Here is a 56,070-nt window from a genome sequence, read left to right as displayed (position 1 = left end):
ATCGGCGGGCACTCCTGCGCGGCCGAGCGGGAACTGCCTGACGATCAGCGGGAGCTTTTCGGCGGGTATGCGCTCCTGCTGGCTCTCCGTCATGATGAGGGACGGAGCGAGGCAGTTGACCCGCACGCCGTGCCGGCCCACCTCCTGTGCGACCTGGCGGGTGAACATCAGCACGCCTGCCTTGGCCGCCGCGTAGGAGGCGGCGGCACCGCCGGGAAGCCGCCCGGCGGTGGACGCCATGGTGATGATCGAACCGCCGCCGCGCTCGATCATGCCGGGCAGGAAGGTCTGCACGGCCAGGAAGGTGGTGGTCAGGTTCAGGTCGACCACCGAGTGCCAGTGCTCCAGGCTCATCTGCTCGATCGGCACCGGGTCGCCGCCTCCGCCGACGAACGCGCAGAGCACTTCGATCGGACCGACGGACTGCTCTGCCTGTGCACGCAGCCGTACGAGGTCGGCGGGATCGGTGCAGTCGGCCGTCATCGCGACCGCCGTTCCGCCTGCCGCGCGGATCTCGCCGACCGTCCGGTCGACGGCGCTCCGGTCGCGGCCGACGATGGCTGCCTTGACACCGTTTGCGGACAGGGCTTTTGCCGTCTCGGCTCCGATGCCCCGGGAACCTCCGGTGACGAGGGCGGCCTTACCCGCGAGATCGGGATAGGTGGGCAGTGGCGTGGTCATCAGTGTGGCTCCGTGGATTCTCGATTGACGGTCAGTCAGTCGGCTGGCGGGCGGCGTGGCGCCGCCCGTGCCGACCCCAGAAATCCTCGTTGCCGCGCCCGCACGCCGTCGTCGCCCGAGCGGCGACCGTCGGGATACTCCCGCTGTCGTAGCGTTGCGTTTTGGTGGTACGACGCTGGGCGGAGGCTGAAGTGCCGGGCTCAGACCAGTTGCTGACACAGAACAAGGACAGTGCTCTCCCGGCGGCCGAGCCCTTGGCGCGACCCGCGGCTGAAGCACCAGGCCCGTGTGAGGGCGGCCGGTGATCCGGTACCTGCGCGGGCGTACGGCGGAAGCCTTCCTCCGGAGGACGCCCCGGCGCGGCCGGTGCGGTGAACTGAACCGCGCCGGACGTGGGCCTTCCAACCGGCGCCCGTCCCTTGCCTGGAGGCTGTCGACCTTGTCGTCCTTCACCTCGCCCCGTCGGTCGTCCGCGGGAGCGCTCAGCGGCATCCTGTACGTGCTCCTCTTCGTGGCCGGCCTCGTCATCAGCGGCATCACCGCGCCCTCCGGGCCGTTCGCCACCCCGTACTCCAGCGACGACGTGGTGCGCAAGTACCTGCTCGCCGATCCGGCGGCGCTGCACCGCTCGCTTCAGGTGGGAGCCCTGTTCCAACTGCTCTCGGCGCTGGCGCTGCTGGCGTTCGTCCCCTGGCTCACAGAGTTCGTGGGCCGCCACGGCACCCCGGTGCGGGCGGGTGTGGTCCGGGCGGCGGGCGGTGCGTCCGGGGTCCTGCTGGTGCTGTCCGCGAGCGTGGGTTGGGTCCTGTCGCTGCTGGGCAACGCCGCGGACCTGCCGGTGTCCCGCGCCCTCATGGACCTCGCCTTCATCACCGGCGCTGCGCCCGCGATCGGCACGCTCGGCGTGGTCCTGTGGCAGGTGTCGCGCACCGCGCTGGTGAGCCGGGCGCTGCCCGCCTGGGTGGCCTGGTCCGGACTGGCCCTGTCCGCCGCGAGCATGTTGTCCCTGCTCTCGCTGGTCGCCGAGCCGGCCACGCTGCTGATCCCGGTCGGACGTTACGTCGGCTTCCTCTGGTTCGTCGCGGTGAGCCTGACGCTGTGGCGTCGGGACGGCGGCACCCCCTCCACGGGCCGGTCGGGTACTACGGTGGGAGTAGCTGCACCCGCACCCGCGAGCTGATGCCCGGGTGTGGCGCGCCGAACTAGCCTTCCGGCATGAACGAGTTACGCCCGTCGTGGAAGCCGCCGTGGAACCGATCCGGCCGGGCGGGCCTGCCCGTGCTCTCGTCGCTGGCCGTCGCCTGCTTCCAAGTGGCGGGCACGGTCGGTGCAGGACAGCGGCAGCCCGACCGCGTCCAGCTCGACGCCCTCGGCTACGTGCTGCTCCTGCTCGGCCCCGCCGCGCTGCTGCTGCGCCGCCGCCACCCGGCGGCGGTCATGGTCGGCACCACAGCGGTCACCATCGGCTACCTGTTCGCCGGGTACCCGTACGGCCCGGTCTTCGTCAGCCTTGGTGTGGCGTTCTTCGTCGCGGTCCAGTGCGGGCAGCGGCGGGCGGCCTGGGCCTGCGGCGGCGCCTTCTACGTCGGTCAGCTGCTGATGAGCTACGCGATTCCGTACGACTGGCTGCGGGCCAGGAGCTGGCAGGCCAACGCCTGGCAGGAGTTGGGCGTCGCGGCGGTGCTGCTGCTCATCGCGACCGGTGCGGAACTGGCCCGGGTCCGCCGCGAGCAGTTCGCCGCCGCCGGAGCCGCCGCGGAGGAGGCACAGCGGCGCCGCGTCGACGAGGAGCGGCTGCGGATGGCCCGCGAGCTGCACGACATCCTGGCGCACAGCATCTCGTTGATCCACGTCCAGGCCGGGGTGGCGCTCGAACTCATCGACACCCGCCCGGAACAGGCCAGAAGCGCCCTGGCGACGATCAAGGCCGCCAGCAAGGAGGCCCTGGGCGAGGTCCGGCAGGTCCTCGGCACGCTGCGCGGACCGGGGGCCACCGCGCCGCGCACTCCAGCCCCCGGCCTGGACCGGCTGGACGAACTGGTCGACCAGGCCGGCCGGGCAGGCCTGACCGTCAGCGTCCGTTCCGAGGGCATCCCCGGGGAGGCGCCGACCGCCGTCCAGCGGGCCGCCTTCCGGATCGTCCAGGAAGCCCTGACCAATGTGATCCGCCACTCCGCGGCCCGGACGGCCACCGTGCTGCTCTCCCGGACGGCCGACGGCCTCACCGTGCAGATCGACGACCCGGGCCCGGTGGGCGGCGGCGACGCGGGCGGCTCGGGAGCCGGACTGATCGGGATGCGGGAGCGGGTCGCCACCTTCGGGGGCACCCTGGAGGCGGGCCCGTGCGACGCGGGCTTCCGAGTCCGGGCCCGCCTGACGAGAGGTGACTGGTGATCAGGGTGCTGCTGGTGGATGACCAGATGCTGGTCCGGGCCGGGTTCCGGGCGTTGCTCGACGCCCAGCCCGACGTCGAGGTGGTCGGCGAGGCCGGCGACGGCGAGCAAGCCCTGTGCCTCGCCGTCGAGCTGCGTCCCGACGTGGTGCTGATGGACATCCGGATGCCCCGCCTCGACGGTCTGGAGGCCACCCGGCGGATCGGGGCCGACCCGGAGCTCGACGGGGTGCGGGTGGTCGTACTGACCACCTTCGAGCTCGACGAGTACGTCTTCGAGGCGTTGCGGTCCGGCGCGGCAGGGTTCCTCGTCAAGGACGCCGAGCCGGCCGAACTGCTCCGGGCGGTCCGGGTCGCTGCCGCAGGCGACGCGTTGCTCTCGCCGGGTGTCACCCGGCGCCTGATCGGAGAGTTCGCCGCCCGCTCGAAGGAGCCGCGGGCGGTCGGCCTTGAGATGCTCACCGAACGCGAACGCGAGGTGCTTGCCCTGGTCGGGCTCGGGCTCTCCAACGAGGACATCGCCCGCCGCCTGGTGGTCAGCCCGCTGACCGCCAAGACGCATGTCAGCCGCGCCATGGTCAAGCTCGGCGTCCGCGACCGCGCCCAACTGGTCGTCCTCGCTTACGAATCCGGCCTGGTCCGCCCCGGCTGGCTCGGGTGACGGGTGACGGGTGACAGATGACAGCGAACAGATAACAGATAACAGATTTCGAAATCTGTTATCTGTTCGCTGTTACTTGTTTGCTGTCATCTGTTTGTTGTCATCGGTTACCGGCCCGCCGCCCGCCGTCGGGCGCTACCCACCGGAAGCCTGGTGCCGCCGGATCGCCCGCAGCCCGCCGTAGGCGGCAGCAGCCGTCCAGAGGGCCATGATCAGCAGTCCGGTCCAGTGGCCGTAGTGGATGCCGGCCTCGGTCCGGGTGTGCGTCGCGTACAGGCCGGCCCGGTCGGGCAGGAACTGGCCGGCCTCGCGGACGCCGGGGATGGCCGCCAGCCAGGTGGTGCCGAGGAACACCATCGGGCCGAGCAGGCCGAGCGCGGCGCTGAAGTTGCCCAGCATCGTGGTCAGTCCGAGGCAGAGCAGTACCAGCAGCGGGTGGTAGAGCACGCCGGCCACGAAGCTGCGGGCCAGGCCGGGGGTCGACCAGTCCAGTCCGACGGTGGCGTCGACGGCCAGGAACGAGCCCGCCGTCGACGCCAGCCCGAGCAGCAGGCCCAGCCCGGCGCCGAGCGTGAGCTTGGCGCCGTACAGCCGCGCGCGCTGGGGGACGGCGATGAACGAGGTGCTGATCATGCGGGTGTTGAACTCCTGCCCGATCAGCAGGATCCCGAGGCAGGCCACGGCCACGTGCCCGAAGAGCAGCCCGTAGTAGATCCCGTTGGCCGGGTCCGTGCCGGGGGCCACGGTCTTGGGGTCGGAGGCGGCGCTGACGGCCGCGGTGACCCCGACGGTCAGGACCAGGGCGACCAGCGGGGCGGCCCACTGGGAGGGCAGGGTGGTGAACTTGATCCGTTCGGCGCGCAGGGCGTGGGCCGCGCTCATTGTCATCTTCCCTTCGTTCGTGGTCACTTGGCGCGCCGCAGGGCGAGCAGGCCGCCGTAGGCCGCTGCGCCGGCCCACAGGGCCATGATCAGCAGTCCGGTCCAGTGCCCGTACGAGACCTGCGGGTCGTCGGCGTAGTGCAGTGCGTACTGGCCGGCCCGGTCGGGCAGGAACTGGGATACCTGCCGCACCCCGGCCACGCCGCCGAGCAGCGGCGAGAGCAGGAAGACGACCGGTACCAGCAGTCCCATGGCGGCGGTGAGGTTGCCGAGCAGCGCGGTCGCCCCGAGGCAGAACACCACCAGCAGCGTCGGGTAGAGCACGCCGGCGGTGGCGCTGCGGACGAAGGCGGGGCCGCCCCAGCCGCCGGGGACGGTGGCCGCGTACCCGGCGAAGGCGCCCGCCGTGCCCGCCGCGCCGACGCCGAGGCCGACCAGTGCGCCGAGCGTGAGCTTGGCGCCGTACAGCCGTCCGCGCCGGGGGACGGCGGTCAGCGAGACGTCGATCATGCGGGTGTTGAACTCCTGGCCGATCAGCAGGACCGCGAAGCAGACCAGCGCGGCCTGGCCGAAGTTGAGCCCGTAGAAGACGCCCACGCCGGGGTCGTCGGTGAGATTGTGCTCCGAGCCGCCGAGGGCCGCACCGATGGCCGTGGTGGTGCCCACGGTGAGCGCGAAGGCGAGCAGCGGGGTGATCCAGAGCGAGTGGAGCGTGGTGAGCTTGATCCGCTCGGCGTTGAAGGCGCACAGGTGGTGCCGGAGGGTCGAGCCGGGGTTCATGCGGTGGCCTCGGCGCGGTACTCGACGCTGTCGGCGGTCATCCGCATGAACGCCTCCTCCAGCGAGTCCTGTTGGACCGCGATCTCGTACAGCACCACGCCGTGTGCGGCGGCGAGCGCGGCGATCTGCTCGGGTTCGGCGCCGGTCACCTCCCAGGCGCCGTCGTCGGCCTCGGTCGCGGTGAGGTTGCCGGCGGCGTCCGACTGCTGGAGCAGGTCGCCGCCGAACAGGGCGGCGAGTTTGGCCGAGTTGACGGCCCGGACGCGGATCCTGGTCCGGCCGTGCTGGTCGATGAACTCGGCGGTGGCGGCGTCCGCGAGCAGCCGGCCACGGCCGATGACCACCAAGTGGTCGGCGGTGAGCGCCATTTCGGTCATCAGGTGGGACGACACCAGCACCGACCTGCCCTCGGCGGCCAGTTCGCGCAACAGGGTGCGGATCCAGCGGATGCCCTCCGGGTCGAGACCGTTGACCGGTTCGTCCAGCAGAAGCACCGGCGGGTCGCCGAGCAGCGCGGCGGCCACCCCGAGGCGCTGGCGCATGCCGAGGGAGAAGCCGCGGATCCGCCGTCCGGCGGCGTCGGTCAGGCCGACCTGGGCGAGCACCTCGTCCACCCGGCGCGGCGCCAGGCCGTTGCTCGCCGCGAGCCAGCGCAGGTGGCCGGCGGCGGTGCGGCCGCCGTGCAGGGCGTGGGCGTCCAGCAGGGCGCCCACCTGCCGCAGCGGCTGGGCGAGTTCGGCGTACCGGTGGCCGCCGACCAGGGCGCTTCCGGCGGTGGGGTGGTCCAGGCCGAGGATCAGGCGCATGGTGGTGCTCTTACCGGCGCCGTTCGGGCCGAGGAAGCCGGTCACCAGGCCGGGCCGGACCTCGAAGGACAGGTCGTCGACGACGCGCCGACCGTCGTACTCCTTGGTGAGGCCCTGGATCTCGATCACGGCCGCGCTCCCCTCTCGGTGCTCCGGTGCCGGGTCGTCCGGCTGGTGGTCACATTCGACCGGAGCGGGCCGTACCGGCGGATCCCGCCGGGGTCGGGAGCCGTCTCCCTCCCGGGAGGGAGACGGCGGCAGGCTCGCGGGGGAGCCAGGGCCGGCCGCTGAGCTGGCAGGATGGTGGAATGCCCAGGATCCTCGCGCCGTTGCTGGCCGGCGCCACGTACGCGCGCCTGCTGCACCTGCTGGTCGGGTGGATCTTCGCGGGCGTCATCCTGATGATCTACCCGGGGACGTACCACAAGGGCCTTGGCGAGATCGTGGTCGCGAGCGCCGCGGTGGACGTCACCCTGCTCGCCCTGGTCGCCCTCGTCCCCGCGACGCGGCGCGCCGAGGGGGTGCAGGCGCGGTTGCTGCTGCTGCCCGACCGTGAGGAGGACATCGCCGCCGAGTCCTCCGGCACCTGGGCGGACCGGCGGCGCACCGCCGGCTGGCTGATCGGGCGGGTCGTGCTCGGCTCGGTGGTGGGGTTCGCGACGGCCTTCGGCCTCACCAGCGGCTACGACCTGCTGACCGGACCGGACTCGTTCTGGTACCTCCCGCTCGCCCCGGTGCTGGTGGTCGGCTACGGCTGGCTGGTGGTGTCCGCCGGTCGCCTCCAACTCGCCATGGCCGTAAGGCTGCTGGGTCCTTCCCCGGCGGAGCGGCTGGCGGAGGCGGAGCTGCGGGCCGAACGGCTTCTGGAACGCAACGGGTTGGCCCGCGAGCTGCACGATTCCATCGGCCACGCACTGACGGTGACGGTCATTCAGGCGGGTGCCGCACGGGAGGTCGGGGACCAGGTGTTCACTGCCAAGGCGCTCGAAGTCATCGAGGAGACCGGCCGCCGGGCCATGGAGGACCTCGAACGCACCCTCGTCCTGCTCCGCGAGACGCCGGAGGGCGCGGCCGGCAGCGGAACGGCCACCGAACAGCCCGGCGTCGATCAGCTGCCCGCACTGTTCGACACCGCCCGGTCGGCCGGGAGCCCGGTCGAGGCGCGGATCGAGGTGTCGGCGGGGGCGCTGCCCGGGGTGCTTTCCCGCGAGTCCTACCGGATCGTCCAGGAGGGCGTCACCAACGCGCTCAAGTACGCGCCCGGCGAGCCGGTCAGCGTCCGGATCGCCGTTCAGGGCGGGCAGTTGGAGCTGCGCTGCGCCAATCGCTCGACTGTCGGCGGCGCCCCGGCGCGCCTGGCGGGCGGCGCGGCGGGCAAGGGCGGCAAGGGCGGCAAGGGGCTGCGCGGCATCCGGGAACGCGCCACGCTGCTCGGCGGGGAGGCCACCGCCGGGGTGTCGGGCGACGGGGGCGGGGAGTGGGTGCTCGCCGTCCGGCTGCCCCTACGCTTGGGCTCGTGACGAACGATCCTGTGGGCGACGGACCTGTGAGGGGCGCCGCCGGGATGATCGACATCCTGCTCGCCGACGACGAGGAACTGGTCCGGGCCGGGATGCGGGCCGTCCTGGAGGCGCAGGGGGACCTGCGGGTGGTCGGTGAGGCCGCCGACGGCGCCGACGCGGTGGCGCTGGCCCGCACGCTGCGCCCGCACGTCGTCCTGATGGACGTCCGGATGCCGGTGCTGGACGGCCTGGCGGCGACCCGCGAGCTCCTGCGCCCCGGCGCGCCGGGGGAGCAGCCGCCGAAGATCCTGGTCGTCACCACCTTCGAGAACGACGACTACGTCTACCAGGCGCTGCGCGCGGGCGCCGACGGCTTCCTGCTGAAGCGCTCCCGGGCGGCCGAGATCGCGCACGCGGTACGGCTGGTGGCGGCGGGCGAGTCACTGCTGTTCCCGGCCACGATCCGCCGCCTCGCGGCCGGCCACGGCAATCCCGCCGCCCGCGCGACCATGGACCGGGCGGCGCTGACCGAGCGCGAGGCACAGGTGCTGCGGCTGGTCGCGCGCGGCCTCAGCAACGGGGAGATCGCCGAGCTGCTGTTCCTCGGCGTGCAGACGGTGAAGACCCACGTCAGCAGTGTGCTGGCGAAGCTCGGGGCGCGGGACCGCACCCAGGCGGTGATCGCCGCGTACGAGTCGGGCTTCGTCGAGCCGTCGGAGTAGCGCGGCGAGTCGGAGCGGCGCACCGAACAGGAGCAGCGGCCGGGCCGGAGCGGCGCGCCGGCCTGATCAGCGTAGCGGGCAGGAGATAGGCGGGGACGCGGGCGGCCCGGCGCTGTCGGGGTCAGGCCGGGTAGGCGTGGGTCTGGGTGGCCTTGACGGAGGCCCAGACCTCGGATCCGGGCGCCAGCCCCAGCTCGGCGACGGCGGCCGGGGTGAGGTCGGCGGCTATCGGCAGTTCGCCCGCGAGGTCGGCGCGCACCTGGTCGCCGTGCAGGTCCAGGCCGGTGACCTCGGCCTTCCACACGTTGCGCGCGCTGGACTGGGGCCGTTCGCGGTGCAGGGTCACGGCGGACGGCGGGAAGGCGACGAAGGCCGGGCCGGACAGCTCCTCGGTGGTGGCCAGGACCGTGCCGGCCGTGAGCGTGACCTGGTGGCCCTCGGCCACGCCCTGGTACAGGTTCAGTCCGACCAGGCGCGCGATGTAGTCGGTGCGCGGCCGCCGGGCGACCTCCGCCGGGCTGCCGGACTGCACCTCGTGCCCGCCCTCGATCACCACCAGCCGGTCGGCGAGCACCATCGCGTCCAGCGGGTCGTGCGTCACCAGCACCGCCACGGCCTCGAACTCGGCCAGGTGGCGCCGCAGTTGGGCGCGTACGTCGAGCCGGGTGCGGGCGTCCAGGGCGGCCAGTGGCTCGTCCAGCAGCAGCAGCCGGGGGCGGACGGCCAGCGCCCGGGCCAGCGCCACCCGCTGGGCCTGGCCGCCGGAGAGGCTGCCGGGGCGTACGGAGGCGTGGTCGGCCAGGCCCATCCGCTCCAGCCAGGCGGCCGCCTCGGCCCGGGCGGCACGCTTGGGGCGGCCCTGGCAGCGCGGGCCGAAGGCGACGTTGTCGAGCGCGCTGAGGTGCGGGAAGAGCAGGTAGTCCTGGAACACCACGCCGACGGGACGTTCCTCGGCGGGGGCGTGCACGCGCTGCCCGGGCTCCTCCAACAGGCGTCCGTCCAGGCGCAGGTGGCCGCCGGTGAGCGGGAGCAGCCCGGCGAGGGCGCGCAGGGCGGTGGACTTGCCGGCGCCGTTCGGGCCGAGCAGCGCGACCACCTCGCCGGGGGCGGCGGTGAGGGCGAGGTCGAGGGTGAACGCGGCGCGCTCCACCCGCAGCCGGGCGTCGAGGGCGGGTGCAGGCGCAACCGCGGCGGTGGGGTCGGTGGGGGCAGCGGGGGCAGCGGGGTCAGTCGGGGAGGTGCTCATCGGGGCGGCGTCCAGGGGGTCGGGGCAGCGGTGGCCGGGTTCCGGCCCGGGGCTCGCAGGGCCGTCACGGGGTCGACATCCAGCGGTCGCGCAGGCCGACCAGGACCGCGACGGAGACCACCAGCAGGACCAGCGACAGCGCGATCGCCGCCTCGGGGTCCGATTCCATGGCGAGGTAGACGGCCAGTGGCATGGTCTGGGTGCGGCCCGGGAAGTTGCCCGCGAAGGTGATCGTGGCGCCGAACTCGCCGAGCGCCCGGGCCCAGGCGAGGACCGCCCCGGCGGCGATCCCCGGGGCGATCAGCGGCAGGGTCACCCGGCGGAACGCCGTCAGCCGGGAGGCGCCCAGGGTCGCGGCCGCCTCCTCGTAGCGGGGGTCGGCGGCGCGCAGCGCGCCCTCCACGCTGATCACCAGGAACGGCATCGCCACGAACGCCTCGGCGATGACCACCCCGGTCGTGGTGAACGGCAGCGTGATGCCGAAGGCCGAGTCCAGCCAGGAACCGACGATGCCGCGCCGCCCGAGGACCAGCAGCAGTGCCACGCCGCCGACCACCGGCGGCAGCACCAGCGGCAGGGTGACCAGGGCCCGGATCACCCGCCGGCCCGGCAGTTCGGTGCGGGCGAGCAGCCAGGCCAGCGGGACGCCGAGGACCAGCGAGACCGCCGTGGCCGCCGTCGCGCAGATCAGCGACAGGCGCAGGGCGTCCCAGACGGCGGCGCTGGTGAGCTGCTCGGACAGGCCGCTCCAGGGCGCCCGGACGAGTAGGCCGACCAGCGGCAGGATCAGGAACGCCAGTCCGAGCAGCGCCGGGAGCAGCAGCGTGACCGGGACGCGGTGGGTGCGCCGGCGCCGGCGTGGCAGGGCTTTCGCCGTTGCTGCCATGCCGGGCCCGGTGTCGGCGGTGCGTTCGGTGGTGCGCCCGGTGTTGCTGGTGCGCTTGGTGGTGCGGTCGCTCACGGCGCCTGGAAGCCCGCCGCGGTGAGCACCTGCTTGGCCTCGGGCGACTGGATGTACGCGACGAAGGCGGCGGCGCCGTCCTTGTTCGGGGCCTTGGCCAGGGCGGCGATCGGGTAGTCGTTCACGGCCTTGTCGGCCTCGGGGAAGTCCACGCTGTCGATCTTCCCGGCATCCGCCTTCACGTCGGTCTTGTACACGAGCGAGGCGTCGACCTCGCCGAGCTCGACCTTGGTCAGCGCGCCCTTGACGTCCTGCTCCAGGGTGACCGGGGTGAGGTTGACGTTGGCGGCCTTGAGCGCGGTGAGGGCGGCGGCGCCGCACGGCACCTCCTTTGCGCACAGCGCGACCTTCACGCCGGAGGCGGTGAGGTCGTTCAGGCCCGCGACGTGCTTGGGGTTGCCCTTGGGCACGGCGATGGTGAGCGTGTTCTTGACGAAGGTCTTCGGGTCGCCGCTCGCGCCGCCCGCGTCGGTCACGGTCTTCATGGTGGCCGGACTGGCGGCGGCGAACACGTCCGCCGGGGCGCCGGAGTTGATGCTGGTGGCGAGGCTGGAGCTGCCGCCGAAGTTGAACTTGACCTTGGCGCCCGGGTTCGCGTCCTCGAACTTCTTGCCGAGGTCGGTGAACGTCTCCTTGAGCGAGGCGGCGGCGAAGACGGTGATGTCGCCGGTGGCCTTCGGGACGGTGCCGCCACCGGCCGCCGACGAGGCCGAGGAACCCGGCGTCGAAGCGGGCGAGGAGCCGCCGGACTTGCCACCGCCGTCGCTGCCGCAGGCGGTGGCCCCGAGGCTGAGGACGAGGGCCGCCGCGGCGGCGACGGCGAGTCTGCGGGTGGTCGTACGGGTGCTCATCGGGGCTTCCCCTCCAGGGCTCGCGCCGGAAGGGGCGCGGGGTGAGGCCGCAGGTGCGGCCATTACGGTGATCATAGTGCCGCAAATGCGAGTGATAAGTCCTCTGTCGCTTCGCACAGGCGGGGTGTGGCGGGGGTCTCCGCCCGGCTGTGTGAAGGCTCAAACGTGTAGGGACGGCGCCGGGGCGGGAGTGCTGCGGGGGTCGGCGTGACGGCCGGTGTGAGGGGCCGCGCGAGGGGCCGAGTGAGGGTCGACGTGAGCATGGTGCCGGGGAAATTGCGTCGCGCAGGGGGCGGTCGGGCGGACAGAGTGGGGGCGATTCGTACAACAGTCCGCACAGCAGCCCGTACAGCAGTCCGTACACACCGCCCGGGTCGAACGGTCCAGGAGGGGAGGAGGGGTCCGTCCATGTCCACGTTGCGCGTCACCGTCGAGAAGCTGGTCGTCCTGGAGCATCCGAACGCCGACGCGCTGGAGCTCGCGCAGGTCGGCCTCTACCGGGCGGTGGTCGCCAAGGGCAGGTACCGGACCGGCGACTACGCCGTCTACATCCCCGAACAGTCGGTCCTCCCGGCGGAGTTGATCGAGGAGCTGGGCCTGACGGGCAAGCTGGCCGGCAGCAGGTCCGACCGGGTGAGGGCCGTCCGGCTGCGCGGTGAGCTGTCCCAGGGCATCGTCTGCCTGCCGACCGCGCTCGCCGGTACCGACCTGGCGGACGCCGCCGGGCGCGGCGAGGACTTCGCCGAGCTGCTCGGAGTCGTCAAGTGGCAGCCCCCGGTACCGACCTCCATGAACGGCGACGTGCTGAGCGCGCCCGACCTGCTGCCCTGGGTGGACATCGAGAACCTCAAGCGCTACCCCGACGTCTTCGAGCCCGGCGAGCCCGTGGTGCTGACCGAGAAGCTGCACGGCAGTTGCTGCCTGATGACGTACACCGCCGCCACCGGCGAGGTCCAGGTGTCGTCCAAGGGCATCGGGGCGCAGGGGCTCTCACTCGTCGAGGACGAGCGCAACCTGTACTGGCGGGCCGTGCGCGCGTACGACCTCCCCGCCGTGGCGGCCCGACTGGCCGAGCGGCTCGGCGCCGAGCGGGTCGGTGTCTTCGGCGAGGTCTTCGGGGCCGGTGTGCAGGACCTGACGTACGGCGCCTCCGGCCGTGCCGAACTGCCCGGCTACGCCGTGTTCGACGTGTCGGCCTTGGTGGACGGGCAGCTGAGGTGGTACTCCGCCGCCGAACTGCTCGACGGCGAACTGCCGTTGGTGCCCGAACTGTGGCGCGGGCCGTTCGACCCGGAGACGGTGCTGGCCTTCGCCCAGGGCGAGGAGACCGTCTCGGGGCGTGAACTCCACCTGCGCGAAGGCGTGGTGGTCCGGCCGGTGACGGAGCGCTGGAGCCTGGTGGTCGGCGGGCGGGCGATCGCCAAGGTGGTCGGTGACGCCTACCTGACGCGCAAGGGCGGCACCGAGTACGAGTGATCCCCGCCCCGCCCCGTCGCGCCCTCCCGTGCGCTCCCGCGCGCTTTCGCTTCTTCGCGCGCGCCTTCGCGCCTTCCGTTACTGATGATTCGTCAGTTACGTTGATGGGTCGCCTGTGGAGAATGGAGTGCCGATGACCACCGCCACCGCCCTCATCCCCGGGCCGGCCGGAAACCCCCTGGTCGGGTCGCTGTTCGATCTCACCCGCCGCCCGCTGCGCACCTACCTCGCCGCCCACCGCGACCACGGGGACGTGGTCCGGTTCCGGGTCGGGCCGCCCGGGCTGCGGGTCGAGTTCTACGGGGTGTTCTCCCCGGAGGGTGTCCAGCAGGTGTTGGGCAGCGAGGCCGCCAACTTCCGCAAGGAGAACGCCTTCTACGACGAGCTGCGAAGCAGCGTCGGCAACGGACTGCTGACCAGCCAGGACGGCGACTACCAGCGCCAGCGCCGGCTGGTCCAGCCGCTGTTCACCCGCCGCCGGGTGGACGGCTACGCGGGCGCCGTCGCCCAGGAGGCGCGGGCGCTCACCGAGCGGTGGAACGCGATCCCGGTCGGGGGCGGGGGCGGGGTCGTGGACGCGGCGGAGGAGATGTCCCGGTTCGCGCTGCGCGCCGTCGCCCGGATCCTGTTCGGCGCGGACGTCGAGGAGGCGGTGGCGGTGGTGGACCGCAGCTTCCCGGTGCTCGGTGAGTACGTCTGGGACCGGGGCTTCGCGGCGATTCGCATCCCGCGCACCTGGCCGACCCCCTCGAACCGGCGCGGCGCCGAGGCCCAGCGCGCCCTGTACGCGGTCTGCGACCGGATCATCGCCGAGCGGGCCGCGCGCGGCGACCTGGACGAGGACGCGGACGACCTGCTCACACTGCTCGGACGGGCCCGCGGCGAGGACGGGGAGCAACTCGACCCGGCCGAACTCCGGGACCAGGTACTGGTGTTCCTGCTCGCCGGGCACGAGACCACGGCCACCTCGCTGGCCTTCGCGCTGCACCTGCTGGCCACGCACCCCGAGCAGCGCAAGCTCGCCCAACAGGAGGCGGAGACCGTGCTGGCCGGCCGGGAGCCGACTGCGGCGGACCTGGAGTCGCTGCCGTACATCACCCGGGTGCTGAAGGAGTCGATGCGGCTCTATCCGGCGGCGGCCCTGGTCGGGCGGCGGGCGGTCGCCGAGACGGTCATCGACGGGTACGTGATCCCGGCGGGTGCCCAGGTCGTCGTCTCGCCGCTGGTCACCCACCGGCACCCGGCGCACTGGCCGGACCCGGAACGCTTCGACCCCGACCGCTTCCTGCCCGAACAGGAGAAGGAGCGGCACCGCTACGCCTGGTACCCGTTCGGCGGCGGTCCGCGGGCGTGCATCGGGCAGCACTTCGCGATGCTGGAATCGGTGCTGAGCCTGGGCGTGCTGCTGCGGGACTTCGAGATGGAGGCGGTGGACGAGCGGGTGGCGCTCGCCCAGGGCATCACGCTCCGCGCGGCGAGCCCGATGCGGATCCGGGTGACGGCGCGGGGAGCCGCGGGGCTCGCCGGGTAGCGGCTGACAGCCTGCAGCGTTCAGATTTCAGCGGACAGATAACAGAAGATGAAATCTGTTATCTGTCATCTGTTTGTTGTCATCTGTTCGCGGCCCTCGGGGCATGCGACCGGCCGGCGCCCGCCGGGGTACGGACATGCAGCGGGGGCGCCGCCCCGGCGGGACGGCGCCCCTCATCGGTTCTGCCGGTGCCTCAGCCCCGGCTCTGGAACACGATCTTGGTCCAGCTGGAGCCCGGGCAGTTGCCCCAGACGTCCCAGGCCTGGGATCGGGCGCCGATCCACAGGCCGGTGGTGCTCGTGCCGTTGGCGCAGTAGGTGATGGTGCGCAGCTCGCCCGAGTAGACGTTGCAGTAGCCCACCCAGCGCCACCCGTAGTCTGCGGTGATGACGCAGTGGTAGGAGGCGGCGGCCACCTCGGGCGAGGCCCCGATGGCGCCGGCGGTGATGGTCTGGTCGGCGGCGGCGGCGGCGGTGGGCGCGGCGGCGGCGGGCAGGGCGGTGGTGCCGAGCACGCCGAGGGCGGCTGCGGCGGCCATCCCGAACGTGGCGATCTTCCTGGCGATGCGACCTCGCATGGCGGTTTCTCCTCGCTCAACGGTACAGATCGGGCAGTGCGTCCCCGGCCGTCCGGATCCACGGGGTGGGTGAATTCCGGCTTCCTGTCCGGCTGATGACGTATTGCGCACGAATGACTGCGGACAGTGAGACGACGACCTATGATGTGACCTGTGTCACAGGCCTTTTCGATGGGTCGTGACCTGCCCAACTGGGCTTTCGGAGTGCCGATTTCCGGGGAGAGCGGCATGGCGGAATGCGACGGTCGGTGTGGCGGCGGACGCGGGAGCGGGGGCGGGAAGGACTTCGGTCCGAGGCCCGCCGATCGTCAATCGGCCGATTTCAACCGGGTGTTCACGGAAATGCTGCCGAGGCTCCACCGGGCGGCCGCTTCGCTCACCGGCGGGCTCGCCGCCGGGGACGTGGTGCATGACGCGTATCTGCGGATCGCCCGCAGGCCGGAGCGGTTCCTGAGTCATCCGCAGCCCTACGCCTACGTGTTCACCACGATGGCGAACATCCTGCGCGACCAGTGGCGCCGGGAGCGGCGGAGGGTCGTGCTGCCCGATCCGTCCGAGACGGCCGAGCGGGAGCGGGACCGGCCGCCGGTCGAGTCGCCGTCGGGCGGGATGGTCGAGCTGCAGGCGCGCTGGGAGGTGCTCCGGCTGCTGGGCTGCCTGACCTCGAAGCAGGCCCGGGTGGTGGTGCTGGTGGATCTCGACGGCTACACCGTCGACGAGGCCGCCGAGCTGCTGGGCCTGCATCGCAGCACGCTGGCCGTCACCCGTCGCCGCGCCCACGGGAAGCTGCGCGCCGTCCTCGCGCGGGAGCGGGAACATGAGCGGGAGGGCGAGCGGGGCGATCGGCCGGGGCCCGCCCCCGCAGAGGCGCCCGGTGCGGGGTCCGATGAGGGGCCCGGCGCAGGCCCTGGAGCGGCGCCCGAAGCGGCTCCCGACGCACCGAGCTGACGCTAAGTCAGCTGATGCGCCATCCCGGCCCGTACGCTGAAAATCGTGATCACGTACGAGGACCACCGCCTCCGCGCCCTGGCTGACGACGGCCGCTGGCCCGAACTGCTGACCGCCTACCGGCAGGGCCGGGCGGCAGCCGTGGAGCGCGCCGGGGAGGAGCCCGCGGCGGCGCTGACCGCGCCGCTCGGCCACCTGATCGCCTACTCGGCGCCGCCGGAGCTGTCCGTCCGGCTGTTCGACCGGGACGGCGGCCCGGGCACGGTCGCGGGGGTCGCCGACCATGACGCCGGTCCGCTCTGGGAGGTGCTGGCGACTCGGCATTCCTGGCTGCGGCTGGCTCCGCTGCTCGTCCCGGCCCCGGTGCGCCGACTGGTCGCGCAGACCAGGGTGCTGCTCGGCGAGGACCTCTCGTACGGGGCCGAACCCGACCCGGAGGGCATGCCGCTGCTGCTGGCGCCCTGGGAGACGGCCGGATGGGACGAGGGGGCTCGGGTGCGCCAGTACCTGCCCTGCGGGGGCGCGCGCAGTGCGCTGCTGACCCTGCCGGCCAGCCGGGAGGGTCTGGGCGAGGTGGTGCTGCCCGCGCCGGGTGCACGGCTGGGCGGGCAGCGGGCGACCCGGGCGCTGGCCGCGCTGGCGGACTGGGCGGAGGTGGTCTGCGTCCGGGGCCCGGCGCCGCAGGCGGCCGCCCAACTGGCCCGCCGTTCCCGGGTCACCGGCGGGTACCTGCCGTTCGCGCTGGTCTACCCGGCGCTCGTGCAGGCCGCAGTCGTGGACCGCGGGCGGGGCTCGGCGCACGGACGGCTGGCGCTCTGGCGGGCGCTGGTCGCGATGGCCGGCGCGGAGGGTACGGACGGGCCGGACCGGGCGGAGGTCGACGCGCTGGTGGCCCGGATGCGCTGCTTCATCTGGCACGAGCCGGCCGCCGGGCTGCGCCATCTGCACGTCGCGCTGGAGGACCCGGCCTGTGGCCTGGCCTGGGCGGTGAGCGGCTCCGAGGACCTGTGAGGACCTGAGAGGGCCTGAGAGGGCCTGCGAGACTCCGTCAGGACCTGCGAGGTGAGGACCTGCGAGGACCTGCGAGGACCCGCGAGAACCGGTGAGGGCCTGTGGCGAAGGCGGAACCCCCGGTCCGGCGCCGTTTCCGGGGGAGGTGGTGGCGCCGGACCGGGGGCGTATGAGGGGGCCGCTCAGGCGGCCGCGGCCGTGCCGCTCCGGACGGGGTCGGCTTCCGGAGCCGCCGGGACGGCCTCGGGGGCCGCGATCGGCCCGCCGTGCGTGTCGATCAGGGTCCGCTCGTCGAACGGCTCCTCGCCGGCCAGCACCCGCTGGGCGCGGTCCGCGTCGAGTTCGCCGGTCCAGTGCCCGATCAGGACGGTGGCGACGGCGTTGCCCGCGAAGTTGGTGAGCGCGCGGGCCTCGGACATGAAGCGGTCGATGCCGACGATCAGGCCGACCCCGTCCACCAGGGCGGGCTTGTGCGACTGCAGTCCGCCGGCCAGGGTGGCCAGCCCGGCGCCGGTGACCCCGGCCGCGCCCTTGCTCGCGATCACCATGAACACCAGCAGCGAGAGCTGCTCGCCGATCGACATCGGCTTGTCCATCGCCTCGGAGATGAAGATCGACGACATGGTGAGGTAGATCGCGGTGCCGTCGAGGTTGAAGCTGTAGCCGGTCGGCACGGTGATGCCGACGACCGGGCGGCTCACGCCGAGGTGCTCCATCTTGGCGATCAGGCGGGGCAGCGCGCTCTCGGAGGAGGAGGTGGAGAGGATCAGCAGGAACTCGCGGCCCAGGTAGCGCAGCAGCGCGAACACGTTGACCCCGGCGACCAGTCGCAGCAGCGCGCCCAGGACGACGACGACGAACAGCACGCAGGTCGCGTAGAAGCCGATCATGATGACCGCGAGGCTCTTCAGCGCGGCCGTGCCGGTCGCTCCGACGACGGCGGCCATCGCCCCGAAGGCGCCGATCGGCGCGACCCACATGATCATCGACATGACCCGGAAGACCAGCCGCTGCACGTGTTCGATCCCGCGCAGCACCGGGGCACCGGCCGGGCCCATCGCCTGGAGGGCGAAGCCGGCGAGCAGTGCGACCAGCAGGGTCTGCAGCACCTTGCCCTCGGTGAGGGCCGAGAACGTGGTGGTGGGGATCATCCCGAGCAGGAAGTCGGTCGTCGACTGGGCGCCGCCGGCGACGGCTTGGGCGTGGCCGGACTTCGCGAGCGCGGCGGTCAGGTGCAGGCCGCCGCCGGGCTCCAGCAGGTTGCCGACGGCCAGACCGATGGCCAGCGCGACGGTCGACATGACGAGGAAGTAGCCGAGGGCGAGGCCGCCGACCTTGCCGACCTTGGCGGCCTTGGTCACCGAGCCGATGCCCAGCACGATGGTGCAGAAGATCACCGGGCTGATCATCATCTTGATCAGGTTGACGAAGCCGGTGCCGACCGGCTTCAACTCCACGGCGAAGCCGGGGGCGGCCAGCCCGACCACGATGCCCGCGACCACGGCGGCGATGACGGAGAGGTAGAGGTAGTGGGTCCGGTCCCTGCGTCTGGATCCCCCCGCCGGTGCTGCTCCAACGATCGACATCTGCGGCTCCTTCGCCGTGCGGTCCTGGCGGCCCCGGGTGGTGGGCCGCTCTGACTATCGGGCCTGGGCGTGACGGAGGTCACGTTTGCGTTCATAGAGTTCACGGCCGGGCGCGACCGGGCGCAGCCGGGCCGTGGGGGTGCGACTGGGCTGCGGGACGTTCGTCGACGGGCAGTCGACAGGCCGCCGACCGATCGCGGGCCCCTGGGGGACCCCGGGGGCGTGGTGCACACTGGCAGGCATGTCCGTGCGCACCGCCCCCACGCCCCCGCGCCGACGGCTCCCGGCACCCCGCGGGCTGGTCCGCAGCTTGGCCGGGCAGCTCTTCGTCGTTCAGGTGGTCATCGTCGCCGCCGTGGTGGCGGGCGGCGCGGTGCTCGCGTACCTCTTCACCGCCGACCGGGCCGAGGACGCGGCCCGCCGCCAGGTCACCGCCGTCGCCCACGCCGTCGCCGACTCGCCGTCCGTGCGGGCCGCCGTCACCGCGCCGGACCCGACCGCGGTGCTCCAGCCGTACGTCGAGCAGGTGCGGGTGGACACCGGCGTCTCCTTCATCACCGTCATGGACACCGAGGGCGTGCGCTGGACCCACCCGCTGCCCGAGCAGATCGGCAAGCGCTTTCTCGGGCACATCGACTGGGCACTCGCGGGGGAGACCCGCAGCGAGACCTACACCGGCACGCTCGGACCGTCCGTGCGGGTGGTCACGCCGGTGCTGGACGACCGGCACCAGGTGATCGCGCTGGTCAGCGCGGGCCTCACGGTGGAGTCCATCTCCGCGCAGTTGAGCGGCCCGCTGCTCGCCCTGGTCGGGGTGGCGGTGGCCGCGCTCGGGGTCGGCGGCGTGGGCACCTACCTCGCCAACTCCCGGCTGCGGCGGCACACCCACGGCATGGGGCCGGCCGAACTCAGCCACCTCTACGAATACCACCAGGCGACCCTGCGCTCGGTGCGCGAGGGGCTGGTCCTGCTGGACCGCGCGCACCGGGTGGTGCTCTGCAACGATGCAGCCCGCGAACTGCTCGGACTGGAAGGAAACTTGGAGGGTCGTCTGATCGTGGAGCTGGGGCTGCCGCGGGCACTGGTCGCGGCCGTGCTCGGCGACGAGCCGGTCCGGGACGAGGTGCACCTGACCGCCGAGCGGGTGGTGGTGCTCAACACCTCCACCATCGGCACCGGCCTCGGCCTGGTCGTCACCCTGCGCGACCACACCGAACTCCAGTCGCTCAGCGGAGAGTTGGACTCCGTACGGGGCTTCACCGAGGCCCTGGGGGCGCAGGCGCACGAGGCGGCCAACCGGCTGCACGCCGTCGTCTCCCTGATCGAACTCGGCCGCCACGAACAGGCGGTGGAGTTCGCCACCGCCGAGCTCGCGCTCGCCCAGCAGCTCACCGACCGGGTGGTCGCGGCGGTCGGCGAACCGGTGCTGGCCGCGTTGCTGCTCGGCAAGGCGGCCCAAGCGGCCGAGCGGGGAGTGGAGTTGACCCTCACCGACGACAGTCGGATCGACGACGGGCTGCTGCCGCCCGGGCTCTCCTCGCGGGACCTGATCACCGTCCTCGGCAACCTGATCGACAACGCCGTGGACGCCGCCATCGCCGGAGCCGCGCAGAGCATGGTGGCGCCAGAGGTCACCGTCACCGTGCGAATCGACGCGGGTGGTGGCGGTGCGGACGACGACGGTGCGGACGATGGTGGTTCGGGCGACGGCGGTTCGGCGGGCGGTGACGTGGCTCCGGGTGGGGGCGGTTGCCTGCTGCTGCGCGTCGCCGACACCGGGGCGGGGATCGACCCGGCCGCCGTCGAGGACGTGTTCCGGCGCGGCTGGAGCACCAAGCAGGACGGGCGCGGGCATGGTCTCGGGCTGGCGCTGGTAGCCCAGGCCGCCCGGCGCAACGGCGGCAGCGTCGCGGTCGGGCGTGACCGGGGTGCGGTGCTCACCGTCCGGCTGCCGCTCGCCGGGCTGCCGGCACGACCCGGTGAGCGGCAACCGGGGCAACCGGGGCGGCCGGAGCAACTTGGGCGGCCGGAGCAATTCGGCCAGGCAGGGCAACCGGGGCAACCGGGCCAGCGGGAAGGGGCGTCGCGATGACCGAGGCGACCGCCGCTCCGTGGATCTCCGTGCTGGTCGTCGAGGACGACCCCGTGGCCGCCGCCGCGCACACCCTCTACGTCGAGCGCGAACCCGGCTTCCACGCCGCCGGGACGGTGCACAGCTGCGCCGACGCGCTGCGCTTCCTGGACCGCGCCCGCGCTGCCGGGAGGCCCGTCGACCTGACCCTGCTCGACCTCTACCTGCCGGACGGCCACGGCCTCCAGTTCTGCCGCTCGCTGCGCGCCGCCGGCCACACCACCGATGTCATCGCGGTGACCTCGGCCCGCGACCTGGCGATGGTGCGGCAGGCCGTGTCGGCGGGCGTGGTCCAGTACCTGCTGAAACCGTTCAGCGCCGCCGCCCTGCACGATCGCCTGGAGCGCTACGCCCGCTACCGCGACAGCCTCGGGCGCACCGGCGAGGCGACCGGGCAGGACGAGGTCGACCAGGCGTTCGCCCTGCTCCGCACGCCCGAGCGCAGCAGCCTCCCCAAGGGCCTGAGTGCGCCCACCCTGGACGCCGTCGCCTCCGTGCTGCGCGAGACGGCGACGGGCCTGTCCGCCGCCGCCGCGGGCGCCGCCGCCGGGGTCTCGCGGATCACCGCGCGCCGCTACCTCGAACACCTCGTCGACACCGGGCGGGCGGTGCGGGAGCCGCAGTACGGGAGCGTGGGGCGGCCGGAGCTCTGCTACCGGTGGAAGGGCGGTGGGGCGGCTCCGGGTCGGCGGGGGTGAGGGCCGTGACCTTTTCGCCGGTCGCTCGTTGGAAGGACCGGGGGCGGTTCACTCACTTGGGTGGTTCTGGGGGCCCCTGGGGTATCCCGCCAGGTCAGGGGCGGTAAAGTTAGGCTTACCTAACTTCTTCTGGGGGTTTGCCTTGTCGCTCGCCGCCGTTCCCGCCCAGGCCCCGGCCTCCTCCTCCGGAGATGTCGGAGCCGCCGGAGCTCTCGGAGCCGCCGGAGCTGTCGGAGGTGTCGAAGCCGCTGGTGTCGCTGGAGCCGCCGGTGCCCCGGCCTCCGGCGAGGCCATCCTGCGCCGCCAGCGCGTACGCGAGTCCGCCGCCCGTACGTACGCCCGGTCCTTCCCGATCGTCCCGGTGCGGGCCCACGGCATGACCGTCGAGGGCGCCGACGGGCGGCGCTACCTGGACTGCCTCTCCGGCGCCGGGACGCTCGCCCTCGGGCACAACCACCCGGTGGTACTGGAGGCGATCCGCCGCACCCTCGACAGCGGCGCCCCGCTGCACCTGCTCGACCTCGCCACCGCCGAGAAGGACGACTTCACCAGCGCCCTCTTCGAGAGCCTGCCCGCCGACTTCGCCGCCGGCGCCCGGATCCACTTCTGCGGGCCCGCCGGCACCGACGCCGTCGAGGCCGCGCTCAAACTGATGCAGACCGCCACCGGCCGGTCCGGCGCGCTCGCCTTCACCGGTGCCTACCACGGCATGACCGCCGGAGCCCTCGCGCTCACCGGCAACGTCGCCGTCAAGGAACCGCTGCCGAGCGGCGGCGAGGTCGTCCGGCTGCCCTACCCGTACGGCTACCGCTGCCCGTTCGGCGTCGGCGGCGAGGCCGGCGCCGACCTCGCCGCGACCTACGTCGAACGGCTGCTCGACGACCCCTCGGGCGGGGTCGTCCCGCCCGCCGCGATGATCCTGGAAGCCGTCCAGGGCGAGGGCGGCGTCGTCCCCGCGCCCGACGGCTGGCTGCGCGAGATGCGCCGGATCACCGCCGAACGCGGCATCCCGCTGATCGTCGACGAGGTGCAGACCGGCGTCGGGCGCACCGGGGCGATGTGGGCCGTCGAGCACAGCGGCATCGTTCCGGACGCCATGGTGCTCTCCAAGGCCATCGGCGGTAGCCTGCCGCTCGCCGTCGTCGTCTACCGGGAGGACTACGACGGCTGGCGCCCCGGCGCCCACACCGGAACCTTCCGCGGCAACACCCTCGCCATGGCCGCCGGCGCCGCCACCCTGCGCTACGTCGCCGCCCACGGACTGGCCGAGCGCGCCGCCGTCGTCGGCGAGCGGATGACCGCCCGGCTGCGCGGGCTCGCCGCCGAACTGCCGGTGATCGGCGACGTGCGCGGGCGCGGCCTGATGCTCGGCGTCGAACTCGTCGACCCCGCCGCCGAACCGGACGCCTGCGGGGCCCGGCCGGCCGACCCGGCGCTCGCCCGCCGGGTCCGGGAGGCCTGCCTGGCGCGCGGGCTGATCGTCGAACTCGGCGGGCGCCACGACGCGGTGCTGCGACTGCTGCCGCCGCTCACCATCACCGACGAGCAGGTCGCTGCGGTGCTCGACCGGCTCGCCGACGCGATCGCGGCTGCGGCGGCCGTCGATTCCGCCGCAGCGGCGAGCCCTGCGGCTCCCGCGGCCCGGGGCGCCGAATGAGCGCGGGGCGAGGGGGCGGTGGCGGTTCAGGGGAAGGCTCGGGAGGAGGTTCGGGCGCCCGATCCGGGGCCGGTGGCGGTTCCGGTTCTGGAGTTGGCGGTGGTTCCGGCTCGGGTTCCGGCGCCGCCGCCGGACTGCCCGGCGGGCCCGCCCCGTTGGACGCCCTCGCGGGCGGCGTCGGCGGGCCCGGCGCGCTCGGGCCGCTGCTGGCCACCGTCCTCGACGCGCTCGACCACGGCATCGCCCTGCGCGGCGGGCCGCTGCCCGCAGGCAGTCCGGCCGAGCTCGGCGCGCTGGTCGCCGACGGCCTGGCCGGCGCCCATGGGCCCGGCGCGCTCGCCCGCCTCACCGAACTCCTCGCCTACGGCGCCGCCGACCCCGCCGACCCGGCCTGCGCCGCCCACCTGCACTGCCCGCCACTCGCCGTGGCCGCCGCCGCCGACCTCGCGGTCAGTGCCCTCAACCCCTCCCAGGACTCCTGGGACCAGGCCCCCGCCGCCACCGCCCTGGAGACCGCCCTCCTCGCCGAACTCGCCACCCTGGTCGGCTACGACCCGGCCCGCGCCGCCGGCGTCCTCACCTCCGGCGGCACCGAGTCCAACCTCATGGGCCTGATGCTGGCACGGGACCAGAAGCTGGACGGCATCGTCGAGTTGGACGGCATCCCGGCCGGCGTCCGGCCGTGCATCGTCGCCTCCGAGGCCGCGCACTTCTCCGTCCAGCGCGCCGCCGCCCTGCTCGGGCTCGGCGAGCGCGCCGTCACCACCGTCCCCGTCGACCGGCAACTCCGGATGGAACCAAAGGAGTTGGAGCGGACCCTGGCCGAGGCCAGCTGGGCCGGACGCACCCCGATCGCCATCGTCGCCACCGCCGGCACCACCGACACCGGCGGCATCGACCCGCTGCACGTCGCCGCCGACCTGGCCGGCCGCTACGGCGCCTGGCTGCACGTCGACGCCGCGTACGGCGGCGGCGCGCTGCTCTCCGACCGGCTCGCCCCGCTCCTCGACGGCATCGACCGCGCCGACTCCGTCTCCCTCGACTGGCACAAACTCGGCTGGCAGCCCGCCGCCGCCGGCGTCTTCCTGGTCCGCCGCACCGAGACCTACGTCTCGCTCGCCCGCCGCGCCGAGTACCTCAACCCCGTCGACGACGAGCAGGCCGGTTACCCCAGCCTGCTCGGCCGCTCGCTGCGCACCACCCGGCGGGCCGACGCCTTCAAGCTCGCCGTCACCTTGCGCACCCTCGGCCGCGACGGGCTCGGCCGACTCGTCGACGCCTGCCACGAACTCGCCCGGTCCGCTGCCGAGGCCGTCCGCGCCGAACCGTCGCTCGAACTCCACGCCGAACCCGCGCTGACCGTCCTGCTGTTCCGCTACCGGCCGCCGGGCCTGACCGACGAGGCCGCCGTCGACGAACTCAACGGCAGCCTGCGCCGGTTGCTGCTGCGCACCGGGCGGGCGGTGGTCGGGCGGACCGAACTCCCGGGCGAGGGGCCCGGCCGGGTGCGGCTCAAGCTCACCCTGCTCAACCCGCACACCACGGCGGGGGAGGTCCGTGCACTGCTGCGCGAGGTGGTGGGCGCCGGGCGGAAGGCCGAGGGGGACCGGGCCGGCTAGGCGCGTGCTGCGGGGGATCGGTCATCGCCGGGGAGTCGGTTGTCGTCGGCCGCCCGGCGCCTGGGCAGGCCCCGTTCGGGACCGAGGACCAGGGCGCCGATTCGTGACCGCGACCAGATGACCACGGTTGCTGCGGTGGCGGTGGCGGTCCGTCAGTCGCTCAGGAGGAGGGTGCGGGTGAGCTCCCAGGTCTCCGGGTCGGCGGCGACCAGCAGGCCGTTCTCGCAGCCGGGGGCCTCGGGGCGGTAGGGGGTGCCGTCCAGCCGGGCGGACACGCCGCCAGCCTCGGTGACGAGCAGGGAGCCGGGGGCGTGGTCCCAGGGGAGGGTGCGCCAGTAGAGGAGGAAGTCGAAGCGGCCCTCGACGACGTCCGGGTACTCGATTCCGGCCGCGTGCCGGCCGGGGGAGACCTCGCCGAAGGCCGACTCGTTGGCCTGTAGGCGCCGGCGGTGTTCCGGGTCGAGGTAGCGGCTCTTCACGGATCCGCGCAGCTTCGCGGCGTCGCGCGGTGCCGGCGGCCGGGTCAGGCGTACGCCGTCGCGCCAGGCCCCGGAGCCCAGTTCTGCACGGTAGGCGGTGGCGGTGGCGGGCTGCCAGATCCAGGAGGCGACGGTCTCTCCGCCGCGGACGAGCGAGCACATCACGGCGTACTCGGGGCGGCCGGCAACGAAGTTGGAGGTGCCGTCGACCGGGTCGACCAGCCAGGCGGCGGGCTCGTCGTGGAGGGCCTGGGCGAGTTCGGGGTCGGCGGAGACGGCCTCCTCGCCGACCACGGGGATGGGCAGCAGCTCGCGCAGGCGGCGGGCGATGATCGCCTCGGCCTCGCGGTCGGCGACCGTCACGATCTCGCCGGGCGCCTTCTCCATCACCTCGCCGGCGGCCAGCGCACGGAAGCGCGGCTCCACCACCTCGGCCGACGCCTCGGCGAGTATCTCCGCCACCTTGTCCATCAGCACGTTCGCGCTCCCTTCGCTGCCTACCACTGTCGCACGAGTGTGCGGAGGTGACCTGCGGCGACCCCTGGGGCGGGCGGGGCCCACGGGTGGGGTCCGGCGCGTGGACGGGCGGGCGGCGGGGCGCGAACAGGGGGCGGCGAACAGATAACAGCTGACAGATAACAGATTTCGAAATCTGTTATCTGTCAGCTGTTATCTGTTACCTGTCGACCGTCATCCGGGGTGCCCTCAGCCGCCCAGGTAGTGGAACCCCGGGCGCGGGTGCATCAGGAACTCGTGGTGCGAGATGTTCCAGGCGTACGCGCCCGCCATCGCGAACAGCACGCGGTCGGCCGCCCGCAGGCCGTCGGCGTCGGAGGCGGCCCGGGCGAGGACGTCCTTCGGGGTGCAGAGCTGGCCGGCCAGGGTGGCGCGGCCGGTGGCGACGGCGGGGCGCGGCCACGGATGCGGCCAGGCGTCGACCGGGAGCACCTCGAAGGGTTGGGAGTGCCCCCGGGTGGCGGGGGTGCGCAGGTGGTGGGTGCCGCCACGGACCACCGCGAAGTCCTCGCCGTGGCTCTGCTTCACATCCAGCACCTCGGTCGCGTACCAGCCGCAGTGGGCGGTCAGGGCCCGGCCGGGTTCGATCCGCAGGGTCAGGCCGGGGTGGGCGTCCAGCAGCTTGGCCAGCCCCTCGCCGAAGGCCGTCCAGTCGAAGTGGTTCGCCGGGTCCTCGTAGTCCACGGCCATCCCGCCGCCGACGTTGACCTCCGCCAGCGGGAAGCCGTGCCGCTCGGCCAGCGCGGCCGACCAGGCCACGATCTGCTCGGCGACGGCCAGTTGCTCCGCCGCCGCGAGCCCGCTGGCCAGATGGGCGTGCACGCCGCGCAGGCGCAGTTGCCGTCCGAGCGGGCCGGTGCCGGGGCCGGTGCCGGGGCCTTCGCCGGTGAGCTGGCGCACGCACTCCTCGGCGCGGTCCGGGTCGAGCCCGAACGGCGTCGGCCGCCCGCCCATCGCGAGTGCCACCGCGTCGAGCGCACCGGTGGCGACCGGCAGGTTGACCCGTAGCAGCACGTCGACCACCGTGCCCGGCCGGTCCGCGAGGACGGCGTCGAGCCGGTGCAGTTCCTGCTCGCTCTCGATGTGCCAGCGGTGCACCCCGGCGTCCACGGCGGCGGCGATCTCGGCGGGCGTCTTGCCGGGGCCGCCGAAGGCCAGCGGCGCGTCCGGCACGGCCGCCCGCACGTGCGCCAACTCGCCTCCGCTGGAGACCTCGTAGCCGTCGACCGCGTCGCGCAGCGCGGCCAGCAGCGGCGCCTCGGGGTTGGCCTTGGCGGCGTAGTACAGCTCGACCCGCGCGGGCAGCGCGGCCCGGACGGCGGCGGCGTGCGCGCGCAGCGCCGCCAGGTCGTAGACGTAGGCGGGCAGGGCGTCGGGTGCGAGGGCGGCGACGTGCCGGCGGACGATCTCGGTCATCGGGCGGCGCTCCCGAGGGAGAGGGGGGCGGAGGTGCGGGAGGCCTGGGCGAGGACGGATCCGGCGAGCGGCGAGGGCAGGCGGACGTAGCCGGCCTGCCGGTCGGCCTTGCGCTCCCAGCGGGTGAGCAGGTTGGCCTTGGCCGGCAGCGGCACGCCCGCGAGCAGTGCCCGCAGCCGGGGCGGCCGGCCGTGGCCTGCCGCGTACTGCTCCAGGGTGTCCCGGACCACCTGCCACAGGGCGCCCTCCAGCTCGGGGTGGCGGTCGGCGAGGGCAGCGAGCAGTTCGGCGACGTGGTTGACCAGCAGGCAGTAGACCACCCGGTCCCAGCCGCGCTCGGCGTCGTACGTCATCGGCCCGGCGACCTCGGGCGGGAGGGCGGCCAGGATGTCGGCGTTGTGCTCGGGGACGAGCTTGGTGCCCTCCAGATCGCGGAAGAGCACCTGGGTGGGGTGCCCGGTGGCGTCGACGCCGATGAGCACGTTCTGCAGGTGCGGTTCCAGCACCACGCCGTGGTCGAAGTAGGCGGCGAGCACGGGCGGGATGAGCAGCCCCAGATAGGCCCGCCACCAGTCCAGGGCCTGGTAGGCGTCCGAACTCCCCTCCAGCAGACGGGAGATGTGGGCGGAGCTGGTCGGGTGCTCGTCGGCGACGGCGGCGGCCAGCAGCGGGGTGACGCCGGGTCGCAGTACGCCGCCGAAGCCCTCGCGGACGATCAGGCCGAAGCCCTCGTAGAGCGCCTGGTCGGGTCGGCCGTCGGCACCGGGCAGGGCGAGGGTGCGGAACGCGGGCTCGCGCAGCATCGCCGCGTCGGGGAAGCGCCGGGCGAGGTCGGCGAGGGCGGGGGCGAGCAGCCGGGTGAGCGCGACGGCGCCGGTGAGCTCGTAAGCGGCGTTCTTGCGCAGGCAGTTGGTGATGCGCACGTTGAGGCTGAACTTGAGGAAGGCGTCCGCGCCGTGGAGGGTGCGCACCGAGGCGGTGGCGGCGAACTCCTCGCCGCGCGGCCCGAGGTCGAGGACGTCACCGCGGTCCAGGGAATCGCGCAACAGCGGGTGATCGCCGATGAGTTGGTACTGCCAGGGGTGGGCGGGCAGCAGACGGTAGCCGTCCGGGACGTCGCCGAGGCCGTCCAGCAGGGCGCTCGCGCTCTCGTCCAGGGACTGCTCGGCGATCAGTTCGGTGCGGACGGCGAGGTGGCGCAGCGGGAACGCCGCACGGGACTCCGGGGCGTACCCGCGCCAGTCCCCCCGGGCGGCGGAGCGGGACTTGGGCGCCGGGTGGAAGCGGTGGCCGAACAGCAGGGCCTGCTCGGACTCCAGGTAGCGGTCCGGTCCGGAGGCCGGGCGGCCGGCCAGGCTCTGCCGGAGGCCGTCGTGGCTGGAGGTGACCTGGCCCAGGAACTCCTCGTTCACCGTGCCGGTGCGCAGCTCCAGTTCGTCCTGTACGTGTTCCGCCAGCTCGCGCCAGTCCAACTCCGCCCAGCTGACGCCTCGTTCGATCTCGACCGGGCCGGTGAAGCAGTGCGCGCCGAGCAGCGAGGTGCGGCGCAGGGCGATCCGCAGCAGGGCGCCGCGCCGGGGCAGGCGCAGCAGCAGGCGGCCGTCGGCCACGGCGGTCTGGTGCTCGGGGGCGGAGACTTCGCGCAGCAGGCAGTTCAGCAGGGTGTGGGCCACCGCGTCGTCGGCGGTGGGCAGTTCGTGGCTGATCGGCTCGTGAGTGATCGACTTGTGGGTGATCGGCTCGGGGGTGATCGGCTCGGGGGTCATCGGCGACTCCAGCGCTGGCGGAGGGACGGGAGGGAGAATGCGGTGGCCGCGACGGCGGCCAGCAGGGCGGCGGCGGTGCCGGCCACCACGGGCGCGGCGGCGCCGAACTGCCCGTTGGCCAGCGCTGCGACGGCGCCGGCGGCGACGGCGCCGCCCTTGGAGACGAGTTCGAGCGTGCCGAACATCCGCCCGGGCGCGCGCCCTTGGGCCGCTCCGGCGGCGAGTACGGCGAGGCAGACCAGGCCGAGCGTGAGCCCGGCGCCGAGCAGCAGCCGGACGGCGACGAAGACCGGGAGCGAGTACGCGACGGCGTGCCCGGCCAGGCCGAGCGCGACGAAGCCGAAGCCGAGCGCGATGCCGGTGTGCGGGCGGGCGTGGAACAGCGTGTGGATGCGCGCGGCGAACACCAGGTAGCACAGGTGCGGTAGGGCGAACAGCACGCCGGTGGTGGTGCCGGAGACGCCGGGCAGTCGTTGCTCGGCGAGCGAGATGAGATAGGGGAAGGAGATGACGGTGGCGAAGACGAAGACGAACTCGAAGACGTAGAGCGGGAGGAGTGGGGCGGCGGGTGCCCGCTCGACGCGTCCCTCCGACACGGGGGCGGCCGCCGGACGGTCCGGCTCGGGCAGCAGGGACAGCAGCAGTGCCGCGGTGAGCGGGAGGACGGCCATCACCAGGTACTGGCGGTGCGGGTCGATCCACGGGGACAACGCACCGACCAGGATCGGCGCGGCCACCAGGGCTGCCCGGGCGCTGCCCTGCATCAGGGTGAGTGCGCGGGACAGCCGCGGCCCGTCGAGGGCGGCGGCGAGGTAGCCGTTGGTGGCGGCGAAGGTGCCGCCGAGGAAGCCCTGGAGGACCAGTGCGAGGGTGAACGCGGGCAGACTGCCGGCGGCTCCGGCCAGCAGGAAGGAGACGGTGAGCCCGAGTTGGGCGCGTAGCAGCAGCCGCTTGCGGCCGTAGCGGTCGGCGAGCCGGCCCCACAGCGGTGCGCCGAGCGCGCTGAAGACCGTCGGGACGATGTAGAGCACACCGGCCCACCGGGCCTGCGGATCGCCGAGCGTGGGCAGGATCGCGGTCAGGTACGGCGGCAGGCCCAGTGCGGCGAAGGAGGCGACGAAGTAGCAGGCGGCGACGGCGTGCACCTGGCGGCGGCCGAGTCCACCGGAGTGGTCCGTCCCGTGGCCGGAGCGCTGTGGAACGGTCTCCACACTCACCGGGCGATCCCGTTCGCCAGCAGGTAGTTGGGGCCGCTGGTGTAGTGCTTGTTGATGTCGGCGGCGCCTGAGCGCTGCTTGCTGAGCAAGGTCCCGGCGCTGACCATGGCCTTGACCGGCAGGCGTTCGGCCTCCAGCAGGTCCGTCCGCAGCGGCTCGCCGGCCGGCCCGATCCGGTCCACCGCCTCGGCCAGGCGCTTTCGCAACAGTGTGAGCACGTCAGTGAGTTCGGCGCGACGGTGCTCGGCGAGGCCGAACGCGAGCGCGCCGGTGCACAGGTGGCCGGTGATGGTGGTGAACAGGTCGGTGAGCGCCCGGTCGTCGTCGCCGAAGATCCGGGCGTCGTCGAAGTCGGCCCGGGTCGGGGCGAGTTCGCCGAGGCGGGCGGTCATCCGGGCGGTGTGCACGCGCGGGCCGTCGTCGTCCTTGTAGAGCAGGCGCAGTCCGTCGTCGTCGAGTACCAGGGAGGTGTTCTGCTGGTGCGACTCCAGCGCTATGCCGTAGTCGAACAGCGTGGTCTGCCAGTCCAGCAGGAGTTCCAGCAAGGAGTCGTAGAAGGCGAGTTGGTCGCCGTCGTGGAAGCGGTCGGCGAGGTGGTCGAGCACCAGGCGACCGCCGGGCGCGGGGGCCAGCAGAGCGGCCAGCGGGACGGTGGCGGCCCGCTCCAGCCCGGCGGGGTAGCGGCGCAGCAGGACGGCCAGCAGCTCGTGGCCGGCGTGCGCCCAGGTCTGCTCGTCGGCGTGCAGGACGCGGCCGGCGAAGCGCGGCTCGCGGGCCAGCACGGCCTCGATCAGGCGCTGGCCGGCGGCGCCGTCGAGCAGCGTGCCGGGCTTGATGGTGCGGCGGTTGAGCCGGCCCAGCGAGGCGGTGGCGAGCGGGAGTTTGAGGTGGCAGGCGGGGTCGTCGGCGACGGCGACGGTGCGCATGGAGAGCGTCGGCACGACGGTCAGGTACGGTCGTTCGGCGAGCGCCGCGCGGCCGGCCAGGCCGACCGCCTCCAGCGCCTCGTCCAGCGGGGCGCCGACGGTGAGGGGGTGGACCGGCAGGGTGGTCCAGCCGTCGCCGGGGCAGGCGTCCGCAAGGCCCAACCAGGCCGGAGTGGGCCACCAGCTCGGGAGCGGACGCCGGCCGTGGGTGGTGAGGGCATCGGTCGGGACGGCCAGCCAGCGCAGCTCGAATGCGGGATGGAACTCCGGTGCATAGGAGTTCAGTTGGGGTTCGGTGAGGCCGGCCCGGCCGCGCGCGGTCGGGTAGACGGGGTGGTCGAGGTAGGCGGCCAGGGTGTCGTGGCCGAGGGCGGCGGCCAGGCCGGTCCAGTCGGCCGGGTCCTCGCCGTACAGGTCGGTGAGCCGGGCGTGCACCTCGGGCCGTGCGCGCTCGTGCAGTTCCATGGTGGCGAGGGTCTGGCGGCACTCCTCGGCGAAGGCGGCCCAGCCGGGCCGGTCCTCGGGCTCGGCCAGACCGGCCAGGGCCGCCACGATGGCGTCCAGACCGGTGAGTCGGCGCCCGGCCAGCTCCAGCAGGGGCAGCCGGGCGGCGTACTCGCACTGGAAGCCCTCGGCGGCGACGGGCAGGGCGAGTTCGGCGTCCGCGACGGTGAACCAGGGGCCGTCCGCGCGGTCCTCCACGGCGCCGCGGGAGCGCAGGCCGAGGACGTCCTCGCGCAGTAGGGCGGAGAGCACCCGCAGGGTGAGCTGCTCGTCGGCGGTCACGGGGTGATCTCCCAGCGGTTGGCGGCGCGGAACCGGGCGACGGCCGCGTCCACGGCCTCCTGATCGGCACCGATGGCCCACATCACGCCCAGGTAGTCGCGGTTGGTGCGGTAGTGCTCGTGCCGCTCGCCGAGCGGGCGCAGCGGGCGGTAGGCGAGCCGGACGCCGTCGCGTTCCTCGTCGTACGGGCCGGGGGCGGCGGTGAGGAGGCCGGCCCGGTCGGCGCAGACCACCTCGTTGCGGGCCCGGCGCGGGGTCGCGGCGCACTGCGCGCCGAGGTCCGCGGGGAGTTCCCGGCCGAGGTGGGTGGCGAGGATGTGTTCGAAGAGCGGGACGCCGAGGATTTCGGCGAGCATCAGGTCGCACTGGTCGCCGATGGCGCGGTAGTTGACCTCGATGATCCGGGCGCGGCCGTCCGGCTGCACGACGAACTCGGTGTGGCAGGCGCCGAGTCCGATGCCGAGCGCGTCGAGTTGGGCGAGCACCTGCGCGACCACCTCGGCGGGGTGCGCGGGGACGAACTCCAGCACCTCCTCGATGAAGTCCGGCGGTGGGGAGAGCTGCGTACGGAAGCCGCCGAGGACGTGCCGGCGGCGGCCGTCGCCGAGGGTCTCCAGGGTGCACAGCCGGCCGTCCAGGAACTCCTCGACGACCAGCGTCGCGCCGGCCCGGCGGTGCTGGATCTCCCGGCAGCGGAGGGCGAGTTCGGCGGCGTCGGCGACCAGTGTGACGTCCTCGCTGGCCACTCCCTCACGGGGTTTGACCACGCAGGGGAACGGCGGCTCCAGCTCGGCCGGGTCCTGCCCGGGGGCCAACTCGGCGGACCAGACGGCGTCCTGGCCGGTCAGGGCGAGGTGGCGGCGCAGCTGGCCCTTGTCCTTGGCCCGCAGCGCGGCCTTCCAGTCCTTTGCGGGGAGGCCGAAGTACTCGGCGGCCAGGGCGGTCTGGGTCTGCAGGTGGTCGCTGTTGCTGAACACCGCGTCGGGCGCGTGATGGCGGGAGACCAGGCTGATCACGGCGCGGAAGTCTCGGACGTCGCACTCCAGCACCTCGGGTGCGGTGAACGGGAGGTCGGCGTAGGCCTTCCGGTGGGGTTCGGCGTGGTCGGTCAGGACGGTGACGTCGAGCCCGAGCCGGGCGGCGGCGGGCAGGAAGCCGGCGGTGACCGAGTCGGTGGGGTTCAGGGCGAGCAGGTAGAGCCGCATGGGGTGGTGGTCCTTGAGGGTGGTGACGGACGAGAGCGACGGCGGGCGGATCACAGGGCACGTCGGGAGGGCGGCGAACAGATGACAGGCGACAGATGACAGATTTCGAAATCTGTTATCTGTTTGTTGTCATCTGTCATCTGTTCGTTGTCGGCTGTTCGGTGGCGGCTGCTGCTGTGGCCGCCACCGCCACCGCCACCGCCACCGCTACCTCGTCCGCCCGCCGTCGTCCGTCGGCGGTTACTTGGGTGCGTCCACGCCCGCGGCCTTGGCGATGTCGCCGAGCATGGCGTCGGCGGCCTGGACGCCGATGCCGGACATCCAGGTCTCGTCCGGGACGTTGAAGACCTTGCTGTTCTTGACGGCGTTCAGGCCCTGCCAGACCGGGGTCTGCTGGACCTCGCTCTCCTTGGTCTTGGACGGGTCGTCGGCGGTGGTGACGAACACCAGGTCGGCGTCGGCCTGGTTGATCTGCTCGGCGCTCACCTCGACGATGTTCTTGTCGACGTCCTGGGCGGCCGGGCGGGCCAGGCCGACGTCCTTGAGCACCACGCCGCTGTAGGAGGCCTTGGCGTAGAGGCGGGTCGGTCCGGCCACGAAGCGGACCACCGAGGCGGTCGGCATGGCGCCGCCGTTCTTCGCCTTGATCGCCTCGCCGAGCTTGGCGGCCCGCGCCTGGTAGTCGGCGAGCGCCTTCTTGGCCTCGTCCTCCTTGCCGAGCGCCTGCGCGTAGAGGGCGAGGTTCTCCTTCCACGGGAACCCGGTGGTCTCGGCGAGCACGGTCGGCGCGATCGCGTTCAGCTGGTCGTAGACCTTGGCGTGGCGGACCTTGGAGGAGAGGATCAGGTCGGGCTTGAGGGAGGCGATCAGCTCCAGGTTCGGCTCGTTCATCGGGCCGACGTCCTTGGTGTCCTTGATCTTGTCCTTGAGGTAGTTCGGGAACCCGCCCTCGGTCTTCATGTGCGGCGACACCGCGCCGACCGGCGTGATGCCGAGCAGCGTGACGTCGTCCAGCTCGCCGCTGTCCAGCACCACGACGCGCTTGGGCTGGGCCTTGATCTGGGCCGTTCCGGCGGCGTGGGTGACGGTGCGCGGGAAGCTGGCGGAGGCGCCGGCGCTCGCGGAGGCGGCGTCCCCGCTCTGCTTGGTCCCGCCGTCGCTGCCGCAGGCGGCGAGCAGCGTGGTGGACAGGGCGACGGCGAGGACGGCGACGGGGAGGCGGCGGTTCATGGGGTTCCTTGGATCGGGTCGAGCGGGTGTCGGGGGTGAGGAGCGTCGGGGGTGAGGAGCCGGGGGGGGGGCGGTCAGCGGTCAGCGGTCGGCGGCGCGCGGCCGGGTCCGCGCCCGGGGGACGACCAACGGCGTGCCGGTCTCCGGGTCGGGCACCACCCGGCACGGCACCTGGAACACGGCCTCGACCAGGTCGGCGGTGAGGACCTCGGCGGGCGGTCCGGCGGCGGCGAGCCGCCCGTCCTTGAGCACCACCAGGTGGTCGGCGTACCGGGCGGCCTGCCCGAGGTCGTGGAGCACCATGACGACGGTGCGTCCGGCCTCGGCGTGCAGGTCGGCGACCAGGTCGAGGACGTCGAGCTGGTGGCGCAGGTCGAGGAAGGTGGTCGGCTCGTCGAGCAGCAGCAGTTCGGTGTCCTGGGCCAGCGCGAGCGCGATCCAGGCGCGTTGGCGCTGCCCGCCGGAGAGCCGGTCGACCTGCTGGTCGCGCAGTTCGGCGGTGCCGGTCCGGGCGAGGGCGTCCTCGACGGCGGCCTGGTCGGTCTTGGACCACGGGCTGAGCATCCGCTGGTGCGGGTACCGGCCGAGCCGTACCAGCGCCTCGACGGTGATCGCCTCGGGGGTGACCGGCTGCTGCGGCAGCAGGCCCATCCGCTTGGCGAGGGCCCGGGCGGACATCCGGTGGATGTCGGAGCCGTCCAGGGTGACGGTGCCGGCGGCGGGGTCGAGCAGCCGGACCAGTCCGCGCAGCAGGGTGGACTTGCCGCAGGCGTTGGGCCCGACGATGGCGGTGACGGCGCCGCCGGGCAGTTCGAGGTCGAGCCCGCCGACGATCGTGCGGTCGCCGTAGCGCAGGTCGAGGCCGTGCGCGGCGAGCCGGTTGGCGGTGGTGGTGACGGACTCGACGGTCGTCGTGGGCGTCATCAGTTGCTCCTCTGGGGAGGCCGGCCCTGGCGGATCATCAGCGCCAGGAGCCAGGGCGCGCCGAGCGTGGCGGTGACGGCACCGACCGGCAGGCCGTGGACGGGGATCACGTGGAGCACGAGGAGGTCGGCGGACAGCAGCAGGACGGCGCCGGTGAGCGCGGTGAGTCCGAGCGTGCCGAGGGTGGGCGGCCCGGCGAGCAGCCGGACCAGATGCGGCACGGCGAGCGCGACGAACGCGACCGGGCCGGTGAGGGCGGCGGCCAGCGAGGCGAGGGTGATGCCGAGCAGCAGCAGCCAGAGCCGGTCCCGGCCGGGGTTGAGGCCGAGGCCGCCGGCCGAGTCGTCGCCGAGGTCGAGGACCGAGATCCGCCGCTGGCAGAGCAGCACGGCCAGGGCGGTCAGCGCGATGGCGGTGCCGCCGATCCAGACCTCGGTCCAGTTGCGGCCGTAGAGCGAGCCGGTGGTCCACTGCATCGCGGAGGAGGCCAGCTCGGCCGGGAACCGTACGATCATCAGGTTCACGGCGGCGGCGAGGCCCTGCTGCACCGCCAGGCCGACCAGCACCAGCCGGGTGACGGCCATCTTCGACCGCCAGGCGAGGCCGCCGAGCAGCAGCGCCGCCAGCAGTCCGCCGCCGAGCGCGGCCAGCGGGATCAGCTGCTGGGAGGCGCCGGTGGCGAGCATCAGCACCGCGCCGAAGGACGCGCCGCCGGTGACACCGATGGTGTCGGGGGAGGCCAGCGGGTTGCGGAAGAGCCGCTGGAGCATCGAGCCGGCCATCGCCAGCCCGGCACCGGCGATCAGCGCCGACACCACCCGGGGCGCCCGGAACTGCTGCACCACCAGGACGTTTCCGGGTTCGCCCTGCCCGACCAGGGCGCGCAGCGCGTCCCATCCGGACAGGCTCACCTGTCCGGTGCCGAGCGCGACGCCGGTCAGCACCACCAGGACGACGGCGGCCAGCGCCGACCACGCGGCGGTGCGGACCCGGCGGCGGGCGAGTGTGCCGACGGGCACGGCGAGCGCGGTCACCGGGCCACCTTCCGGGCCAGTACGGCGAGCAGCGGCGCGCCGAGGAAGGCGGTCACGATGCCGACCTCGATCTCGGAGGGGCGCACCACGAGCCGTCCGAGCACGTCGGCGGCGAGCAGCAGCAGCGGACCGGCGATCAGGCAGCCCGGCAGCAGCCAGCGGTGGTCGTTGCCGAGCAACGGGCGGACCAGGTGCGGCGCGGCCAGTCCGATGAACGCCACCGGCCCGGCGACGGCCACCGCGCTGCCCGCGAGCAGGACGACGGCCAGCCCGCCGGCCAGTCGGATCCGGGCCACCGGCACGCCGAGCGACTGGGCGGTCTCGTCGCCGAGGGCGAGCGCGTTGAGGGCGGGCGAGATCGCGAACGCGCCCAGCAGACCGAGCACCAGGAACGGCAGCACGGGGGTGAGGGTGTCCAACTGCCGCCCGCCGATCGAGCCGGCCAACCAGAACCGGGCCTCGTCCAGGGTGCGGTGACTGGCCAGCATCAGCGCGGAGGTCCAGGAGGTGAGCACCACGGTGAGCACGGTGCCGCCGAGGGCGAGCCGGACCGGGTCGAGGTCGCCGCCGCGCCGGGACATCGCGTACGCGGCGACCGCGGCGACGGCCGCCCCGGCGAAGGCGAACCAGACGTACTCGACGGGCCGGGTGAGGCCCAGCGCGTAGATCGCGGCGACCACGGCGAGGCTCGCGCCGGCGTTGACGCCGAGGGTGACCGGGGAGGCGAGCGGGTTGCGGGTGACGCCCTGGGCGACCGCCCCGGCGACGCCGAGCGCGGCCCCGACGGCCAGCCCGATCACCGTTCGCGGCAGGCGAAGGCCCGTCACCACATCGGCGTCGCCGCCGTGGGCGGCCCCGGTGAGGGCGTCGGCCACGGTGGACAGCGGGATGGATCGGGAGCCGAGCGCGAGGCTCAGCGCGGCACACAGCACGAGCGCGCCCACACCGGCGACCAGCAGCAGGGGCCGCTGGACCGCCGAGGATCGAGGCGTCGCCGGGGCTGTGGTGGCCGGCGGGTCGGTTCTCAACACGAGTCGACATCTTAGGTTAGGTTTGCCTAAGTTCGTCAATCTCGGGCTGCCTGGTCCGATGTCGGGCCGTTCGCCGCGGCGTCGACCCGTCCGGGTGTCGTGGGTGCCGTACCGCCCGGCCCGGCCCTGGGTGATGCACTTCCTGAGGCATTGTAAGGTGAGCCTCACCTTATTCGATCATGCGGAGTCGATCCACGGAGCGCCGATGATCCCCGGAACACCCCTGCCCGTCGCACCGACGTCCACCCTGCCCGGCGACTACCGGCGCCTGCGCGAGTTCTGCCCGGTGCTGGAACTGCGCCTGCTCGACGCCGACGAACCCGACCCCCGAGCCGCCGACGGCTGGTACTCGGGGGCCGAACTCGCCGCCGACGAACGGGCCCTGGCCGCCGCCCTGGCCGGCGAGGAGGAGCGCATCGCCGCCGAACACGGCCGGGCCCCCCGCCCGCACGTCACCGCCTCCAGACTGCTGCACCACTACGTCTGGTCCGCGTGCCTGCTCATCGCGGGCCCCTGGCACCTCGCCCGGAAAGTCCCCCTCGTCGACCCCGCCGACCTCTGGCTGCACGCCCCCACCGGGGACCTCGCGCTGCGCCCGCGCGGCCACGTCACCCTCCCCGGCGACGACGAACTCCGCGCCGAACTGCGGGCCGCCGTGGTCGCCCACGTCGAGCCGGTGCTCGCCGCCTTCGCCGCCCCCAGCCGGCGCCGCGACCGCGCGCTCTGGGGCATGGTGACGGACGACCTCGCCTCCGCCGTCTGGTACCTCGGCCGGATGCTCGGCGAGGAGGACGCCGCGGTCGTCGCCGCCGAGGCGGTGCTGCCCGGTGGCACCCTCCCGCTGCCCGGCGCCGCCGACTTCCGCCGTCTGCACACCCCCGACGGGCGCGGCCACCACACCCGTACCCGGCTCGGCTGCTGCCTCTACTACGCCGTCAAGCCCGAGGCCGCCGCCTGCCTGACCTGCCCGCGCACCAGCGACGAGGAACGGCTGCGCCGGTTCTGAGGAGTCCGTCCGAGGATCGCCGTCGGGGGGATCGTCGGGGGGAGTTGGGGGATCGTTGAGGGGATCGTCGGGGGCGGTTCGTTGTCAGTGGTATTGGCTAGGGTCGCGGCCATGATCGATTCGACGACGCGGGTCCGTATCGCCCGGCCCTCGCGCGACCTCGCGGCGGCCGAGCGCTTCTACGTCGGCGGCCTCGGCCTCGACGTGCTGTGGCGCACCACCGAGCGGGTGTCCGGTGAGCACGACCTGCTGATGGTCGGTCCGCCCGGCGGAGCCTGGCATTTCGAACTCACCCACGACCCGGAGAACCCGCTGGAGCCCACCCCGACGGTCGACGACCTGTTCGTCGTCTACCTCGGTGCGCCGGTGGACGACGCCCTGGTCGCCCGGCTGGAGGCCGCCGGCGGCACCCCGGTCCGGGCCCACAACCCCTACTGGGAGGAGTTCGGCGTGACGATATCCGACCCGGACGGCTACCGGCTGGTGCTCTGCTCCCGTGGCTGGGGGGCCTGAGCGCCTGTCCGACCCCGTTCGGTCTCGCCGCCCGTCCCGCCCTTGCCGTGCAGCACCGCCACGCCCCGGTCCAGGTCCACGCCGAACTGCGGCGGCGCTCCGACCTGGGCGTCGTCCCGCAGCGTCAGCTGTTCCCGCCGCTGTTCGACCTGCACCCGCTTGCCCGGGCTGAACAGCGCCTGCAACTCCTCCAGCCCACCGCCCAGGCCCACCCCGGTGCTCCCGCCGCCCCGCCGCCAACGCCCCGACGACTCGCCCCGGATCTGCCACGTGATCAGGAGCACCAGCCCGATCACCGCCGCCGCCACGCACGCCACATCTACGATCACACCCATGTACGCCCAACGCCGGGCGGTCGCACCCGCGTTCCCCGCGGGCGCCGCGCCGGCGGCGGCGTCCACCGGCTACCTGCCGCGCGAACCGAAGGAGACCCCTCACCATGACCGTGCGCGGAACCACCGTGGACATCCCGACGGCGGACGGCACCGCCGACGCCTACCTCGCCCATCCCGACGACGGGCGGGCCCACCCCGGAGTCATCCTCTACATGGACGCCTTCGGGCTCCGACCCCAGCTGAAGGACATGGCCGACCGGCTCGCCCAGGCCGGGTACGCCGTGCTGGTCCCCAACGCCTACTACCGGAACGGCCGCGCGCCGGTCGTCGAACTGCCGCCGCTGATCGACCTGGAGAAGGACCCGACGATCTTCCAACAGATCGGCCCGCTGCTCCTCAGCCTCACCCCCGAGGTGACCGCCCGCGACGCGGACGCCTATCTGCGTTGGCTCGCCGACTCCCCGCTCGTCTCGGACGGCCCGGTCGGCCTCACCGGCTACTGCCGCGGTGCGTTGCTCGCCCTGTGGACGGCCGCCAGCCACCCCGACCGGATCGCCGCCATCGCCGGGTTCCACGGCGGCAACCTCGCCACCGATGCGCCGGACAGCCCGCACCTGGGCGCCTCCCGGATCACCGCCGAGGTGTACTTCGGCCACGCCGACGAGGATCCGTCCATGCCCGCCGAGCAGATCGAACGGCTCGCCGAGGCCTTCACCGCCGCCGGTGTCCGCCACCGGGAGGAGGTCTACCCGGGCGCCGCGCACGGCTACACCCAGGCCGACACCACCCGCTACGACGCCGTCGCCGACGCGCGCCACTGGGAGGCGGTGCTCGACCTGTTCAAGCGGACCCTGTCGGCCTGAGCCACCGGAGGGCCGGGGCGGCGGGCGCGGCGTGGCCCGGTCCGCCCCGGCCTGGTCCGTGCAGGCGCGGGCCGGTGACGGCCTTGCGCCACAGCACCTCCTCTTCGTCCTCCAGTCGCGCAACGGACGCGAGGTGTTCGGGTCGGCGTGGAGCCGGGCGGTCAGGGTCTGGTGCCTGACAGCGAGTCCGGGCCCGGCCGTCGGCTAGGCCGCCGGGCGTCGGGGAGGCGCCCGGGACTCGTGGCAGTGGTGAGTAACGAACCCGCGTCACCCGGCACCACAGGCCGGGACCGGGCGGACGGATCCAGGGGGGAGCCGAACGTGCAGAAGACAGAGAACAAGCAGAACGCGCAGGAACCGTGGGGCACGCAGGACACGCAGGACACGCAGGACACGCGGGCCATGCGGGACGTGCAGGTCGCCATCGGGCAGGCGCTGGCCGAGCGCGTCCCCGGCGGGGTCCGGCAGGGCGAACTCGACCGTGGCGGGCGGGCATTGCGCTGGGTGGAGGCGGGGCGCGGCGGTCCGCCGGTGGTCCTGCTCGCGGGCTGCGGCACCTCGTCGCTGACCTGGGCGCCGGTGTTGCCCGAACTGGCCGCGCACAGCCGGGTCGTGGCGTACGACCGGGCCGGGCTCGGTGCCAGTGACCCCGATCGCGTCTCCGGCCCGTCGCTGGAGTCCCCGACCGGGGACCTGGCGGCCCTGGTGGAGCACCTCGGCGCCGGCCCGGCCGTCCTGGTCGGGCACAGCTGGGGCGGCCAGCTGGCCCAACTCCTCGCCTGGCGGCGCCCGGAGCTGGTGGCCGGCCTGGTCCTGGTGGACCCGGCGCACGAGGAGTTCCAGCCACCGGCCATCCGCGCCGCCGAGGCCGTCCTGTTGCGGGTGGGGCTACTCCGGGCGGCCTTGACGCCCGCCGCACGCCGTGCCGGGGGAGCTGTCGCGAGGGCCGAGGCGGCCGTCGAGGCACACCGTCACCAGCGGCTGACCGTCCTCGACGAGAACCGGCTGACGGTCCTCGCGGTCTCCGAGCTCCGGCGGCGGCGCGCGGCCGCGCGGCTGCCCGACGTGCCGGTGACCGTGCTGAGCGCGACCGACGGCCTGCCGGGGGCGATGCGCGCCCGCTGGACCGTCCTCCAGTCACACGTCGTCGCCGGCGCCGCCAAGGGGTCGCACATCGTCGTGCGCGGCGCCGGCCACCACGTCCACGCCGACCACCCGCAGGCCGTCGCCGCCGCCGTCCTGGAGGTGGTCGAGCACGCCCGGCAGGGCCGGGACAGCTGACGGTGGGGCCCTCAACCCCTGGCCGGACAGTGCCTGCTGACCGTTCGACCCCCTCTGGCACACTGGGGGCCGAACGGCCCGCTGGGGAGGGTCATGACACACATGGGGGCGGGAGTATGAGGGGTCCGGGCGCCGTGCTCGGCGGGCGGTACACGCTGGTCGAGCGGATCGGCGGCGGGGGGATGGGTACGGTCTGGCGGGCCGACGACACGGTGCTGGCGCGGCCGGTGGCCGTCAAGATCCTGCACTCGGCGCTGTTCGAGGACGACACCTTCATCCAGCGCTTCCGCCGGGAGGCCCAACTGGTCGCCGCGATCGACCACCCGGCCGTCGTGGACGTCCACGACTACGGTGAGAGCGGCGGCGGTGCCGAGGGCCGGGAGGGCAGCGAAGGCGGTGGTGCCGGGGACCGCTGCGCCTACATCGTCATGGAACTGGTCGACGGCCGGCCGTTGGACCGGGTGCTCGCCGAGGAGGGCCCGATGCCTCCCGAGCGCGCCCTCGGTCTGGTCGCCGCCGCGCTGGACGGCCTGCACGCCGCCCACCGCCGGGAGATCGTGCACCGGGACCTCAAGCCGTCCAACCTGATGGTGCGTACGGACGGCCGGGTGACCATCACCGACTTCGGCATCGCCCGGGCGATCGCCAGCACCAAGATCACCGCCTCGCACGCGATCGTCGGCACCGCCCTCTACATGGCCCCCGAGCAGGCCGAGGGGACGGGCACCGGGCCAGCCTCCGACCTCTACTCGATCGGCGTGGTCTGCTTCGAACTTCTCACCGGGAAGCCGCCGTTCGTCGGCGAGAGCGTGTTGGAGGTCGCGCTCAAGCACGTCCGCCAGCCGGCGCCGGAGCTGCCGGGGGCCTTCCCGGCGGCGGTTCGAGAGCTGGTCGCGAAGGCGCTGGAGAAGAAGCCAGAGGACCGGTTCGCCGACGCCGCCGAGATGGCGGCCGCGGCCCGGGCGGCGATCGGCGCGAAGGACGCGGGCGCTGCGGCGGGTGCGGTCGGCGCCCCGGCCGACACCGGGACGGTCGACCTCAGAGCTGCGGCGGCCGGGGGAGCGGCTGCGGGTGAAGAGGCCAGGGGCGGAGCGCCCGGGGGTGCCGGCGGGGCGAAGGCCGGTGCCGTGGTGCCGGTCGCGGACGGCGCCGACCAGCCCGCGTCGGGCGAGCGCCCGGCGTCGGGTGACGGCCCCGTGCCGGACGAGGTCGCGAAGGTGGGGCCGCAGCCGGTGACCGAGCCGGGCAAGCGCCGGTCACGTCGCGCACTGCTGGTGCCGGTGATCGTCCCCGTGGTCATCTCGATGGGCACGGCGACCGTTCTGCTGGTGGACCGCGGCCCCGGCCGGTCGGACGCGGCCGAGCCGCCCGCCGCCCAGCCGACCGTCGTCGTGACGGCCCCGGTGACCCCGGGCACGGGCACCCCGGCGGCCCCGGCCACGACGCCGCCCGCCACGCCGACACCTTCCGACACCCCGGTCGCGGCCCCGGCCGCCGACCAGCAGCCGAGCACCCAGAACCAGCCGGGCGCGCCCGTCCAGGCCCCCGCGCCGGGCGGCAACGGAGGCGCGGCGAGCCGGGGCACCGGCGCGGGCGCGGCAGGCGGCGGCAACGCGGCTGGTGGCGGCGGTGCCTCAGGCGGTTCCGCCGGCGGTTCTGCGGGAGGTGTCTCGGGCGGTTCCGCCGGCGGGGCTTCGGGCGGTCAGTCCAACCAGTCCGGCGGCGGGGGCGGGGGCGGCGCGGCAAATCAGCCCGCCAACCCCAATCCCAACCCGCAGCCCCCGGCCCAGAACGCGGCCGGTGGCTCCCCCGCCGGGGGCGGCTCCCCGTCAGGCGGCGGTTCTCCCTCCGGCGGCGGCAACCCGCCGGCCCCGCAGACCCCCACCCGGCCGCCGTCGTGCGGCGGCACCTCCTGGACCACCATCGTCAACGTGAAGGACGGCCGCCCGATCGGGATGGCCCGCGACGAACTGAGCGGCGACAACCCGATCGTGGTCGGCGGCGCGTCCCAGTACGGCTGGGTGCGGGCGACCAACCCCGGCTCCTGGATCAGTTTCAACGCCTGCAACAGCGGCGGGCCGCTGCTCGTCCAGACCATGGACGGCAAGGTCACCCTGAGTGGGGGCTTCAGCTTCCTGACCAACTGGACGGTGCGCAGCGGGTCCGCCCAGGGCTCCTACACGCTGGCCGACTACCAGAACCACAGCTGCATGACCGACAACGGCCCGGGGAACGCGGTCACCATGGTGACCTGCACCCCTGGCAACACGGCCCAGGAATGGCGGTTCCAGTGACAGCGACCGACGGAGCCGACGACGGCGTGGTCCTCTACTGGCGTCCACTGTGCACGTTCTGCATGAACCTGCGCCTGGCGCTGCTCTTCACGCGCCTGCGCTACAGCAGGCGGTTCACCATGGTGAACATCTGGAAGGACCCGGACGCCGCCGCCTTCGTCCGCTCGGTCGCGGACGGCAACGAGACCGTGCCGACCGTCACCGTGGCCGGGCGACCGATGGTGAACCCGTCGATCCGCCAACTGCTCGCGGCGGTCCGGGAGTACGCGCCGGACGTGCTCCCGGGGAGGCCTCGCTGACCGGTCCGGGCGAGGAGTGGCACCCCTGCGCCCTCCCAACCCCGACCCCGACGCTGCCACTGCCGCTTCTGCGACCGGACGGGCCTGGCGCCGGCGGCGGTTGAGCGCGTGTGCCGACCCGGCCCGGGTGTCCGTACGGGCAGGTCGCCCGGGAGTCGGGGCGGGCGAGCGGGGCGCCGCGGGAGCCGGGCGCCATCGCAGTTGTCTGTGGAGGAGGGGCAGTTGTGGGACACGGGGCCTTGTCGGCTCCGGTGCGCCCCAGGGTGTCGCGCTCAACTCACCGACTGCGCTGAGGAGTCGGGCGAACACGAGGTTCGGTGGCGCTAGCAGATGGCTCGGCGGCGGGCAAGGGTGGCAGGTGGCGGGACCTCGCCAAGCGGATGTCAAGATTCCGTATGGGAAGTTCTACAGGGATGTAAAAGTCGATTCCGGCCCGCCCGGCTCCGCGCGCCGAATCGACGTTCGACGGTCGATCGGACATCGGCGCAGGCGGTCGGCCGTGGTTCGGGTGGGAACCCACTGCAAGGCGCGGTGAATTGCCCCGTTTTGCCCACCGCTTGAGAGCCCCGGCGAGCTGGCGGGACCTGGCCAATCGCTGAAGTAGACCTGTCAATTCACCTGCTGGATTGTCATGCTTTTGGACAGCCCCGGCGGTAGCCCCCACCCCCACCCCTTGGTGGCTCGCCGCTCGACCGCCCGGGGTTTCAGCACGTCAGCGCCCATTCCGCCCCACAGGTGCCGACCCCGGCCCCCGGAACGCGGCGCGACCGCGTCCACACGCGGTTTCCCGGAAGGACTCGCACGTGAAGCGAAAGCTCGCAGCTGTCGCCGTACTGTCGGCCACCGCCCTGCTGACCGGTGTGATCCAGGTGAGCACCGCCGCCCAGGCCAGCCCCGTCGCCGGCCTCCAGACCCAGGCCGACCACCAGCACGCGGCCGTGCTCGCGCTGGCCGGCGGCCAGTCCGGCCCGCTCGCCAAGGCCCTCGCCCTCGGCGAGAAGGAGCGGCTCGTCGCCAAGGACGCCGTGGTGGACAAGGACGGCACCCGGCACCTGCGCTTCGAGCGCACCTACGCCGGCCTGCCGGTGCTCGGCGGCGACCTGGTCGTCCACCAGAAGGCCAACGGCTCGGTCAAGTCGGTCGACAAGGCGGTCTCCGCCAAGCTCGCGCTGCCGAGCCTGACCCCGCAGATCCCGGCCGACCAGGCCGCCACGCAGGCCACCGGCGCGGTCAAGGCCACCGTCGGGGTCACCCTCGACGCCGACGAGTCCCCGCTGGCCGACGTGCACCAGACCGGCAAGGCCGAACTGGTCGTCTGGGCGACCGACGGCAACCCGCGCCTGGCCTACCGGACCACCGTCGAGGGCGTGCGCGCCGACGGCACCCCGAGCAACCAGGTGCTCGTCACCGACGCCGCCACCGGCAAGGTGCTGTCCACCCACGAGAAGATCCAGACCGCCGCCGGCACCGGCAAGGGCGTCTTCGTCGGCCAGGTGCCGCTCACCACCGCGCAGAGCGGCTCCAGCTACTCGCTGAAGGACGACAGCCGCGGCGGCCAGTCCACCACCGACATGAGCAACGGAACCGCCGGCAACGGCTCGCTGTTCGCCAACACCTCCAACAACTTCGGCGACGGCACTGCCAGTAACCGCGAATCCGCCGCCGTGGACGCCCAGTTCGGCGCGGCCACCACGTGGGACTTCTACAAGAACACCTTCGGCCGCAACGGCATCCGCAACGACGGTGTCGGCGCCGCGAGCCGCGTCCACTACGGCTCCAACTACGTCAACGCCTTCTGGGACGACAGCTGCTTCTGCATGTCCTACGGCGACGGCAACGGCGACGCCGCCCCGCTCACCGAGATCGACGTGGCCGGCCACGAGATGAGCCACGGCGTCACCGCAGCCACGGCGAACCTCAACTACGCGGGTGAGTCCGGCGGCCTCAACGAGGCCACCTCCGACATCATGGGCACGATGGTCGAGTGGTACGCCAACCTGCCCTCCAACCCGCCGAACTACTGGATCGGCGAGCTGATCAACCTGAACGGCAACGGCACCCCGCTGCGCTACATGGACCAGCCCAGCAAGGACGGCCAGTCCGCCGACTCCTGGTCCGCCGACGTGGGCAACCTCGACGTGCACTACTCGTCGGGCGTGGCGAACCACTTCTTCTACCTGCTGTCGGAGGGCAGCGGCGCGAAGAGCATCAACGGGTTCGACTACAACAGCCCGACGGCCGACGGCTCCTCGCTCGCGGGCATCGGCCGGGACAAGGCCGCGCAGATCTGGTACCGCGCGCTGACCGTCTACTTCACCTCCACCACCGACTACGCGGGCGCCCGAGCGGGCACCCTCAGCGCGGCGGCGGACCTGTACGGCAACGGCAGCGCCGAGTACAACGCGGTCGCGGCCACCTGGACGGCGGTCAACGTCAACTGACAACCGCCTGAGTGGGCCCTGCCGAATCGTGGGTGCCGGCCGGCAGGGCCGCACGGCGGGGGCGACGGTGTGCGGACCACCGTCGCCCCCGCCGTCATGTGCGCGGGGCGCGGCGCACGGGCGCGGCGATGCGAGGTTGGGCGCCGGAACTGCCAGGCCGACCGTCAGACCGGCCTTCGGTCGGAGCGGTTGGAGCGGTCGGAATACGGCGGCGGTAGCGCTGTTCGGTCGCGGTGCACGCGGCGAGCAGCAGGGCGGCCGCCGCCGCGGCCGCGGTGATCGCGAACGGCGCGGCGGCCGCGAAGTGCGTGGTCGCCCAGCCGCCCAGGAAGGTGCCGGCCGACTGAGCCAGGATCAGCGCGCTGACCAGCGCCGCCATCGCCTCGCCCAGCCGGACGGCCGGCACCGTCCGCTCGACCAGGCCGAACATCGTGATCATCTGCGGTGCGACCGCCACCCCGAGGAGGCCCACGGCGGCGGTCAGGCTCCACAGGCTCCCGGCGGAGACGAGCAGGACGCAGGCGGCGGCGAACAGCAGCACCGTGCCCGCCCGCAGCCGGGACGCCAACTCCCACCGGGCGGGCAGGCCCGCGGCGGCGATCCCGGCCAGGGAACTGGTGAACCCGATGAAGCCGTACAGCAGTCCGGCGGCGCCCGGCCGGCCCAGGGCCTCCGTGGTGGCGGTCACCCCGACCTGCACCGAGCCGAAACACGCGCCCAGCAGCGCCATCCCGGCCAGCAGCAGGACGTAGGGCACGGTGAGCAGCCGCTCGGCGGAGCGGGCCGGGGACTTCGGGATGCCGGGGGAGGCCGTCGGGTGCAGCGCGAACAGGGTCGCGCAGACGCCGGACAGCACGGCCGCCACGAGCAGGCCGACGGCGGGGGAGGAGACGGTGGCGAGGACTCCGACCAGTGCGGGCCCGGCGGTGAAACCGACCTCGTCGACGATCCCGTCCAGCGACAGCATGACGGAGGTCAACTCCGTTTCACCAGCGGCCAATCGGACCCACCGGCTGCGCGACAGCGGGCCGACCAGCGGGACGGACAGGCCGACCACGGCGGCAGGCGCGAGCTGCCAGCCGAGGGCCGACCCGCGTTGCGAGGCGGCCACCAGCACCACCAGTGCCGTCGCGTTGACCAGCGCGGCGACCAGCCCGACCGTCCGCTGCCCTCGGCCGTCCGCCAGCCGACCCACCAGCGGACCGCCGACCGCTTGGCCGACCGCCAGCGCACCGGCGACCAGGGAGCCGCGCCACGCGCTGTCGGTGTTCCGGCTCACCAGCAGCAGGGTGCCGATCGGGCTCATCGCGTTCGGCAGCCGACCGAGCAGCGACCACAGCAGCACCCGGCCGCCGGTCAGTTGCGCTGCTGTACGGAACTTCACGACCACGGACATCGGTACGCCCCCACATGGAGCCGGTGCGGGCGCCCGCCTCCCGCCACCGGCCCGACCAGGCGACAGCGACCTGCGGGTGAGCCTCGACGGTAGGGGTGCGCCCGGGGGGTGGGTAATCGGTCGATCGACCAGTGGCGGCGGGGGCGGGGGCGGGGCGGGGTTGGAGGAGTGGACAGCGGGCGAGGCGTGAGAGGCCGCGGCGAACAGATGACAGATAACAGATTTCAACATCTGTTATCTGTTTTCTGTCGGCCGTCATCTGTTCGCCGTCGTCTGTCGGGTGTCCGCCGCCATCGGTTCGTGCGCCGCCGTCGGTCCGTGCGCTGCCGAGCGCGCTCAGGTCGCGAGGTCCTTCCGGATCTGGTCCAGGATCAAGCCGGCCCCGGTGTAGCCGATCCCGAGCATCCACAGGTTGTCGTCGACCCGGAACACCCGGCCGGTGCGGACGGCGTCCAGGTTCTTCCACAGTGCGCCATCGGTGATCCTGCCCTGGTCGGACTTGGCCGCGTCCCCGTAGACCGAGTAGAAGATGACGTCGGCCGCCGCCTGGTCCACCTGCTCGGGGCTGATCTCGACCGAGAACCCGGGCTTGTCCTGGTTGGCGGGCCGGCCGAGCCCGAGGTCCTTGAACAGCGAGCCGACGAAGGTGTCGTTGAGGTACAGCCTGGTCGGCGCGCCCGCGAGGAAACGAGCCATCTCGACCCGGGTGGCGGCGGCCTTGGCCGGGCCGCCGAGTGCGGTGACGAGGTCCCGCGCCTTCGTCCGGTACGCCGCGTCGGCCGCTTCGGCTTCGGCCTGCCGGCCCATCGCCTCGGCGTGCAGCCGGACGTTCTCCTTCCAGGTGGGCCCGGTGGTCTTGGACAGCACGGTCGGCGCGATCTTCGCCAGTTCGTCGTACCGCTTGTCGTCGCGCACCTGGTTGCTCAGGATGAGGTCCGGCCGCAGCGCCGCGATCGCCTCCAGGTTGGGCTGCCCGATGGCGCCGACGGCCTTCGTCGCGGCCAGCCGTTCGGCGGGCAGGTAGGCGGGGAAGGGTGCGCCCTCGGTGACGGTGGTCGCGCCGACCGGCGTGAGCCCGAGAGTGACCACCGAGTCCAACGCGTCGGTGTCCAGCGCCACCACCCGGGTGGCCCGGGCCGGTACGGTGCTCTCGCCGCGAGCGTGCCGGACGGTCCGTGGGCCGGCCCCGCTGGATCCGCCGGAACTGCCTGGCGCGCCGGTCGAACCGGCGGACGGCGCTGGCGAGTTCGGGCCGCAGGCGGTGAGTGCGAGGCCCGGGGCGAGCCCGGCGGCGAGGCCGAGCGCGGCGCGGCGACTGAGCGGTCTGGGCATCGGCGGTTCCTCCAACGGGCGGTCAGGGCGCGGGAATCCCTGCCCTCTCGTTGGAGGGGTTACGCCTCGGTGTCGTTCTCCCGTCGCTGGCGCAGCAGTTCGTCGTACTCGGCGGGCACCCGCCGGTCCATCGCGAGGGCGAACTGCGCGTCGATGACCGTACGGGCCAGCGGCCGCACCCGCAGGATGCGCTCGGTGAGCCGGGCCGCCTCGCCGGGCGGCAGGGGGGCGTCGGCGGCGAGGGCACCGAGCAGGTGCTCGCCGACCACGTCGATGAAGATCTCGGCGATGGCTTCCACGTGCTCCTGGGTGCGCCGGCTGGCGTCCAGCACCACGGAGAGCGGTACGCCCTCGGCGACGAGTGCGGTGGTGGCGTCCATCAGGCGGCGGCTGATGTGGGTGATCCCGTCGTCGTCGATCGTGATGTAGCCCTGGGCGATCGACTCGGCGGTGTTCTCCTCGGTGAGCTGGTCGTTGAAGACGGTCTTGAGTTCGTCCCAGTCCAGGCGCACCGGGGTCTCGTCCGACCAGGGGGCGACGATCGCGGCCTCCAGCCCGATCAGCTCGGCGACGTCCCGCCCGCTCTCGCCGGCGCCGATCAGTTCGGCGATGCCGCCCAGGGTGTGGCCGCGGTCCAGCAGTTCGCCGATCATCCGCAGCCGGGCCAGGTGCTCCTCGCCGTACCAGGCGATCCGGCCCTCCTTGCGCGGCGGCTGGAGCAGTTTGCGCTCGCGGTAGAAGCGCAGCGTCCGGCTGGTGATGCCGGCCGCCTCGGCCAGTTCCTCCACTCGGTACTCGCGTTTTCCGTCACCCGCAGCAGCTCTGACCTTGTCCACGGCGATCAGCATAGGTCCGCCACCTCCGAAGGCTCCCGGAATCCGGGTGGCCGCGCTTCTTCCATCCGGTGTCAGCAAGGGCTACCCTGCCAATCATGCCAGTGATTACTGGCGCGATTGGCGAGGCTCCGATGCCAGTCGTCGGGGGAGCCCTCTCGGCAGTACGGCAAGGCAGTACGCAGGGCAGTACGCAGAGCATCATGCAGGGCAGCACCAGAGCGATACCGCGGCGTCACCCGGGCGCGTCAGGGCAACATCAGGACAGCGTCAGGGCGGCACGAGAGCAGTCGAGCACAGTACGAGCACGGCGCCGTCGGCGCGCCAGGGTCCGTGCCAGGAGGCGCGGCACGAGCGGGCGCCAAAGTACGGCAGCGCGAAGATCATCGCCCCACCCTCAGGAGGAGGCCGCATGGCATCCAGCAGCAAGCGCCCCCGCTCCGGCACGTCCGGTGCCCCCGTGGCGGACGAGGCCGTCCCGCACGTGCGGGTGGCGGTGATCGGTTCCGGCTTCGGCGGTCTCGGCGCCGCGGTCCGGCTGCGCCGCGCCGGGATCACCGACTTCGTCGTCCTGGAGCGCGCGGACTCGGTCGGCGGCACCTGGCGCGACAACAGCTACCCCGGCTGCGCCTGCGACGTGCCCTCGCACCTCTACTCCTTCTCCTTCGCGCCCAACCCCGCGTGGCCGCGCAGCTTCTCCGGCCAGCCGGACATCCGCGCCTACCTGGAGAAGGTCGCCACCGTCTTCGGCCTCCGTCCGCATCTTCGGTTCAACACCGAAGTTCTGGAGGCGCGTTGGGAGGTCGATCAGGTCCGCTGGCGGATCACCACCTCGGCCGGCCAGTGGACCGCGGACGCCGTGGTCTCCGCCGCCGGACCGCTGGCCGACCCGCAGATCCCCGACCTGCCGGGGCTCGGCGCCTTCCCCGGCAAGGTGTTCCACTCCTCCCGCTGGGACCACGACTACGACCTGACCGGCAAGCGGGTCGCGATCGTCGGCACCGGAGCGTCCGCCGCCCAGATCATCCCGTCGATCCAGCCGAAGGTCGGCAAGTTGACGGTCTTCCAGCGCACGCCCGCCTGGGTCCTGCCGCGCCGGGACCGCGAGATCAGCCAGCTGGAGAAGTGGCTGCACGACCGCGTACCGGTCACCGGGAAGATCCGCCGCGGCACCCTGTTCGCCCTCCGGGAGCTCCAGGTGGACGCCTTCGTGCGCCGCCCGGGAATGCTGCGGGTGGTCCAGCAACTCGCCGAACGCCACCTCGCCCAGGGCGTTCCCGACCCGGCCCTGCGCGCCAAGCTCACCCCGGACTACCGGATCGGCTGCAAGCGCATCCTGCTCAGCAACACCTACTACCCGGCGCTCGCCGCGGCCAACACCGAGGTGGTCGCCTCCGGCCTGCGCGAACTGCGCGGCTCCACCCTGCTCGCCGCCGACGGCAGTGAGCACGAGGTCGACGCCATCGTCTTCGGCACCGGCTTCCACGTCACCGACATGCCCATCGGGGCCCGGGTGTTCGGCGCCAACGGCACCAGCCTGGCGGAGGAGTGGAAGGACGGAATGGAGGCGCTGCGCGGCTCGGCCGTGCACGGCTTCCCGAACCTGTTCTTCGTGATCGGCCCCAACACCGGCCTCGGCAACAGCTCGATGATCCTGATGATCGAGTCCCAACTTAACTACCTGATCGACGCGTTGACCACACTCGGGTCGATCGGTGCCACCGCGATGCAGCCCACCGCCCGGGCCCAGCGGCAGTGGAACCTCGAACTCCAGCACCGGATGGACCGCACCGTCTGGACCACCGGCGGCTGCCGCAGCTGGTACCTGGATCCGAACGGCAAGAACACCGTGCTCTGGCCCGGCTCCACCACCGCGTTCCGCCGCGCCACCCGCAAGGTCGACCTCGGCGAGTACGAACTGATCATGCGCGCCGGCCAGGACGCCGCCCCTGCCGTGCAGGAGGTGTCCGCATGAGCGCCGCCGAGCTGCCCGCCGAGTACGTCCCGCCGACGCCTGTCGAGGAGTTGAGCATCCGATCGGCGGACGGGATCCGGCTGCACGCCGAGGTGCACGGCCAGCCCGGGGCGCCCACCGTCGTGCTCGCCCACGGCTGGACCTGCTCAACCGCCTTCTGGGCACCGGTGATCCGCCAACTCGCCGACCGTTACCGAGTGGTGGCGTACGACCAGCGCGGCCACGGGCACAGCGAGATCCCGCCGAGCCGGGTTCGCTACTCCACCAGGGCGTTGGCCGAGGACCTCTCCGCCGTCCTCGCCCGGACCGTCCCGGCGGGGGAGAAGGCCGTGCTCGCCGGGCACAGCATGGGCGGGATGACCATCATGGCCGCCGGCGGCCGCCCCGAGATCGCCGACCGGACCGCCGCCGCCGTCCTGGTCTCCACCGGGCCGGGGGAGCTGGTGGCCGAACTCACCGTGCTGCCCGAGGCGGTGCGCTCCCCGGGGCTGCGCCGCTTCCTGAACCGCCAGCTGCTGCGCTCCCGGCTGCCGCTCGGACCGGTCTCGCCGGTCAGCCGTGTCGCGCTCAAGTACGCGACCATGGGCCCGGGTTCGTCCGCCGGTCAGGTGGAGGCGACGGCCCGGATCGTGCACGCCTGCCCGACCGCCGTCCGCGCCAACTGGGCGGGAGTCCTCGACCGTCTGGACGTCCACGCCGGGCTCGCCCGGCTCGCCGTACCGACCGCCGTCGTGGTCGGCACCGCGGACCGGCTGACCCCGCCGGTGCAAGCACACCGGATCGTTGCCGAACTCGCCGACCCGCAGGGGCTGTTGCTGCTTCCTGGGGTTGGGCACATGGCGCCGCTGGAGCGGCCGGTGGAGGTCGCGGCCGAGATCCACCGCTTGGCCGCCGCGTACCTGTCCGCCGCGCCCGCTTCCGTCTCCGCTCCTGCCTCCTCCGCCTCTGCCTCCTCCGCCTCTGCGCCCGTTTCCGAGAGGACCGCCGCCGCATGAACGCCATCCCGCCGTTGTCCGCACAGGTCGTCGTCGTCACCGGGGCCGCCCGCGGGGTCGGGGCTTCGCTCGCTCGCACGCTCGCCCGGCGCGGGGCCAAGGTCGCCCTCCTGGGGCTGGAGCCGGACGAGCTCAAGGCCGTCGCGGCGCAGTGCGGCGCGGCCGCGACCAGTTGGGAGGTGGACGTCACCGACCTCGACGCGCTCGGCGACGCCGCCCGCCGGATCAAGGAGCACTACGGCCGGATCGACACCGTGGTCGCCAACGCCGGCATCGCCATCGGCGGGCCGGTGGCGGACAGCGATCACCGGGCGTTCAGCCGGGTGATCGAGGTCAACCTGCTCGGCAGCGTCGCCACGGCCAGGGCCTTCCTGCCCGCCCTCGTCGAGAGCCGGGGCTACCTGCTGCAGATCGCCTCGCTCGCCGCGCTCACTCCCGCGCCGCTGATGAGCGCGTACTGCGCCAGCAAGTCCGGGGTGGAGGCCTTCGCCCACTCGCTCCGCGCCGAGGTCGCTCACCAGGGGGTCAAGGTCGGTGTGGGATACCTGAGTTGGACCGACACCGACATGGTGCGCGGCGCCGACGAGGACACCGTGCTCAAGCAGATGCGGACCAGGCTGCCGTGGCCGGCCAACAAGACCTACCCGCTGGAGCCCGCGGTGGAGCGGATCACCGCCGGCATTGCCCGGCGGTCCGCCCACGTCTACGCGCAGGCCTGGCTGCGCGGCATGCAGCCGGTCCGCTGGCTGCTGCCGAGCCTGATCGCGGCTGTCGGTTCGCGCGACGTCGCCCGGATCGCGCCCCAGCTCGCCGCCACCGCCGCCTCCCGGTTGCGCGCAGTCGGTGCCGGCGGGGCTGCGGACACGGCGGTGCGAGGCGGTCGGAGCGCGCCGTCGACTGACAGCTGACAGATTTCAACTGACAGATAACAGATAACAGATTTCAACAGCTGTTATCTGTTATCTGTCAGTTGTTCGTCCGCCCGCCCGTCACTCCATCCACTCCTCCGCCGTCCCCCGCGCGATCCGCGCCAGCGTCTCCAGTGCTTGCGCCAGCACGGGCAGCGGCGGCGAGGCCAGGGCGACCCGGACGGCGGACGGGGAACGCCGAGGGTCGGCGGCGAACGCCGCCGCGGGTGTGACGGCGATGCTCGCCCGCGCCGCCACCGCGACGAAGGTCTCCGCCCGCCAGGCCGCCGGCAGCTCCCACCACAGGTAGTACGAGCAGGGGTCGGCCCGGACGCGCTGCCCCGCCAGCGCCTCGCGCGCCAGCAGCTGACGCGCGACGGCGTCGGCGCGCTTGGCCGCCACGACCTCGGCCACGGTGCCGTCCCCGATCCAGCGCACGGCCGCCTCCAGGGCGAACCCGCTGGGCGTCCAGCCGCCCGAGCGCAGTGCGCCCGCGATCCGTTCGCGCAGCGCGGCGGGGACGACCGCGAACCCGGTGGTCAGCCCGGGCGCGAGCCGCTTGGAGAGGCTGTCGACGAGGACGGTGCGTTCCGGTGCGAGGCTCGCGAGGGCGGTCAGCTCCGGGCGGAGGAAGGACCAGATCGCGTCCTCGACGGCCGGCAGGCCGAGGCGGCGCAGCTCCTCGGCGAGGGCGGCCGTCCGCTCGTACGGCAGGCTCCCGCCGAGCGGGTTCTGCAGCCTCGGCTGGACGTAGACGGCGCGCAGCGGCGCGGCCCGGTGGGCGGCGGCCACGGCGTCGGGCAGCAGTCCGTGCTCGTCGACGGCCAGTGGCACGAGCGTGATGCCCAGTCGCTGGGCGACGGCCTTGACCACCGGATAGGTCAGCGCCTCCACCCCCAGCCGGTGGCCGGGCGGCACCAGCGCGGACAGTGCCGCGGCGATGGCCTGCCGTCCGTTGCCCGCGAACAGCAGCTCCTCCCCGGCGATCTCCGGGGTGACCTCCCGGGACCCGCCCGTCCGACCCCCGGCCGTCCGATCCCCAGCCGACGGGTCCCCGCCCGTCCGGTCCCCGCCCGTCCGGCGTTCGTCGGACAGCAGTGCCGCGAACGCCTGCCGGGCCGCGCCCGTCCCGGCCGCGCCCACCGGCGCGAGTGCGGCACCCAGCGCGTCCGCCCGGAGCAGCGGCGCCAGTCCGGCGGCCAGCAGTCCGGCCTGCTCGGGGACGGCGGGATAGTTGAGTTCCAGGTCCACCGGCGCGCCGGCCGGTTCGGCGAGTGCCACCTGCCCGCCGGTTGCCCCGCCGCCGGCCCCCTGTCCGGCCCGGACGAAGGTGCCGCGCCCGACCTCCCCGGTGGTCAGTCCGCGCCGGGTCAGTTCCCGGTAGACGCGCCCCGCCGTGGAGTTGGCGATGCCCCGGCTGCGGGCGAAGGCGCGCTGGGTGGGCAGTTGCTGGCCGGGTCGCAGCCGCCCGCCGGTGATGGCGTCGGCGATCTCGTCGGCGATCAGGCGGTAGTCGTCCATCGGCGGGACCCCTCCACGCAAGGTGATGGCATTGCACGGCATCGCATCGGCATTGCACCGAGTGCAAAGTCATCATTGCATTGAGATCGACGCCGGGCCTAGCCTCCTCGCATGGAAGCACTGACCCCCGCCGCTCCCGTCGCATCCGCCTCGTTCGACCTGCCCGCCGCATCCGCCCTGTCCGCCGTGGGCGGGCATGCCGTGCTCGGGATCGCCGCCGTGGCGCTCGGGATGGTGCTGACACCGGGGCCCAACATGATCTACCTGGTCTCCCGGTCGATCGCCCAGGGCCGCCGCGCCGGGCTGCTGTCGCTGATCGGGGTCGCGGCCGGCTTCCTGGTCTACCTGGCCGCGGTGACGGCGGGCGTGGCCGCCGTGTTCTCGGTGGTGCCCGCCCTCTACACCGCGATCAAGCTGGCCGGCGCCGGCTACCTGCTGTGGCTGGCCTGGAAGGCCGTCCGGCCGGGTGGTACGGCGGTGTTCGCCCCGCAGGAGCTGCCGCCGGACCCGCCGCGCCGGCTGTTCGCCATGGGCTTCCTGACCTGCCTGCTCAACCCCAAGATCGCCATCATGTACATCTCGCTGCTGCCCCAGTTCGTGGCGCCCGAGCGCGGTCACGTCGCGGTGCAGAGCCTGGTGCTGGGGCTGACCCAGATCGTGGTGGCGGTCACCGTCAACGGGCTGATCGCGGTGAGCGCGGGCGGCATCGCGTCCTTCCTCAACCGCCGTCCCGCCTGGCTGCGGTTCCAGCGCTATGCGATGGGGACGGTCCTCGGCGGCCTCGCCGTCCACATCGCCGCCGACCGCGCCAAAGCCGTGGCAGCCTAGGCC

Annotated in this window: 48 protein-coding genes (1 of these 48 only partly in view); 24 read left to right on the top strand and 24 right to left on the bottom strand. The window is 73.6% G+C overall.

From position 1 onward, the window contains the following. On the bottom strand, positions 1 to 681 hold the 5' portion of the coding sequence (locus ACFVHI_RS08880; RefSeq protein ID WP_380337105.1) for an SDR family NAD(P)-dependent oxidoreductase. 93 nt of this gene lie to the left of the window's left edge; 681 of the gene's 774 nt are visible here — the first part of the coding sequence; it begins with the start codon at positions 679 to 681; its stop codon lies beyond the left edge, outside the window. 439 nt (positions 682 to 1,120) lie between these two features. Here ACFVHI_RS08880 and ACFVHI_RS08875 point away from each other — a divergent pair, with 439 nt between their 5' ends. The 3 genes from ACFVHI_RS08875 to ACFVHI_RS08865 are packed head-to-tail and all read left to right on the top strand — an operon-like array spanning position 1,121 to position 3,734. Further along, complete coding sequence (locus tag ACFVHI_RS08875; RefSeq protein WP_380337102.1) at positions 1,121 to 1,861, top strand: hypothetical protein; 741 nt, start codon at positions 1,121 to 1,123, stop codon at positions 1,859 to 1,861. 35 nt (positions 1,862 to 1,896) lie between these two features. Continuing rightward, entirely contained in the window at positions 1,897 to 3,075 is a 1,179-nt protein-coding gene (locus ACFVHI_RS08870; protein ID WP_380337099.1) for a sensor histidine kinase, read from the top strand. After that, positions 3,072 to 3,734, top strand: a complete 663-nt coding sequence (locus tag ACFVHI_RS08865) for a response regulator (protein ID WP_380337096.1) — start codon at positions 3,072 to 3,074, stop codon at positions 3,732 to 3,734. The genes ACFVHI_RS08870 and ACFVHI_RS08865 overlap by 4 nt, the downstream gene beginning before the upstream one ends. A 135-nt stretch (positions 3,735 to 3,869) precedes the next feature. Here the strand turns inward: ACFVHI_RS08865 and ACFVHI_RS08860 are convergent, their stop codons facing one another. Genes ACFVHI_RS08860 through ACFVHI_RS08850 form a run of 3 tightly spaced genes read right to left on the bottom strand, consistent with a single transcriptional unit; the run spans position 3,870 to position 6,330 of the window. Continuing rightward, positions 3,870 to 4,616 (bottom strand): hypothetical protein, encoded by a 747-nt coding sequence (locus ACFVHI_RS08860; protein ID WP_380337093.1) that lies wholly within the window; start codon positions 4,614 to 4,616, stop codon positions 3,870 to 3,872. Between the two features lie 23 nt (positions 4,617 to 4,639). Next, positions 4,640 to 5,395 carry an ABC transporter permease gene (locus ACFVHI_RS08855; protein WP_380337090.1) on the bottom strand — a complete coding sequence of 252 codons (756 nt, stop codon included), beginning with the start codon at positions 5,393 to 5,395 and terminating at the stop codon, positions 4,640 to 4,642. Next, positions 5,392 to 6,330: an ABC transporter ATP-binding protein gene (locus ACFVHI_RS08850; protein ID WP_380337087.1), complete on the bottom strand. Its 939-nt coding sequence runs from the start codon at positions 6,328 to 6,330 to the stop codon at positions 5,392 to 5,394. The genes ACFVHI_RS08855 and ACFVHI_RS08850 overlap by 4 nt, the downstream gene beginning before the upstream one ends. 179 nt (positions 6,331 to 6,509) lie before the next feature. Between ACFVHI_RS08850 and ACFVHI_RS08845 the strand changes: the two genes are divergently transcribed. Further along, positions 6,510 to 7,721: a sensor histidine kinase gene (locus tag ACFVHI_RS08845; RefSeq protein ID WP_380337084.1), complete on the top strand. Its 1,212-nt coding sequence runs from the start codon at positions 6,510 to 6,512 to the stop codon at positions 7,719 to 7,721. Positions 7,722 to 7,765: 44 nt separating this feature from the next. Further along, positions 7,766 to 8,425: a response regulator gene (locus tag ACFVHI_RS08840; RefSeq protein ID WP_380337239.1), complete on the top strand. Its 660-nt coding sequence runs from the start codon at positions 7,766 to 7,768 to the stop codon at positions 8,423 to 8,425. Positions 8,426 to 8,546: 121 nt separating this feature from the next. Here the strand turns inward: ACFVHI_RS08840 and ACFVHI_RS08835 are convergent, their stop codons facing one another. The 3 genes from ACFVHI_RS08835 to modA form a co-directional block, all read right to left on the bottom strand. After that, a complete protein-coding gene (locus ACFVHI_RS08835) occupies positions 8,547 to 9,671 on the bottom strand; it encodes an ABC transporter ATP-binding protein (protein WP_380337081.1) in 1,125 nt (374 codons plus the stop codon). Positions 9,672 to 9,735: 64 nt separating this feature from the next. Continuing rightward, complete coding sequence (locus tag ACFVHI_RS08830) at positions 9,736 to 10,557, bottom strand: ABC transporter permease (protein WP_380337236.1); 822 nt, start codon at positions 10,555 to 10,557, stop codon at positions 9,736 to 9,738. Between the two features lie 71 nt (positions 10,558 to 10,628). After that, entirely contained in the window at positions 10,629 to 11,483 is an 855-nt protein-coding gene (gene modA, locus ACFVHI_RS08825) for a molybdate ABC transporter substrate-binding protein (RefSeq protein ID WP_380337078.1), read from the bottom strand. Positions 11,484 to 11,891: 408 nt separating this feature from the next. Here modA and ACFVHI_RS08820 point away from each other — a divergent pair, with 408 nt between their 5' ends. Then, complete coding sequence (locus ACFVHI_RS08820; RefSeq protein WP_380337075.1) at positions 11,892 to 12,959, top strand: RNA ligase (ATP); 1,068 nt, start codon at positions 11,892 to 11,894, stop codon at positions 12,957 to 12,959. 133 nt (positions 12,960 to 13,092) lie between these two features. Beyond that, the gene (locus ACFVHI_RS08815) at positions 13,093 to 14,490 is read left to right on the top strand and encodes a cytochrome P450 (RefSeq protein ID WP_380337073.1); all 1,398 of its coding nucleotides are present in this window, start codon (positions 13,093 to 13,095) and stop codon (positions 14,488 to 14,490) included. A gap of 193 nt (positions 14,491 to 14,683) precedes the next feature. Here ACFVHI_RS08815 and ACFVHI_RS08810 read toward each other — a convergent pair whose 3' ends face one another. Beyond that, positions 14,684 to 15,067 (bottom strand): hypothetical protein, encoded by a 384-nt coding sequence (locus ACFVHI_RS08810; protein WP_380337070.1) that lies wholly within the window; start codon positions 15,065 to 15,067, stop codon positions 14,684 to 14,686. Positions 15,068 to 15,220: 153 nt separating this feature from the next. Between ACFVHI_RS08810 and ACFVHI_RS08805 the strand changes: the two genes are divergently transcribed. Both ACFVHI_RS08805 and ACFVHI_RS08800 read left to right on the top strand, forming a co-directional pair. Then, entirely contained in the window at positions 15,221 to 16,015 is a 795-nt protein-coding gene (locus ACFVHI_RS08805; protein ID WP_380337067.1) for an RNA polymerase sigma factor, read from the top strand. Positions 16,016 to 16,060: 45 nt separating this feature from the next. Then, complete coding sequence (locus ACFVHI_RS08800; protein WP_380337065.1) at positions 16,061 to 17,026, top strand: hypothetical protein; 966 nt, start codon at positions 16,061 to 16,063, stop codon at positions 17,024 to 17,026. Between the two features lie 182 nt (positions 17,027 to 17,208). Here the strand turns inward: ACFVHI_RS08800 and ACFVHI_RS08795 are convergent, their stop codons facing one another. Next, positions 17,209 to 18,612 (bottom strand): cation:dicarboxylate symporter family transporter, encoded by a 1,404-nt coding sequence (locus ACFVHI_RS08795; RefSeq protein ID WP_380337062.1) that lies wholly within the window; start codon positions 18,610 to 18,612, stop codon positions 17,209 to 17,211. Positions 18,613 to 18,853: 241 nt separating this feature from the next. Here ACFVHI_RS08795 and ACFVHI_RS08790 point away from each other — a divergent pair, with 241 nt between their 5' ends. The 4 genes from ACFVHI_RS08790 to ACFVHI_RS08775 all read left to right on the top strand — a co-directional run bounded on the left by ACFVHI_RS08790 (position 18,854) and on the right by ACFVHI_RS08775 (position 24,717). Further along, the gene (locus tag ACFVHI_RS08790; RefSeq protein WP_380337059.1) at positions 18,854 to 20,704 is read left to right on the top strand and encodes an ATP-binding protein; all 1,851 of its coding nucleotides are present in this window, start codon (positions 18,854 to 18,856) and stop codon (positions 20,702 to 20,704) included. Continuing rightward, positions 20,701 to 21,441 carry a response regulator gene (locus tag ACFVHI_RS08785; RefSeq protein ID WP_380337056.1) on the top strand — a complete coding sequence of 247 codons (741 nt, stop codon included), beginning with the start codon at positions 20,701 to 20,703 and terminating at the stop codon, positions 21,439 to 21,441. The genes ACFVHI_RS08790 and ACFVHI_RS08785 overlap by 4 nt, the downstream gene beginning before the upstream one ends. 142 nt (positions 21,442 to 21,583) lie before the next feature. Beyond that, positions 21,584 to 23,098: a diaminobutyrate--2-oxoglutarate transaminase gene (locus ACFVHI_RS08780; protein WP_380337053.1), complete on the top strand. Its 1,515-nt coding sequence runs from the start codon at positions 21,584 to 21,586 to the stop codon at positions 23,096 to 23,098. A 155-nt stretch (positions 23,099 to 23,253) separates the two neighbouring features. After that, positions 23,254 to 24,717 (top strand): pyridoxal phosphate-dependent decarboxylase family protein, encoded by a 1,464-nt coding sequence (locus tag ACFVHI_RS08775; RefSeq protein WP_380337050.1) that lies wholly within the window; start codon positions 23,254 to 23,256, stop codon positions 24,715 to 24,717. A gap of 152 nt (positions 24,718 to 24,869) precedes the next feature. Here the strand turns inward: ACFVHI_RS08775 and ACFVHI_RS08770 are convergent, their stop codons facing one another. The 10 genes from ACFVHI_RS08770 to ACFVHI_RS08725 form a co-directional block, all read right to left on the bottom strand. Beyond that, positions 24,870 to 25,667, bottom strand: a complete 798-nt coding sequence (locus tag ACFVHI_RS08770) for an inositol monophosphatase family protein (protein ID WP_363367340.1) — start codon at positions 25,665 to 25,667, stop codon at positions 24,870 to 24,872. Between the two features lie 234 nt (positions 25,668 to 25,901). Further along, a complete protein-coding gene (locus ACFVHI_RS08765; protein ID WP_380337047.1) occupies positions 25,902 to 27,128 on the bottom strand; it encodes a type III PLP-dependent enzyme in 1,227 nt (408 codons plus the stop codon). After that, positions 27,125 to 28,894 (bottom strand): IucA/IucC family protein, encoded by a 1,770-nt coding sequence (locus ACFVHI_RS08760; RefSeq protein WP_380337044.1) that lies wholly within the window; start codon positions 28,892 to 28,894, stop codon positions 27,125 to 27,127. The genes ACFVHI_RS08765 and ACFVHI_RS08760 overlap by 4 nt, the downstream gene beginning before the upstream one ends. Beyond that, positions 28,891 to 30,111, bottom strand: coding sequence for an MFS transporter (locus tag ACFVHI_RS08755; protein ID WP_380337041.1), 1,221 nt, complete (start codon positions 30,109 to 30,111; stop codon positions 28,891 to 28,893). The genes ACFVHI_RS08760 and ACFVHI_RS08755 overlap by 4 nt, the downstream gene beginning before the upstream one ends. Beyond that, positions 30,108 to 31,823 carry an IucA/IucC family protein gene (locus ACFVHI_RS08750; protein WP_380337038.1) on the bottom strand — a complete coding sequence of 572 codons (1,716 nt, stop codon included), beginning with the start codon at positions 31,821 to 31,823 and terminating at the stop codon, positions 30,108 to 30,110. Before ACFVHI_RS08750 ends, ACFVHI_RS08755 begins: the two co-directional genes overlap by 4 nt. Beyond that, the gene (locus ACFVHI_RS08745) at positions 31,820 to 33,028 is read right to left on the bottom strand and encodes an acetyl-CoA carboxylase biotin carboxylase subunit family protein (RefSeq protein WP_380337234.1); all 1,209 of its coding nucleotides are present in this window, start codon (positions 33,026 to 33,028) and stop codon (positions 31,820 to 31,822) included. Before ACFVHI_RS08745 ends, ACFVHI_RS08750 begins: the two co-directional genes overlap by 4 nt. Before the next feature lie 240 nt (positions 33,029 to 33,268). Further along, on the bottom strand, positions 33,269 to 34,258 hold the full coding sequence (locus ACFVHI_RS08740) for an ABC transporter substrate-binding protein (RefSeq protein ID WP_380337035.1): 990 nt from the start codon (positions 34,256 to 34,258) through the stop codon (positions 33,269 to 33,271). 81 nt (positions 34,259 to 34,339) lie between these two features. Beyond that, positions 34,340 to 35,182: an ABC transporter ATP-binding protein gene (locus ACFVHI_RS08735; protein WP_380337032.1), complete on the bottom strand. Its 843-nt coding sequence runs from the start codon at positions 35,180 to 35,182 to the stop codon at positions 34,340 to 34,342. Beyond that, positions 35,182 to 36,216 (bottom strand): FecCD family ABC transporter permease, encoded by a 1,035-nt coding sequence (locus ACFVHI_RS08730; RefSeq protein WP_380337029.1) that lies wholly within the window; start codon positions 36,214 to 36,216, stop codon positions 35,182 to 35,184. The genes ACFVHI_RS08735 and ACFVHI_RS08730 overlap by 1 nt, the downstream gene beginning before the upstream one ends. After that, entirely contained in the window at positions 36,213 to 37,178 is a 966-nt protein-coding gene (locus ACFVHI_RS08725; protein ID WP_380337232.1) for a FecCD family ABC transporter permease, read from the bottom strand. The genes ACFVHI_RS08730 and ACFVHI_RS08725 overlap by 4 nt, the downstream gene beginning before the upstream one ends. A 274-nt stretch (positions 37,179 to 37,452) precedes the next feature. Here ACFVHI_RS08725 and ACFVHI_RS08720 point away from each other — a divergent pair, with 274 nt between their 5' ends. After that, positions 37,453 to 38,253 carry a (2Fe-2S)-binding protein gene (locus ACFVHI_RS08720; protein ID WP_380337026.1) on the top strand — a complete coding sequence of 267 codons (801 nt, stop codon included), beginning with the start codon at positions 37,453 to 37,455 and terminating at the stop codon, positions 38,251 to 38,253. 111 nt (positions 38,254 to 38,364) lie between these two features. Beyond that, a complete protein-coding gene (locus ACFVHI_RS08715) occupies positions 38,365 to 38,766 on the top strand; it encodes a VOC family protein (RefSeq protein ID WP_363579370.1) in 402 nt (133 codons plus the stop codon). Here ACFVHI_RS08715 and ACFVHI_RS08710 read toward each other — a convergent pair. After that, on the bottom strand, positions 38,727 to 39,101 hold the full coding sequence (locus tag ACFVHI_RS08710) for a DUF6191 domain-containing protein (protein WP_380337022.1): 375 nt from the start codon (positions 39,099 to 39,101) through the stop codon (positions 38,727 to 38,729). The two genes, ACFVHI_RS08715 and ACFVHI_RS08710, sit on opposite strands and share 40 nt — an antisense overlap. A 104-nt stretch (positions 39,102 to 39,205) precedes the next feature. Between ACFVHI_RS08710 and ACFVHI_RS08705 the strand changes: the two genes are divergently transcribed. The 5 genes from ACFVHI_RS08705 (at position 39,206) to ACFVHI_RS08685 (ending at position 46,279) form a co-directional block, all read left to right on the top strand. Further along, positions 39,206 to 39,964: a dienelactone hydrolase family protein gene (locus ACFVHI_RS08705; RefSeq protein ID WP_380337019.1), complete on the top strand. Its 759-nt coding sequence runs from the start codon at positions 39,206 to 39,208 to the stop codon at positions 39,962 to 39,964. A gap of 321 nt (positions 39,965 to 40,285) precedes the next feature. Next, positions 40,286 to 41,245: an alpha/beta fold hydrolase gene (locus ACFVHI_RS08700; RefSeq protein ID WP_380337016.1), complete on the top strand. Its 960-nt coding sequence runs from the start codon at positions 40,286 to 40,288 to the stop codon at positions 41,243 to 41,245. 116 nt (positions 41,246 to 41,361) lie between these two features. Beyond that, positions 41,362 to 43,539, top strand: a complete 2,178-nt coding sequence (locus tag ACFVHI_RS08695) for a serine/threonine-protein kinase (protein WP_380337013.1) — start codon at positions 41,362 to 41,364, stop codon at positions 43,537 to 43,539. Further along, positions 43,536 to 43,838, top strand: coding sequence for a glutaredoxin domain-containing protein (locus ACFVHI_RS08690; RefSeq protein ID WP_279634944.1), 303 nt, complete (start codon positions 43,536 to 43,538; stop codon positions 43,836 to 43,838). The genes ACFVHI_RS08695 and ACFVHI_RS08690 overlap by 4 nt, the downstream gene beginning before the upstream one ends. A gap of 803 nt (positions 43,839 to 44,641) precedes the next feature. Then, a complete protein-coding gene (locus tag ACFVHI_RS08685; RefSeq protein WP_380337010.1) occupies positions 44,642 to 46,279 on the top strand; it encodes a M4 family metallopeptidase in 1,638 nt (545 codons plus the stop codon). Positions 46,280 to 46,373: 94 nt separating this feature from the next. On the opposite strand, the gene ACFVHI_RS08680 is transcribed toward ACFVHI_RS08685, so the two are convergent. The 3 genes from ACFVHI_RS08680 to ACFVHI_RS08670 form a co-directional block, all read right to left on the bottom strand. Further along, complete coding sequence (locus ACFVHI_RS08680) at positions 46,374 to 47,675, bottom strand: MFS transporter (RefSeq protein ID WP_380337007.1); 1,302 nt, start codon at positions 47,673 to 47,675, stop codon at positions 46,374 to 46,376. A gap of 336 nt (positions 47,676 to 48,011) precedes the next feature. After that, positions 48,012 to 49,007 carry an ABC transporter substrate-binding protein gene (locus ACFVHI_RS08675; protein ID WP_380337004.1) on the bottom strand — a complete coding sequence of 332 codons (996 nt, stop codon included), beginning with the start codon at positions 49,005 to 49,007 and terminating at the stop codon, positions 48,012 to 48,014. A gap of 59 nt (positions 49,008 to 49,066) precedes the next feature. After that, entirely contained in the window at positions 49,067 to 49,855 is a 789-nt protein-coding gene (locus tag ACFVHI_RS08670) for a MerR family transcriptional regulator (protein WP_063349958.1), read from the bottom strand. 397 nt (positions 49,856 to 50,252) lie between these two features. On the opposite strand from ACFVHI_RS08670, the gene ACFVHI_RS08665 reads away from it, so the two are divergent. The 3 genes from ACFVHI_RS08665 to ACFVHI_RS08655 are packed head-to-tail and all read left to right on the top strand — an operon-like array spanning position 50,253 to position 53,718. Then, positions 50,253 to 51,815, top strand: a complete 1,563-nt coding sequence (locus ACFVHI_RS08665) for a flavin-containing monooxygenase (protein WP_380337001.1) — start codon at positions 50,253 to 50,255, stop codon at positions 51,813 to 51,815. Continuing rightward, positions 51,812 to 52,810, top strand: coding sequence for an alpha/beta fold hydrolase (locus ACFVHI_RS08660; protein WP_380336998.1), 999 nt, complete (start codon positions 51,812 to 51,814; stop codon positions 52,808 to 52,810). The genes ACFVHI_RS08665 and ACFVHI_RS08660 overlap by 4 nt, the downstream gene beginning before the upstream one ends. After that, on the top strand, positions 52,807 to 53,718 hold the full coding sequence (locus ACFVHI_RS08655) for an SDR family oxidoreductase (protein ID WP_380336995.1): 912 nt from the start codon (positions 52,807 to 52,809) through the stop codon (positions 53,716 to 53,718). Before ACFVHI_RS08660 ends, ACFVHI_RS08655 begins: the two co-directional genes overlap by 4 nt. Before the next feature lie 81 nt (positions 53,719 to 53,799). Here the strand turns inward: ACFVHI_RS08655 and ACFVHI_RS08650 are convergent, their stop codons facing one another. Then, on the bottom strand, positions 53,800 to 55,239 hold the full coding sequence (locus ACFVHI_RS08650) for a PLP-dependent aminotransferase family protein (RefSeq protein WP_380336992.1): 1,440 nt from the start codon (positions 55,237 to 55,239) through the stop codon (positions 53,800 to 53,802). Positions 55,240 to 55,470: 231 nt separating this feature from the next. Between ACFVHI_RS08650 and ACFVHI_RS08645 the strand changes: the two genes are divergently transcribed. After that, complete coding sequence (locus ACFVHI_RS08645) at positions 55,471 to 56,067, top strand: LysE family translocator (RefSeq protein ID WP_063351529.1); 597 nt, start codon at positions 55,471 to 55,473, stop codon at positions 56,065 to 56,067. Positions 56,068 to 56,070: the final 3 nt, after the last annotated feature.

The organism is Kitasatospora sp. NPDC127121 (assembly GCF_042677305.1).
Lineage (GTDB): Bacteria > Actinomycetota > Actinomycetes > Streptomycetales > Streptomycetaceae > Kitasatospora.
This window is presented reverse-complemented; position numbering and strand designations above follow the sequence as displayed.

What these genes read in the sequence shown, in the direction of transcription:
- ACFVHI_RS08870 (WP_380337099.1), top strand. Translation starts at nt 1,897, where the DNA reads ATGAACGAGTTACGCCCGTCGTGGAAGCCGCCGTGGAACCGATCCGGC.
- ACFVHI_RS08860 (WP_380337093.1), bottom strand. Translation starts at nt 4,616, where the DNA reads ATGAGCGCGGCCCACGCCCTGCGCGCCGAACGGATCAAGTTCACCACC.
- ACFVHI_RS08855 (WP_380337090.1), bottom strand. Translation starts at nt 5,395, where the DNA reads ATGAACCCCGGCTCGACCCTCCGGCACCACCTGTGCGCCTTCAACGCC.
- ACFVHI_RS08845 (WP_380337084.1), top strand. Translation starts at nt 6,510, where the DNA reads ATGCCCAGGATCCTCGCGCCGTTGCTGGCCGGCGCCACGTACGCGCGC.
- ACFVHI_RS08840 (WP_380337239.1), top strand. Translation starts at nt 7,766, where the DNA reads ATGATCGACATCCTGCTCGCCGACGACGAGGAACTGGTCCGGGCCGGG.
- ACFVHI_RS08835 (WP_380337081.1), bottom strand. Translation starts at nt 9,671, where the DNA reads ATGAGCACCTCCCCGACTGACCCCGCTGCCCCCGCTGCCCCCACCGAC.
- ACFVHI_RS08830 (WP_380337236.1), bottom strand. Translation starts at nt 10,557, where the DNA reads ATGGCAGCAACGGCGAAAGCCCTGCCACGCCGGCGCCGGCGCACCCAC.
- modA (WP_380337078.1), bottom strand. Translation starts at nt 11,483, where the DNA reads ATGAGCACCCGTACGACCACCCGCAGACTCGCCGTCGCCGCCGCGGCG.
- ACFVHI_RS08820 (WP_380337075.1), top strand. Translation starts at nt 11,892, where the DNA reads ATGTCCACGTTGCGCGTCACCGTCGAGAAGCTGGTCGTCCTGGAGCAT.
- ACFVHI_RS08815 (WP_380337073.1), top strand. Translation starts at nt 13,093, where the DNA reads ATGACCACCGCCACCGCCCTCATCCCCGGGCCGGCCGGAAACCCCCTG.
- ACFVHI_RS08810 (WP_380337070.1), bottom strand. Translation starts at nt 15,067, where the DNA reads ATGCGAGGTCGCATCGCCAGGAAGATCGCCACGTTCGGGATGGCCGCC.
- ACFVHI_RS08795 (WP_380337062.1), bottom strand. Translation starts at nt 18,612, where the DNA reads ATGTCGATCGTTGGAGCAGCACCGGCGGGGGGATCCAGACGCAGGGAC.
- ACFVHI_RS08790 (WP_380337059.1), top strand. Translation starts at nt 18,854, where the DNA reads ATGTCCGTGCGCACCGCCCCCACGCCCCCGCGCCGACGGCTCCCGGCA.
- ACFVHI_RS08785 (WP_380337056.1), top strand. Translation starts at nt 20,701, where the DNA reads ATGACCGAGGCGACCGCCGCTCCGTGGATCTCCGTGCTGGTCGTCGAG.
- ACFVHI_RS08770 (WP_363367340.1), bottom strand. Translation starts at nt 25,667, where the DNA reads ATGGACAAGGTGGCGGAGATACTCGCCGAGGCGTCGGCCGAGGTGGTG.
- ACFVHI_RS08765 (WP_380337047.1), bottom strand. Translation starts at nt 27,128, where the DNA reads ATGACCGAGATCGTCCGCCGGCACGTCGCCGCCCTCGCACCCGACGCC.
- ACFVHI_RS08760 (WP_380337044.1), bottom strand. Translation starts at nt 28,894, where the DNA reads ATGACCCCCGAGCCGATCACCCCCGAGCCGATCACCCACAAGTCGATC.
- ACFVHI_RS08745 (WP_380337234.1), bottom strand. Translation starts at nt 33,028, where the DNA reads ATGCGGCTCTACCTGCTCGCCCTGAACCCCACCGACTCGGTCACCGCC.
- ACFVHI_RS08740 (WP_380337035.1), bottom strand. Translation starts at nt 34,258, where the DNA reads ATGAACCGCCGCCTCCCCGTCGCCGTCCTCGCCGTCGCCCTGTCCACC.
- ACFVHI_RS08735 (WP_380337032.1), bottom strand. Translation starts at nt 35,182, where the DNA reads ATGACGCCCACGACGACCGTCGAGTCCGTCACCACCACCGCCAACCGG.
- ACFVHI_RS08720 (WP_380337026.1), top strand. Translation starts at nt 37,453, where the DNA reads ATGATCCCCGGAACACCCCTGCCCGTCGCACCGACGTCCACCCTGCCC.
- ACFVHI_RS08715 (WP_363579370.1), top strand. Translation starts at nt 38,365, where the DNA reads ATGATCGATTCGACGACGCGGGTCCGTATCGCCCGGCCCTCGCGCGAC.
- ACFVHI_RS08710 (WP_380337022.1), bottom strand. Translation starts at nt 39,101, where the DNA reads ATGGGTGTGATCGTAGATGTGGCGTGCGTGGCGGCGGCGGTGATCGGG.
- ACFVHI_RS08705 (WP_380337019.1), top strand. Translation starts at nt 39,206, where the DNA reads ATGACCGTGCGCGGAACCACCGTGGACATCCCGACGGCGGACGGCACC.
- ACFVHI_RS08695 (WP_380337013.1), top strand. Translation starts at nt 41,362, where the DNA reads ATGAGGGGTCCGGGCGCCGTGCTCGGCGGGCGGTACACGCTGGTCGAG.
- ACFVHI_RS08680 (WP_380337007.1), bottom strand. Translation starts at nt 47,675, where the DNA reads ATGTCCGTGGTCGTGAAGTTCCGTACAGCAGCGCAACTGACCGGCGGC.
- ACFVHI_RS08675 (WP_380337004.1), bottom strand. Translation starts at nt 49,007, where the DNA reads ATGCCCAGACCGCTCAGTCGCCGCGCCGCGCTCGGCCTCGCCGCCGGG.
- ACFVHI_RS08670 (WP_063349958.1), bottom strand. Translation starts at nt 49,855, where the DNA reads ATGCTGATCGCCGTGGACAAGGTCAGAGCTGCTGCGGGTGACGGAAAA.
- ACFVHI_RS08665 (WP_380337001.1), top strand. Translation starts at nt 50,253, where the DNA reads ATGGCATCCAGCAGCAAGCGCCCCCGCTCCGGCACGTCCGGTGCCCCC.
- ACFVHI_RS08660 (WP_380336998.1), top strand. Translation starts at nt 51,812, where the DNA reads ATGAGCGCCGCCGAGCTGCCCGCCGAGTACGTCCCGCCGACGCCTGTC.
- ACFVHI_RS08655 (WP_380336995.1), top strand. Translation starts at nt 52,807, where the DNA reads ATGAACGCCATCCCGCCGTTGTCCGCACAGGTCGTCGTCGTCACCGGG.
- ACFVHI_RS08650 (WP_380336992.1), bottom strand. Translation starts at nt 55,239, where the DNA reads ATGGACGACTACCGCCTGATCGCCGACGAGATCGCCGACGCCATCACC.
- ACFVHI_RS08645 (WP_063351529.1), top strand. Translation starts at nt 55,471, where the DNA reads ATGGTGCTGACACCGGGGCCCAACATGATCTACCTGGTCTCCCGGTCG.